We start from the raw sequence: 46,735 nt of genomic DNA, 5'->3' as shown, positions 1-46,735 counted from the left end.
CGCGCTGCCGGGGGAAGATCAGCAGGTTCGATCTGATGTATTAGGAGGATAATGGGTCAGCGGGGTGGGTATACTCGCTAAGATGGCCATACGTCACCAGATCGACTTCTCACGCTTCGCCTGCGTTGTGCGTCGCGCATGTTTTGCTCCATCGCTTCTGGCTGACGGCAAAATTTGCCCGATCTAGTGATATGTGATCACTCAATCCCCTGAATGGGGTCTACTGGAGAAGGATTGACCACATCGTTTTTAATGAGTTGCGTGGAATAGCTCAAACCGTTCCCAATGGCATGGTGCTTGCGTCACCGATCAAGAAGCCAGTGTAACGTATAGCCAGCGTTGCGCTTCAGAGAGAACGACATAAAGCGCATAACCTTCTTCAGGATCGAATCGGCGCAACCTATCGAACTCGTTGGGGGCGTCAACGTCGATATAGTCGAAGGAACGCCAGAAACTCCTGATATGGAGGAACAACTGTCGTGGCCACTGATCAAGCAACTGGAAATATATCTGACGTATCTGACCCTGGGGTCACTTTGAATCAACTTCGCCAAATCGGCCTGTGGCATGATGGTCGACCTCTCCGGTTGCACTTAGGTTGTGGTGAATCTTGTCTGGATGGCTACATCAACATTGACTTTCCGCTTTCCGAACACAACGTAATGCAGGTCAAGGCCGATCTATATACCGATATTCGTCAGTTGCGATTCCCAAGCGGTTGCGTGGACGAAATTCGTCTGCATCATGTGTTTGAACACTTTAATAGGGTTACGGCGCTGGCAATGTTGATCAGATGGCATGATTGGCTCAAGGTCGGCGGTGTCTTGCGGATCGAGACCCCCGACCTGATGGGAAGCGCTAGAACACTTGTTTCAGATGCGGCATGGCATATCAAGATGGCCGCCGTACGTCATCTGGTCGGTGATCAGGCCGCTGCATGGGCCTACCATCTCGATTGCTGGTTTCCGGATCGGTTCGAACGCACGTTGAAGCTTCTCGGATTTGGAGAGATCAAAACCAGCTCATCGGTGTGGGGCCATCAGCCGTATCTGGCAAACGTTGAGGCGGTCGCACTCAAAAGTGAATGCCGCCCGCTTGAAGTTCAGTTGCACATAGCTGAGGAACTGCTCCTAGAGAGTACCGTTTCCTTAGCGGAACGACCTACCTTCGAGGTATGGAAAGCGCAACTGCGAGCGGCGTTATCGGGTACCTTCCCTGCGGTACCATCTATTACTCAAACACCGATCAGCGATCCGCTTACACTCGCCCTTGCCCTCCTCGCTTGCGAAGGCTCATCGCTGCCATTGGATGAGATTCATGATTTCAATCAACGCGCTCGCGACCGTTGGATTGCCGCCAAGGCCCGCGCGGTCCCCGCAGGCGCTCGCGTCCTTGATCTTGGGGCTGGTACGTGCCCGTACCGGCCACTGTTCGCTCACTGCGACTATAAGACCCACGATTTCAAAAAGTACATAGGCGATGAGAAGCTCGGTGGCGCAAAGGACTATGGGCATATTGACTATGTTTCCGACATTACGGCTATCCCCGTACCAGATCAATCGTTTGACGTGATTGTCTGCACCGAGGTGCTGGAGCACGTCTCCAGACCTATAGAGGTAATCCGAGAAATCAGCCGAATCTTACGCCCCCGTGGGAGGGCCTTCATTACTGCTCCACTCGGTTCCGGTTTGCACCAACTGCCGTATCACTTTTATGGCGGCTTCACGCCGGAATGGTACAGACATTTTTGCCCCCAGTGTGGTCTGGAGGTGGGTGAGGTCGTTTCGAATGGCGGCTTCTTTAAGCTGCTGGCGCAAGAATGTGCGCGCGTCGCTGGGACGTGGCCGCAGCATCAACACCTGCATGGTAGCGAAGGTGATGCCCTTCGTCACCTCTTTAGCGAACTCTTGCCACGCTATCTGTTTGCGCTCGACGATAAGTGCTTCATGGATAAGTTTACGGTCGGCTATCATGTGGAGGCGGTGAAGATGGATCAAGATCGTAGCTCAGGGGTAACGCAAACCGCCCTCTCAACGACTGTCCGACCGCAAGCTGACAACGCCAAAACGGTTGGCGTGGCCTTCAGCAAAGATCGTGCCTTCCAGTTGGATGGGACGTTGCGCTCCTTCCTGTTACACTGTCAAGACCGTGATGAGATTACCCTCAAGGTCATTTACAGAGCCTCTGACGAGACACATCAGTTCCAGTATCAGCAGTTGGCCGCCGACTATCCATTTGTCGAATTCTTGCCAGAGCGGACCTTCAAAGCCGATCTCCTTTCCAGCATTTCCGGCGCTCAGTATGTCTTGTTCATGGTGGATGACAACATCTTCGTCAGCGATTTCTGGTTGAATGAGGTGACCGAGCAACTGAAGGCGCATTCGGAGGCGCTTGGGTTCTCACTCCGGCTGGGCAAGAACACTACATACTGTTACCCGTTAAATATGGCACAACGGCTGCCCGAGTTTCAGGTAATCGCTCGGGCCATCCTCATCTATGACTGGACAGTCGCCGACCATGACTTCGGCTATCCCTTGGAGGTGTCGAGCTCGGTCTATCGTACACGGGAGATGCTACCCCTGCTCGAAGCGCTCGATTTCACGAATCCGAATACGCTCGAAGCCCAACTTGCCGCATGTGCTTCCAGTTTCAGAGCCGATCACAGTCGTCTGCTGTGTTATGAACAGTCGATTACGTTCTGTGTCCCGATCAACATAGTGCAGACCGTATGTCGGAACCGGGCTGGCAGCAAGCCTGAGCACTCGCCTGAGCAACTTGCGCGACTCTTTGATGAAGGCTATCGGCTCAAAGTTGATGCCTATTCAGGTTTTACCTCCCATGGGTGCCATCAAGAGATTGAACTGACGGCACAGCAGACTGAAGCGACGTCGCCACTTGTCTCGGTCGTCATTCCCTGTTACAACCAGGCACAATACTTGCCGGAGGCGGTCGAGAGCGTTGTCGCGCAAACGTTTCGTCACTGGGAATGCGTCATCGTCAATGATGGTAGCCCGGATCAGACCAGCCAAATCTCACAAGAGCTGATCGCACGCTATGCCGATAAACGGATCCGCCTGATTGAAAAAGCGAATGGCGGCCTGGCTGATGCTCGCAACGCCGGCATCAACGCCTCGATCGGCACATACATCCTGCCGCTCGACGCGGACGACCGTCTGGCCCCGGTAATGCTGGAAAAGACCGTAGCCCTACTGGAGAATCAACCGCAGGCCGGAGTGGCCTTTACCTACATTCAACACTTCGGCGATCAGACCGATGTCTGGCGCACCGGTCCGTTCACGTTGGAGACGGAACTGCGAGACAACCGCATTCCGTACTGTTCGCTCTACCGCCGTGAACTGTTCGAGGCGGTGGGGGGATATAACACCAATTTGAATGCGTACGAGGACTGGGATTTCTGGCTGGGCGCCTTGGAAAGAGGCTGGACAGGTGCGCTGATTCCCGAGCCGCTGTTCCTGTACCGTAAACGGGCGAATAGTATGTTGGCAGAAGCCAACGCTCGACGTGAGCAGTTGTGTGTCCAGATACGGGCCAACCATCCTCGGCTGTTCAGTAAGAAGCCCGACCACCCCCTTCATATACTCATCGTCTGTACCCACTTTCCACCCTCGGTCGGAGGCCTCGAGACAATTGCGGCGCAGTTGGGCAAGGCACTGATCGCCAAGGGATACGAGGTACATGTTGCGACCGAACGGTCGGACAAAAGGGACTTCACGGACTATTACGGGATGACGATTCACTCGCTGGATCCAGTCCCTGTTACCGGACAACGACTCCCGCACGCCGCACTGCAACTACGCGAGCTGATTCTCTCCGGTCGCTACGACGCCTGTATCCTGCTGGCCGATCCGCGCAACTGGGTCTTCTGGTCCCTGGAAGGACTGGAGATTCCTGAGCATACCCGCATCATTGCGCAGCCGCTGATTAATGCCGATGGATTTGCGCGATGGTGCAACAACCGCGACTTTCGAGCCCGTTTGACGCAGATTCTCAAGCGGGTCCATGCGGTGGTCACCATCTCGACCGGCGGCGCTGTCGTACAGTATCTGACTGAGGAGGGCATCCCATTCGTGTATATCCAGAATGCGGTCGAACGCAACACGGGCAGCGACGGATTTCGGGCACGCTACGGTATTCCGGAATCTACGCCTCTGTTGTTGCACATTGCCAATCTGTGGCCAGTAAAAAACCATCTGGGTCTGATGGATGCGCTGTCAAAAATGGACGGCGACTGGCGGCTTGTGATGATCGGGCATTCGTCCGGCGATATCCAATACGATCGGCAGGTACATGAGGCAGTTCGACGAGATCCCAGATTCATGCTGATTCCCGGTCTGTCTTGCGGCGATATTGCGGCGGCACTCGATGCGGCGGACGTTCTCCTGCTCGCCTCCCGTGGAGAGGTAGCGCCCGTCACGATACTTGAGGCAATGAGCCACGCCAAACCATGGTTAGCAACCCCGGAGTGTGGCGGCGTACACGATAATGCCGGCGGACTCGTGGTGCCACTCGAGGAATTCTCTCACGTCTTACCGCGGCTCCTAAAGAATCCGTACGTTCTCCAGAGGCTCGCGCGATTGGGATACGAACATTGGAGCGAGTGCTTCAGGTGGGATGTCATCATCAGCGCATGGGACAGTCTCATTCAGGCTGGAACATCCTCTACCGAGTTTACGATGCCGCCGCGCATCAGCGAGGAGATGCACTCTATTCGAGCCGATGTTCTGCAAAGCAGCCGTGTAGATATCACGCCGACAACGCCGGTATCGATTTCGCATTCGCCCTTAGTGTCGGTCATTGTTCCCACCTGTAATCGGCCGGAAACATTGAGGACAACACTGGACAGTATTACCGGTCAGACCTACCCGAACATAGAAATCATTATTGTCAACGATGGGGATGCTGATCTCCAGGAAGTGGTGAATACCTATCGCCAACAGCGTCCTGTGACCTACGTGGTCCATGATCGCAATCGCGGCACAGGCGCTGCTCGTAACACCGGGCTAAAGCTGGCCCGCGGCGAATACATCGCCTACCTGGACGACGACGATCGGTATCTGCCTGATCACATCGCGGTGCTTACAACTGCGCTGAACGCGCACCCCGATCATGTAGCCGCGTATGCCCTCGCGACGGAGGTGACCCAGATCGAGCGTAACGGTCAGCGTGAGTCTCTTCGCCGTCAAGTGACCTACAATCGCCCCTTCAACCCTCACCAGATGCTGGTTGCCAATTATATCCCGAACCTTTGCCTCATGCATCGTCGATCCGCGTGTGAAAAGATCGGCGGCCACGATGAAGAGCTCACCATGCTTGAGGATTGGGATTTCCTGATCAAGCTGTCACGGATAAGCGACTTTGTCCATGTCCCACAAGTTACGGCTGAGTATTGTGTTGCTGTAGGTTCCGGCCATCGCAATCGACTGGACGAACATGCCATTACGGCGACCCGCACGATCTATGAGCGCTATGCCGTCCATGCCGCGCCGACTGTTCGTGAGGCCCAGCAGGCATATCTGGATCGGCTTGGTACCGTTATTCGTCACCAGAATCGAGCCGCCCAGCCGTCGGTACCGCCTACGGAGGTGGCAGATCTCACGCGGCAAGCCGAGCAACACATTGCCGAGGGTGATCTGCCCGCTGCGCAGCGATGTCTCAATGAGGCGCTCCAGCTCCTTCCCAACGAACCGCAATTAATAACGGCGCTTGGCAATGTCCTGCTACGCCTCGGTGACATCGAGGCTGCGCGCCGCGAGTTTACAAAGGCGACCGTCCTCCACCCGGAATACGCGCCGGCCCATACCGATCTGGCCGCTGTCTTGTTGTTCCAGGGGCATGCCCGAGAGGCTGAGACGGCTGCGCGCCAGGCGCTCAGACTGCAGCCGACCAATCTCGATGCCCTGAAGGTCCTGGCCCGTCTCTGCCTCGGTACCGAGCGATATGCTGAGGCAGTCCAGGCGTATGCCACGATTCTTCGGGAGAACCCGGAAGATGTGGAGACGCTGTTGCTGGTCGGCAACTGCTACGCAGAAGCCGGCCGTCCAGAAGATGCGGAAGCCTTTTACCGGCGGGTACTCGCGCTTGATCCCGGCAATACCGTCGCCAAGGATAACCTGATGCTTCTGGAGGACAACCAGCCCGTTTTGGATGGGCGCAAACCATATGCCGTGACCTCGGAATTCCCCCTCCCCCCTCCCGCCTCCCGCCTCCCGTCCATCATCATCGTCGCCTACAACTCAGCCCGAACCATCCGCGCCTGCCTGGACAGCGTCTTCGGTTCTACCGATACCCCTATAGAAACGATTGTCGTGGACAACGCTTCGACCGATAAGACCAGATCGATCCTCCGCGAGTACCAAGGTCGGATCACGACCATCCTCAATCAAGCTAACGTTGGTTTTTCAGCGGCCTGCAACCAGGGCATCCGCGCGTCAGCCGGAGAATATATCGTTCTGCTCAATCCCGATACTGTCGTCGCACCGGGATGGTTGAATCGATTGATCGGCCATTCCGGTCCAGGGGTTGGAGCGGTGGGACCGGTGTCGGATTATGCCGCGGAACTGCAGAATATTGATCGACACCTGCCGGATGGCGCGCCGAAGCGTATGGCGTTGAGTGAGGTATCGGACCTGCTTGCCCGGGTCAACGCCGGTAAAGGTATCGAGACGAAGCTCTTGACCGGTTTTTGTCTGATGGTACCGCGTCGGGTGCTGGATGAGATCGGTCTGCTGGATGAGGCGCTGTTTGTGGGTAATGACGACCTGGATCTGTCATGGCGATTGCGTCTGAAGGGTTATAAATTGCTTGTGGCTACCGATACCTTCATTCACCACGAGGGTCAGGTCAGCTTCAAGTCGGAGACGGAGACGAAGACGTCGCAGCTTGTCCAGGAGAGCACCGATCGACTGTACGCCAAGCTCGAAGCCCACTATGGCGTCGGTAGTGTGCCGAGCCCGATGGAGCTGTGGGGGATTACATGGTTTAAGCCGACAAAAGCGCGGGAGGCACCGCTTGCCCCTGACGCCTCACCCCTGACGCCTCACGCCTCACGCCTTACGTCTATTATTATCCTCACGCACAATGGGCTCGAACATACGACGAAATGTCTGGCGAGTATTGAAGCCTGTACACCTGAACCGCACGAGTTGATCATCGTGGATAACGCCTCTACCGATGGGACACTCGACTACCTGCGCGGCTATATGGCCGCCCACGACAATGTGCGTGCGATCGCCAATCGTACGAATCGAGGCTTTGCCGCCGGAAACAACCAAGGGCTTGCGCTGGCCGGAGGCGAGTATGTGCTGCTGCTCAACAACGATACGATCGTCACCGCGGGATGGCTTACGCGGATGCTGCGGATTTTCCGGACACATCCCGACGTTGGCATCGTCGGACCGGTATCCAATTATGTGTCTGGTCCACAACTGGTGCGAGATGCCTCTTACACGAACCCAAAGGAGTTCGACGCATTCGCTGCTCAATGGGCGACAGACCACGCCGGCCAAAGCCGGGAGGCCACACGAGTTGTGGGCTTCTGCCTGCTCATGAGTACAGAGGTCGTGGCGCGCATCGGTGGCCTGGATGAGCGGTTCGGCAGCGGTAACTTTGAAGATGACGACCTCTGTATTCGGGCGTTCCAGGTCGGTTTTCGGGCGCGGATTGCGCTGGACGTCTTCATCCACCATGCCGGCAGCCAGACGTTCAAGGCGGCGAAGATCGACTACCGCCAGAGTCTCATGCGCAATTGGAAGCTGTTCAAACGCAAGTGGGGCATCCCGGCGGATTCCCCGTACGAAAAGGGGTATCGCTTTCCGCCTCCATCGATTTCCGGCGTGCCTCTCTCGGTCCCGCTCCCCGATGTCGGCGTCGACCATCGGTGCGAGGTCGACGGTCGCTGGTGGCAGGAACCGGTCTCTCCGGTCGGCCGGCGACAACACGGTGATCCGGTTGTCCGCCGACCTGGTGCGCGCGTCGGAATGGTTGAAGCGCCTGCAGGCCGGATGTGAAGACCCGAACATCGTTGATGACGATGCGTGAGAAACAGAAAAAGCGGTCGACACTAAGCCTCTGCATGATTGTAAAGAACGAGGAACAGTATCTTTCCGATTGCCTCGCGAGCGCCACACCGTTCGTTGATGAGATCATCGTTATCGATACGGGATCGACGGACCGGACGGTGGACATCGCCAAGGCTGCCGGAGCGCGACTCTTCCACGAGGAGTGGCGCGATGACTTCGCCGCGGCCCGGAACCGTTCTCTTTGTCATGCCACCGGCGATTGGATCCTGGTATTGGACGCCGATGAACGGCTGTCCGGCGACGGCGGGCGTATCATGCGTGACCGTATCGAGGTCCCAGGGGTCGCGGCCTATCTCGTCAGGCTGCAGTGTCCGACCCATGGCGGCAGTGCGCTGGGTACGATGTCGCTTAAGTGGCTGCCGCGGCTGTTCCGAAACGGGGTCGGGGCGCGGTACGAGGGGATCGTACACGAATGCCTGCTACCGTCCCTGAGAGGCAAGGGTAAGATCGTCCATTCGGAGATCACGCTTGAGCACCTCGGTTACCTGCAGTCCGACGAGGTCATGCGAGTCAAGGCAATGCGGAACCTTCATCTGTTGGAAGGCCAGGCCGCGCGTACGCCGGATGACAGCCTGACCTGGATTCAGTTGGCGGAGACCTATCTGACGCTCTCGCGGCATGATCAGGCGATTGCGAGCTATCAGAAGGCGCTTACGCTGTTGACGCACGAGCGCGATCACGGGCAACGAACCATCAGCAATGCCACCGCCGCCGTGGCCTACCAGCAACTCGGCGCGCTCCACCTCTTACGGGGGGGGTGTGATGAGGCTATTGTTGTTCTTCGTCAGGCGATTGATCTGTGGCCCGCGCTCGCATCGGCCTATCTTTACCTGGGCCAGGCCCACGAGAACAAGGGAGAATTGGAGAACGCACGCGAGTCCTACGGTATGGCGATTGAATGGGCGCAGCGTCCCGAGCCGCCTGGACATCCCGTCCGGCTTGTCCCGTGGCTGCCGTGGTTGCTGAAGGGAACGGTCGAGTGTAAGCTCCAGCGATACGATGCGGCTCGGGATGCCCTTGATCAGGCGATTTGTTTGAATCCGGATTTCCCCGGCGCCCATACAATGTTGGGTGTGATCGACCGTGTCTTGGGCCGGCCCCATGCCGCCCTCGAAGCCTTCGAAACCGCACGCCGTCTGGGGGATGCAACCGCCTCACTGCTGATTAATATCGGGACGACGCATCACCACCTCGGCAATTTCGATAAGGCCGTCCAGGCATTTCAGGAAGCCCTGGTCCGAGAGTCCGAGTCGCGGGATGCTCGCCTCGGTCTCTGCCGGGCCTATGTACAACTGGGACAATGGTCGGACGTGGCAGATGAGGGGTATGCGCTTCTGGAGCGAGGGGTCGTCGACCCCGATCTTTACCGCCTCGTCGGTCAGGCGCTGCGAAGTCTGGGGATGTGGACGGCGGCTGTCTCGGTATATGAGGCTCTCTGCGCCATGACCAATCCAATACCGGCCGACTGGAGCGGGCTGGCGATCGTCGCGCTGGGCGCCGGACAGCCGATCAAGGCGCTGCAAGCCGCCGAATATGCGTTGTCTGTGAACCCTCCGGAAGACCTTCGATCGATCCTTCAGGCCGTGACAGAACAGGCCCAAGAAGCGCTCCCCCTCGAATCCGCACTCCTGTAACGCGCCTTTCTTCTCTCGGGACTCCGTGTCGTTCTGAGAGTACCGTCGCAATAGAATCCGCTAAAGAAATCACCCTACCGATACGATAACCTACATGTCGGGCCGTGATCTAGACCAACCGTACCCGGAGCTCCTATCACGCCTGTCGGGAGGCAAACGGCGCCTGAGCGACCGGCACGATGACGTCAGAACGTAGATAGGAATGCATCAATAGGAGAGGAGATGGCTGCATTGAGCACACATGGGACATCGGTGGATACACCGGTACCGGCGCTGGATGAGTTGATCGGAAGCGTCCGAGAAATCTCCACGATTCCACAGATCGCCCTTCGGATCATCGATGTGGTGAATAACCCCCGATCCACCGGTGCCGACCTCGAGATGGTGGTGGGAAGCGATCCGTCGCTCGCCGCCCGCATCCTGCGTACCGCAAACTCAGCCGCCTACGGCCTCCGCCGCCCGGTCAAGACGATTGCATGGGCCATCAATGTTCTGGGCACCAACGAGGTCAGAAACCTGGCCGTCACCGCCCTGATCGCCGAACGCTTTAAGGGCGACGTGGTGGTCGGATCGTATACCCGCAAGGGATTGTGGCGGCATATGGTCTGCGTCGGGTTGGCGGCGCGTCTGGTTGCGTCGCGCGCCGGATTACGGACGTTCAGCGAGGCCTTCCTGGCCGGTCTACTTCACGATGTGGGCATCGCCCTGTTGGATCAGTACCTCCATCGGCCCTTCGCGGAAGTAATCACAACCCTCAAGCCCGGTGTTTCACTGTCCCAGGCTGAGCGGGCGCAGCTTGGGTTCGATCACGCGCAGTTCGGGGCGAGGGTCGCGGAGCAGTGGCGCTTCCCGCCGGTCATCCTGTCGGCGATCCGCTGCCACCACGCGCCGGAGCGTTGCAGCAATGAATCGCAATCCATTGCGCAGGCGGTCGACATTGCCAACTTCATCTGTACCTCAAAGGGGATCCGTTCGATGGGCGCCTCCTCTATCGCCCCTCCGAGCCTCCCGACGATGACCGCGTTATCGATCGATCGTCAGGGCCTGAAGGTCTTGTATGACGATCTGGACGCTGAGTTGGCCAAGGCGCATACCCTGATCAACATCTGAGGCGGGACCGTGAGCATCACCGAGGTACAACTTGACGATATCTTTGGTCGAGAGATGTGTCGGGACCGACCGGCCGACGGCGATCAGGCCGACACCCTGGCGTATCTCGAGACCCGCCTTCAGCAACTGACCCAACAGTACCAGGTCTTCCAGGACGAGCACGAGGAGCTGATGGCGGCAATGCTGGAGGAACGAGACGCGCGCCTGGCGGAACACCGCACCTATCTGGAGCGCCTCGAGCGGGAGGTTCAGGATCGTACCCGAGAGGTACGCGAATATGCCGACACGCTCGAGACCGCTAATAATGCATTGGAACAGGCCAGGGCCCAGGCCGAAATCGCCGCCCGCCTTAAGTCGGAGTTTCTTGCCAACATGTCGCACGAGATCCGGACGCCGATGAACGGGATCATCGGACTGACGGAGCTGGCGCTCGACACGGATCTGACTCGGGAGCAGCGGGAGTACCTCAGTCTGGTGAAGAGTTCGGCCGAATCGCTCCTCGGTCTCCTGAACGACATTCTCGATTGTTCAAAGATCGAGGCGGGTAAGCTCAATCTGGAGGCCATCTCGTTCGACCTCGGCAAGACTCTCCACGCGACGCTCCAGCCGCTTGCGCTGCAGGCCGGCCAGAATGGTCTGACGCTTGCGTGGGATCTTCCGCCCGATATGCCGGCCGTACTTGTCGGCGATCCGGTGCGCCTGCGCCAGATTCTGGTCAATCTGGTCGGCAACGCCATCAAATTCACGGAACGAGGCGGAATCACAATTCGCGCGGAGGCCCTTATTGAAGCTGATCTTGGGCAGTGTTGGTTGCACTGCTCTGTGGCCGACACCGGGATCGGGATCCCCCTCGAAAGGCAGGCGGCGATCTTTGATTCCTTCACCCAGGTAGATGGGTCAACGACACGCCAGTACGGAGGGACCGGCCTGGGTCTGACCATTACGGCCAGACTGGTCACCATGATGGGTGGACAGATATGGGTTGAGAGTGAACCAGGTCTCGGAAGCACCTTCCATTTTACAGCACGATTCGGCGTCCAGGCGACGGTTGGTACCGGGCCGCATACAGGCGAGGTAAAGAGCGAGAGCGGGGATCGGCCGGTCGCGCTCCCGGCCATGTCTCGTCCCCTCCGTATCCTCCTGGCCGAAGACCAGGCCGTAAACAGGCTACTGGCGATCCGTCTGCTGGAGAAGGCGGGACACACGGTCGTTGTCGCCGGTACGGGTCGTGAGGCACTGACCGCCCTCGAGCGGCAGGAGTTCGACCTGGTGCTGATGGATGTGCAGATGCCGGAAATGGACGGTATTTCGGCTACTGCGGCCATTCGCGAGCGCGAGCGGGCCGGCGGCGCCCATCTGCCGATCCTTGCGCTGACCGCTCATGCCATGAGCGGCGATCGGGAGCGTTGCCTGGCGGCAGGAATGGACGACTATCTCTCAAAGCCGATTCAGCCGAAGGCGCTCTATGAGGCCGTCGCTCGTCTGTGCCTACATGTGCCCGGAGCGCAGGCGGATGCTGTTCCGACGGATCGCACGGGGACGGCGACATCGACGGTCACCGCGGGCGAGACTGCCGCACCCGACTCGGATTTCGACCGGGAGTCGGCCCTGGTTCGAGTCGAGGGAGACCGGACACTGCTTTATAAACTGATCGACATATTCCTGGCTGACTGCCCGAAGCGAGTTCAGGAGATTCGCGCTGCTGTCAGCCTCGGCGACAGTGCCACGCTTGAGCGGGCCGCCCACACCCTCAAGGGGGCGGCCGGCCTGTTCGACGCGCGGACTACCGTTCAGGTGCTTGGGCGGTTGGAGATGATGGGTCGCACGGGCGACCTGACCGGCGCCGCACAGGCGCTCGGCGATCTGGAGGACGCGCTTGCGCGGCTGATCCCGGCGCTCACACGATTTGTGAAGGAGGGAGAGGCATGACCACCGGTGCGTGTCCTGTCGCCGTCGTCGTCAATGACGACCTCTCGCAATTACTGCTTATGTCGAAGCTTCTGGAAAAGGAGGAGCTGCGCGTCCGTCCCTGCAGAAGCGCGGAAGAGGCGCTTACGCTAATGGCCGAACAGGGGCCGCCGGATGTGATCGTGACCGACCTGTACATGCCGGGGATCGACGGCTGGCGTTTCTGTCGGTTGCTCCGGTCTCCGGAATATCCGGCCTTTAATCGGATCCCGATTCTTGTCGTCTCCTGGACATTCTCCGGTGCCGATGCCGAGCAGATTACCGCCAACCTCGGCGCGAATGCCTTTCTGGCCGCCCCCTACGAGCCGTCCGAATTGCGGGCCAGCGTACGGGCCCTCCTGGAGGGGCGCAGACCCCGACTGTCGATGCGGGTACTGATCGTCGAGGACAGCCCCATGCAGTCCACAATCCTCAGTCGCGCGTTCGCGGCCCACGGCTATACGGTCATGGCGGCGTCTACCGGCGAGGAAGGCCGATCCCTCTTCCGTGACCATTCGCCCCAGATGGCGATCCTCGACTACCATCTGCCGGATGTGACGTCCGATCAACTGCTCAGCGAATTCAAACAGGCGGCCGTACGGACGGTGGCGATCATGATCACCGCCAATCCGAGTCCGGATCTGGCCCTGCGTTTTATGCGGATCGGGGCGGACGGGCACGTGCGCAAACCGTTCGATCCCGAGTACCTGATCGATCTGTGTGAAAAGGTGTGGCGCGAACGGTCGCTCCTGGCGGTCGAGGATCTGCTGGAGGAGCGGACCCGGCAACTGCGCGAGCGGGAGCGACAGTACGCCCAGTTATGTGAGAACGCCAACGATGTCATCTATACCCACGACCTGAGCGGGCGCTTGACCAGCCTCAATCGGGCGGCCGAACGGATCATCGGCTACACGCGCAGTGAAGCGATGACGATGCCCATCGCTCATATCATCGCCCCGGAATACCTGGGTCTCCATCACGAGATGATGGAGCAGAACGTTCGCGGGGAGACGTCGGGAGAGGCCTACGAACTCGAGGTCGTGACAAGAGCGGGCGGTCGCGTCTCGCTCGAGGTCAGCAGCGGGCCGATCTACCGGGACGGAGAGGTGGTCGGGGTGCAGGGGATTGCCAGGGATGTCAGCGAACGGAAGCGTCTGGAGGCGCAACTCAGTCATGCGCAGAAGATGGAGGCGATCGGAACGCTGGCCGGCGGTGTCGCACACGATTTCAATAACCTGTTGACCCCGATCTTGGGCTATACCAGTCTGCTGAAACTGCGCGGGCGACCCGGCGGCGACGTCTACCAGATCGCCCAGGTGATCGAAGGCGCGGGAGAGCGCTGCGCGCAACTGGCGAATCGGCTGCTGGGATTCGCGCGCGGCGGTAAGCATCTGGACGTTCCTGTCGATACGCACAACGCCGTGCGGGAGGTGGTCGAGCTCTTAAGTCGAACCATTGATAAGCGGATCACCATCACGCAGCGCCTGCTGGCCGAGGAGTCGGTCGTGCTCGGCGATCCCAACCAGATCCAGCAGGTGCTCCTGAATCTGGCCGTAAATGCCCGGGACGCTATGCCGGACGGCGGCAATCTGCATTTCGAATCGGCTGTCGCTGTGCTCGATGAAGACTACTGCCGCACCCACCAGGGTGCGACCCCCGGACGCTATATCATGCTGTCGGTTACGGATACCGGCGTGGGTATCCCTCGAGAGATCCAGCAACGCGTCTTCGAACCGTTCTTTACGACCAAGGAATCGGGTAAAGGATCGGGGATGGGGCTGGCCATGGTGTACGGGATCGTCAAGAACCATGACGGTACGATCCGTATCTACAGCGAGGAGGGGATCGGCACCTCGTTCAAGGTCTATTGGCCGTTGGCGACCGGGGTCTCGCCGGCGCCCTTCCCCATCGAAAAGGCCCAGCCGATACCCGGCCGGGGGCGCATCCTACTTGTGGATGATGAGGAACTTGTCCGCGCCACCTCCGCGGAGTTGCTGCGCCAAATGGGCTACGACGTTGTAACGGTATCCGATGGTCAAGAGGCGGTCGAGTACTATCGGCGGTGTGGTGATCGGATCGATCTCGTCATAATCGACCTGGTCATGCCGCGGCTCGGGGGCGGTGACTGCTTCCGTGCGCTGAAGGCGCTTAATCCGAGTATCAGGGCCGTTCTGAGTACGGGTTACGGCCTGAACGAGGTTGCTCAGCAGTTGCTTGACGAAGGGATGGCGGGTTTTCTCCAAAAACCCTATCAGATCAGCGAGCTGTCCGAGGTGATCGCACAGGCCCTCCAGCATAGGAAATGACCCGGGGCTGTTGTTGTCCGCGCGAAAGCCGTTCGTCTCTCCCACCCCGTTTGCGCTTCCTGTTTTCCTCGAATCACCGCCTCTCCGGTTTCACTAGAAAAGGCTCATGTCGCCCCTGCACGGTGCCGATAGTACTGGTAGTGGTTACACCTTCAATGCGATCGACAGGTGCATGGAGCATTCAATGAAGAGGCGGCGACGCGGAACGCGATCCTATCAGCCAACAAACGTCCGACAGACGCTCGCCCTCTGCATGATCGTCAAGAACGAGGAGACGAACATCGACTGCTGTCTGGAGAGCGTCAAGGGCGTCGCCGACGAGATCGTCGTGGTCGATACCGGCTCAACCGATCGAACAAGCGAGGTCGCGCGGCAGTACGGGGCGAAGATCTTTTCGTATCAATGGGACGACGATTTTTCCGCCGCCCGAAACGTTTCGCTGTCGCATGCCCTCTCCGACTGGATCCTGGTGCTGGATGCGGACGAGGCCCTGGCCGAGGAGGATAAGGGCCGCCTGCGCGCCCTGTTGCGCCCGGATGGTCCGACCGCCTATCTGCTCAATATCGTGAGCCCGGTGGACGATCGGCGCAACAGCCACGCTGTCATCAACGCCTTCCCGCGTCTGTTCAGGAACCGGCCTGAGATTCGGTTTGAGGGACGGGTCCACGAGCAGGTCTCGCCGTCGATTGCACGAATGGGGGGGACCATAAGCCCCTCTGAGATTCGGGTCCATCATCGAGGGTATCACGGCCGCTGGGTCGATCTGCCGGTGAAGCGACAGCGCAACATCCGCCTGTTGAACCAGCAACTTCACGATCATCCGGACGATCCCTCCGCCCATTTCCACCTGGGTGAGGTCTATGCATTAGAAGGAAAGGTTGCCGAGGCGATTGAGTGCTATCGGACCGCCCTGTTGCTTCCCGGTTTGCCGCCCTCCAACCGATCGGTCGCGCGGCGAAGCCTGGCCGCCTGCCTGCTCAACCGACGGCGGTTTGAAGAGGCGTGGCAGGAGTGCGTCGCCGCGCTGGATGAGGACCAGGGCTACGCCATGCCGCATCTGACCGGCGCGATCGCGCTGACGCAACTGGGTCGATATGAGGCCGCCGCACGGCAGATTGACCTCTATCTGGCGAAGGTCAAGCGGCAGGGCCGGAGTATCCATGGCGTTGTGGGCCATGAACCGAATCCGGCCTACGCCTGGTCGTTGAAGGGCAACTGCCTCTTCGCGCTCGGTCAGGTGGAACAGGCGGCCGACTGCTACAGGGCCGCCTTGGCCGTTGACCGGGACTCGCCGGAGGCGCACCTCGGTATGGGAAAGGTCTACAAGTTCAGGGGGCGAGGGGCGGAGGCGGCGACGGCGCTGGAAAAGGCTGCGGTACTGTTCGAACAGATGCCGCAAGGACGTCTCACATTGGCCGAGACGTATGCCGAACTTGGGCGGTGGGCGGAGGCGCTTACGACCTGCGAGGCGTTTCTCGATGTCCGCCCGAACGATGTCGGAGGACTCACACTGCAGGCCCAGGCCCTGCTGAAGGTGGGCCGCCTGACGGAGGCCGAGGCGGCCTACCGTCGCCTTGTAGCCCATACACCGTCCGGTCTGGCCTATTTCGCGCTGGCCTGCCTTGCCGATGCCCGTAGCGACCGTCGAGAGGCGACGGCGTTCTGCCGAAGGGCGTGGGAGCTGGAGCGGAGCGATGCCCGCATCCCGTTTCTGTTGGGTTGCTGCCTGCTCGAGGCGGGTGAGTATCGAGAGGCGCTGGCTGTACTCCTTGAGGCCGAACGCCTGGCGCCGGGTACGCCCGAAATCGTACAGCGGTTGCAACTCCTCGCCCGCCTCGTACAACGGGAGCGGTGCGAGATGCGCCACCCCGCCCTCCCTTTACAAAAGGGGGGCACCGGGGGATTTGTGATGCGCGGTGCGACGTGCATCGCCCCTCACGCCTCACTCCTCACCCCTCACGCCTCGGTACCCCACACCCCACACCCCATACCCTACACCCTCGATCCCGTAGCGGAGGATGGTCGCAGCCCCCCGTGAACCGTGAACTCACCACGTATCACTTAACGCTGAGCACTCTCACTTATGAACTCGATCTCGGGTCGGGCAAGGATGTCCGGTCCACACACCAGGCAACGGATCGTGTCGTTGCCGCTACACGGAGGTAGTCACAATGGCCATCGGTGATCTGACACGCATCAACACCAATATCGCAGCCTTCAACGCATTAAACAGTTTGAGGAGTATCGGCAATCAACTGGGCATCAGTCAGCTTCGGCTCCAGACCGGCAAGCGGATCAACGAGGCGGCCGACGATCCGGCCGGCTATTCGATCGCCAGCAAACTGACCTCACGGGCCAGGGGTCTGGCGACCGCACTCGATTCGGTCGGCACATCGATGAACCTGCTGTCCATCGCGGAGGGCGCGGCGCAGTCGATCCACGACAATCTGTTGAATATTCAGGACCTGATTCGACAGGCGACATCGAGCAACCTCGGGAGCAGCGAGCGCGATGCCATCGAGCAGCAGATCGATGATCTGTCGGCTGAGATTACCCGCCTGCGCGACTCGACGACCTTCAATGGTGTCACACTACTGGACGGCACCTTTACCGGAAAACGAATCCTGACCGGCGCTGAAGCGAGCGATACGATCCTTGCCAGCATCAGTCAGGATTTCTCGTTGACAGACCTGGGTATTACGGATGCCAGTATCGAGGTCGACACGACGACTAACGCCTCGCTCTCGCTGACCTATGTCGACGCGGCGCTGACGTCGGTCCGGCTGGAGATCCAGAACATCGGATCGGTGACCAGCCGATTGCGGAGTATCTCGGACAATCTGTCCGTCGCCGTCACCAACACCCAGGCGGCGAAATCAAGGGTATTGGACGCCGACGTTGCGGCAGAGCAGGTCAACGCCGTACGACTGCAGATCCTGCAGCAGTTGGCGACGGCCCAGCTTGCCCAGGCGAATTCCGGGCCGCAGTCGGTCTTAGCGCTCTTCAGGTAGGGTAGGTAGCTAGCCGTCAGCGTTCGACGGTCGGCCGGCCTCCCCCTCCCCCTTCCTCCTCCCTGAAGGGAGGGGGAGGCCGGCGATTAGCGGACGAACAGCGATTTCAGGAGGAGTGAATGTCATACGTCGGCGCCGTTTCCACAACAGTCGGATCTGATACGCGACCGGCAGTCCCCCTTATTGGGAACCCGATGGCCGCGTATCAGAGCGCCCAGGTGCTGGGGGCCTCCCCGATGCAGCTTATTCTGATCGTATACGATGTGGCGATCGCGGCCTGCGCCCGTCGTGATTCGGTGCGCGCGCGACGCGCCATCACCGAACTGATCGCCTCACTGAACTTTGATTATGAGGAGATCGCGGTGGCACTATTCCGTTTGTATGAATACTGCCTGAACAGGATCAACTCGGGATCGTTTCACGAGGCGGCGAAGATCTTGCGCCAATTGAAGGAGGCATGGGAGACGGCGTTACGCCAGGCTCCCATCAATAGTTCGAGGTGCGACGTCGCGATCTGATGCGGAAGGAAAAGGAGTAGAGCCATGGTAATCACCGAGATTCTGTCGGCCTCGGCCTTTCAACTCAATATCGAAGCGTTGGTCACGAGTGTCATGACCGTTGAGCGGCGACCGCTTACAGGACTGCAGTCCGATCAGATGACGCTCTCCCGCCGATCCGCGACGTTCAGCGACCTGAAGAGCGCGTTGAGCGCATTGCGGTCCAAGGCCCAGGCTCTGGCCCAGGTGGGGACCCTGTCGCCCTTTCAGATCAAGACGGTCGGATCGAGCAATACGACGGTCGCAACGGCGACCGCCTCTCCTGCCGCCGTCGCTGCGGTGCACACCCTCTCTGTCGCGCAACTCGCCAAAGCCGGCACCGTCGTTTCAAAACAGCTTGTCTCCACGGCTACCGATGTCGTGACGGCGGAGGGGGCCGGGACAAAGAGTGTGAAGGTAACCTACGACGGGACCGATCCGGCGACCGGCGGGACGGCCGTCGCAATCAACGTCACGGTCAATGCCGGCGACACGAACAGTACCATCCTGGCCAATCTGGCAACGGCGATCAACAGCGATACGACGCTGGGCGCCAAGGTGAGCGCGTCGGTGGTGAACGACACCTCGACCACGGCCCGCTTGGTCCTGACCAGTAAACAGACCGGTCTGGCCAATAAGGTCCGGGTCGCCGATGCGACCGGCACACTGCTCAACGCGATCCAACTCGACAGCGAGAGTGCTTCCTCAGGGACGGCCGGCGGCTATCTTTTCGCCGATACGGCGCTCGATGCGAAGTTCACGTTGGATGGCCTGAGTATCACGCGGAGCAGCAACAGCGTCAGCGACGCACTGACCGGGGTGACGATCAATCTGCTCGCGCCGTCAGCCTCGGATGTGACCCTCACAGCCGGTCCGGACAATGGTGCGGTAAAGGCGAGCGTTCAGGCATTCCTGGACGCCTATAACAAGGCCTTGACGTTCTTACGGGATCGGATCGCTGTCAAGGCCAGTGCGACGACGTCCGGGACCAACGCCACAGAGGTCACTGCGGTGAGCAGGGGTCCTCTGGCCGGTGAGCCGGCGTATGTGTCCCTGGCATCGAATCTCAGGTCCGAGGTCGGGGGCTCGGTCAGCGGTATACAGACGGGCAACCCGGCCCTCTTGGCCGATGTGGGGATTACGGCGGCCTCGGATGGGACCCTTTCCATTACCGACACCGCCAAGTTTGACGACGCGGTTGCGACCTCGCCCAGCGGGTTGATTGATCTGTTTGCCTCGACCAACGGTGTGTCCGTCAGGCTCATCGCCCGCCTGGACGGGTTCGTCAATGCCGGCGGATTGATTGACGGTAGCCTCTCGACCGCCACGTCAAAGACGAACAACATCAACCAGCAGATCACTGCGCTGCAGAATCGATTGGACAGGCGGGAGGCGGCGCTGCGCAAACAACTGGTGGATCTGCAAAAGGCGCTGGGTGTTCTGAGCGCTCAGCGGTTCATTTTGCAATAGGCAGAAGGAGGCCCCTTGGCAGCAGGGGAAAAGGCCATGGCAGAGACAGACCAAGAGGGCCGCTCGATTAAGCCGGTGACCGGCGTCAGGCCGGCAGCAGGCGAGAGCGGCATATCGACGCCGTTACGAGGCGCCGACAAGCCGGCGGAGGGTGCGGCGCCGTCTGCGCAGCATGCGGTGGAGGTCGCCCGTCCGGATTTGCGGCGTGTATTGGAGGGTCTTACGACCCATCAGAATATCGGGCTTACCTACGTCATCGACCGGGAGACCCACAGCGTCACCATTAAGGTCATCGACCGGGATACGAACCAGGTGGTGAGGGAGATCCCTTCAGAGGAAATGACGAAGCTCCGGGCGGCTATGCGGGATTTGTACGGGTTGTTGCTGAAGACCCAGGCGTAAGCAGTGCGGAGATCATCTGTCGGATCTCCCAGAGGGGACGGCCGTGCGAATCGACCAGGTCCGGATACTCGAGGTCGTAAGGGCGTACGAGAGGAGCCGCACAGGCGGAGACGACGGCGATGAGCGGGACGCCGATGTCTACCCGGCGGTTCGTGACGAGGTGATCATCTCCACTGAGGCGAAGCGGCGGCAGATCCTTGATCGGGTCTCAGGGCAGGTGGTCGAACGGCTGAAGCGCCTACCGCCGTCGGAGACCTATCTGACGGATATTGACGCCATGCTTGAAGAGGCGGCTCAGGATATCGGACGCGCGCCGCTGGACCCGGATGAAAAGGCGCGTCTGCGTGAGACGAGCCTTGCTGATCTTCGCCGGAGGAGGGCCTCGTAGTGATCCCGCGGCTCGTTCAGAGTGTCATCGCAGGAGCAGACGTAGCGGTGGAATCATATACGCTGCTCATCGTCGACGACGACGAGTCGATCCTCTCGCTTTTGCACGATCTTTTGGCATGCGACCGGCGTTATCACATTGCTGCCGCGAACGATCCGCGAGCGGCCTGGAAGCTGTTGCAGGACAAGCCGTTCGATCTGCTCATTACCGATTATCGTATGCCCGACATGACGGGACTTGAGCTGATTCGCGGCGCGAGGCGGATGCATCCCGATCTCATCGGAATCCTGGTGACCGGATTCGGGTGGCCGGACGTGGCGGTTGAGGCGGCGGAGGCCGGCGCCCACGATCTGATCCTGAAGCCGCTGACCGTCGGGGAGGTTCGCGTCAGGGTTCGGAACGCCTGTGAACGCATCAGGCTGATTCGAGAAAACCGCCGCTGTCAGCGAGAGCTGGAGCAGGCGATGCGGGCGGGCGCCCGAGATGCTCAGCAGACGACGGTCTCCGAGGCTATTACTGGGATCGGTCTGTTCCCCTCCAACCCTTCTCCCGTCCTCAAAGGGTCGCGGAGGGAGGAGCAGATCCTGGATCAGTTGGAACGATTGGGAAGGCTTTATCAGACGGGTCTGCTGACAAAGGAGGAGTTCGTGCTGAGCAAAAGCAAGTTGCTCGGCCGGACCTGATGCTCTCTCACGCGAGGTACCGCCATGGCGAGTGAGTTGCGGGTATTGGTCGCCGAGGACAACCCGGATATCTTGACGCTCCTTGGGGACCTTCTGGAGGCGGAGCGATGCCGCGTGACCCTATGCGCTGACGGCGCTTCGGCCATGGCGCAGCTCGATGCAGAGCCGTTTCACCTGATTATCAGCGATATCGCCATGCCTGGCGCCTCCGGCCTTGAGATCCTCGACAGATCGAGCGCGATTGCTGCCGGGGTTCCGGTCGTCTTGATTTCAGGGAACGTCGATGTGGAGAACGCGTTGTTTGCGCTGCGGCGCGGCGCGTTCGACTGCCTGATTAAACCTTTTGATATGGACGATGTCCGGACCCTGATCCGACGCGTTCAGCACCTGCATGGTCTGGCCGGGAACGGGGTTGGGGCGCATGTGCTTCAGTCGTCGACTCAGAACGGTCATCGGCCTCAGGAGATTCTCATCAGGAAAAGTCGCGCGCTCCGGTTGATTGCGAGCTCCGGCAAGGTACTGGGCGAAACCTACGATCTCGGTCGCGTCACCGGTCAGATTGTGGAGCTGGCCATGCGTGCCGTCGGCGCGGAATGCGGGGCGCTCCTGGTCGCATCGGAGACCGTGGGGAGACTGCGCGTCACCGCGTGCAGAGGCTTTGGCGAGATCGTGAAACCGGGCGATGAGGTCGAGAGTGCAGACGATCTCTGGATCGCCGCCGGTCTTCCTGCGGAGCGTGCATCAACCGTGGTTCCGCTGACCGTGAAGGGGCAACAGGTCGGCGGAATGGCCTTGGCCAGTCGACACGATTCCGGTCAATTCTCGGCGGCCGACAGCGAGATGCTGGATATCCTCGCCCAACAGGCGTCCATGGCGCTTGAAAATGTCTCCCTCTACACGGCGGTCGAATCGAGCGTCTTCGACGGGATGCGCGCGCTGGTCGTCACCCTCGAGGCGAAAGATCCGTATACCGAAGGACACTCGTTGCGGCTGGCGAAGGTGGCTGTCGCGATCTGTCGACAGTTGGGACTGGGAAGCCACGTTGAAAACCTGGTCCGATATGCCGGGGCCCTCCACGATATCGGCAAGGTCGGGATTCCCGATGCCATTCTGAGGAAACCGGGGCGGCTGACGCCCGAGGAATATGAGCAGATGAAAGCGCACCCCGTATTGAGCTGGAAGATCCTGCTGCCGTTCAGCTTCCTTCAAGAAGAGGCCGTGATCGTCCGGCATCATCACGAATGGATGAACGGGGGGGGCTATCCCGACGGACTGTCCGGATCGGCGATCCCTCTGGCGTCCAGAATCCTGGCGGTAACCGATGCCTACGATGCCATGACCACCACACGTCCATATCGGGCGCCACGGGCGCATGAGCAGGCGATCGACGAGCTTCGTCGCTGTGCGGGCGTCCAGTTCGACCGCGAGGTCGTTGAAGCGTTGGCCTCGCTCCCTGTCGTCCTCCATCCTGCAGACGTACCAGCGCAAAAGATAGAGTAATTGCCCTCCGCAGACTCTCCTTCGCAATGTCCTCTCGCCGTCGAAGGCGCCAGACGAACATGGCAAATATTGGTTAATTCGATTGGCAAATACTACTTAGTGCTTGACGATCTCGAAAACACGTCATAAGATGCTACGGTTTTCCGTGCGGTGGCGTCGTATTGCATCGATATTCGGATAATCGGCAGAGTCGTGATCGCCTTCCCACGCAGGCGAGGGGAGGCGCGGGGGTGGCGCGTCCCTATGGATCGGGTTGCCGTGTTGGGGGAGCAGCGAGCCACGGTAGACATGGCGGTTGCGGCCTTCGAGTGCCAGGGGGTGGAGGTCGGCAGGATTGTCGCCTTCGCCGACATGACGACAACCCTTCCGGATACGCCCTACCTCCTCGCAGTTCTCTGCTTGACGAAGGCGGAGAGCGCGGAACTCGGTTCGCTCCGCCGCCTGATCACCGACTGTCCGGATATCCCGATTGTGCCGGCCGTCTGCGGACCGAGCCTTGAGACGGCGCTGGCCGCCATCCGTCTCGGCGCGTTTGATCTATTGACCGTTCCCTTTGTCGAGGAGGCGATCGAGACGCTCCTGGGGCGGGCACGCCATCACCGGCTGGAGACGATGCTACGCGGGTTCGAGGTCCTGTTCCAGCACTCAAGCTGGTTCGCCCATGAGGTCAGAAATCCGCTGGCCGGGATCCTGAACAGCGCCCAGTTATTGCGGGAAGAGTCCGCCCGCTCACCCTCCGTCCAGCGTCGTCTACGGGTCATCATCGAAGAGGGGCAGCGTATGGAGCAGTTCCTCAGACGTATGACGGAGCTCGGAACACCTGGACGGGGGATGGTGGCTCCGGCATCTTTGAGCGCCGTTGCGGAGCGGGCGCTTGCCCGCGCCGAGCCGCAGCTACGGCGGCAGGGGATTCGCCTGGAGCGGGAATTTGATCCGGGGGAGCCGGAGACCCGGATCAATGCGCCGCATATGGAGCTGGCGGTCTCTCGCGTGATTGCCAACGCCGCGGCAGCCATGCCGACTGGTGGTGTGATGGCGGTTCGGACTCGCCACCGACCCGACGAGCAGATGGTCGATTTGGAGGTGACCGATACCGATTGTCAGACCGGTCCGGAGCGCGAGCGGCAGCTTGCCGGTCGGTTTGAGTCGTCCCGACTCCGGGAGGCCGGATTGGGGTTGGTTGCGGCGCTTCGGACCTTTGTTGCGCATGGGGGCGATATGTCGTTCCGCATTCGCTCGGGACGGGGGTGCAGCATTATCGTGCGACTCCCCGTCGACGGGCATTCAGGACGAGCCTGATGGCGCTGATACTCGTAGTGGATGATGAGAAGAATCTGAGGCTGACGCTGACCGATGCCCTGCAGCGGGAAGGGCACAGCGTGCTCACGGCGGAGGATGGCGCCGGGACGATCAGCATCTGCCAACGACTCTCTCCGGATCTGATCCTGCTCGACCTCATCCTGCCGGACGTCAACGGCATTCAGCTTTTAAAGCGGATCTGGCGGGCGGGCGGACCACCGATTATTATCATGACCGCCTACGGTGAGGTCAGGAGCGCCGTGGAGGCGATGAAACATCACGCCTACGATTACATCTGTAAACCGTTCGATCTGGACGAACTGAGGTTGATCCTGCGCCGCGTGCTGGAGGAGGTCCGGACCCGCCAGGAGGTGGAGCGTCTGCACGAGATCGATGAAGGGGCCTATCGGGGCGGGGTATTTGTCAGGCAATCCGAGGCGGCGAGATCCCTCTGGCAGGTGGTGAAGCGGGTCGCCGCCAGCGCGACCCGCATCGTCTTGCTCAGCGGCGAGACCGGGACCGGAAAGGAGCTGGTGGCCAAGGCCCTACACTATGAATCGACGCGACGCGAGCATCCCTTTGTCGATGTCAACTGCGCCGCCATTGCAGAAAACCTGTTCGAGAGCGAACTGTTTGGGCACGAGCGGGGCGCCTTTACCGACGCAAAGGGCGCCAAGCGGGGACTGGCGGAGGTCAGCCACCACGGGACCCTCTTCCTGGATGAGATCGGCGAAATGGCGTTGGGGCTGCAGGCGAAGTTCCTGCGCTTTCTCGAGGAGTGGAAATTCCGTCGGGTCGGCGGAGTGCATGATCTGCATGTCGATGTCCGAGTGGTCGCGGCCAGTAATCGAGATCTGAAAGAACTGGTGGCCAAGGGGAGGTTTCGCGAGGATCTCCTCTACCGACTGAACGCCATTCAGATTGCCATTCCTCCTCTGCGCGACCGGCGGGCGGACATCGTGTCATTAGCAACATTTCTCCTCCAATCGAGCAATGCTGCCTTTGGAAAGAAGATCCGCGGATTCACACCGGAGGTCGAAGCGCGCTTCGAGCGGTACGATTGGCCGGGCAATGTCCGACACCTCAGGAATGTGATCGATTACCTGGTGATGATGGAGACGGAGGAGTTGATCCAGCCGACTCATCTGCCGCCGGAGATCGTCGGGGCCGGGGACGGCCGACCGGCGTCGGTTATCGACGCATCCGTGGTATCGCTGCTGCCCGAACCCTGCGACCGCGCTGAAGACCGAGTGGTTGGACACGTCAAGGGGGGCGCGCTGCACAGCCTGGCCGAGGTAGAGCGGGCCTACATCGATCGGATTGTGAGGGAGGTCGGTGGGAATAAGACCGAGGCGGCCAAGGTCCTGGGGATCTCACGGCAGACGCTCAGGGCGAAGCTCGCGCACAATCCTCAACACGGCGCCGACGCTGGCAGGGCCGCCGTGACGCCTGATGCCGACTGAACGCTCAGCCTTCCTACCCCTTTCCTCCGGTCGGTTGTCCGCTGATCGCCGACTGCGTCGAGCCTGTCCTGGGTCCGATTGAGGGGGTCACCGTCTCGGCCGACGCAGCCAGGTAGCGTACCAGAATACTGATCCGGCGATTAGACGTATCGAGCGGGTCCGACGGATTCAACAGGTGTTGGTCCGCATAGCCGATCACCTGGGAGACCTGGTTCCGGTGGAGTCCCGCCTCCTCCATGGCGCGTCTGGCGCTGTTGGCCCGATCGGTCGAGAGCTCCCAGTTCGAGTACTCCCGTCCGGTAGTGCCGCTGTAGGGACGGGCGTCGGTATGCCCCTCGACAATCACCTGGTTGGGCAGCTTAGCGACCTCCTGTGCGATGACGGCGAGCAGTTGACGGGTGACCGGCTTCAGTCTGGATGAGCCGACATCGAAAAAGCTGTCCCGGTTGCCTTCGATCAGTTGAACGCGAAGCCCCTCCCGGGTGATTTCGATCTGAATCTGCTCCTGAAGCGCCTGGAGTGTCGGGATGCGCTGGACGACCTGCCTGAACTGTTCTGCCGCCTCCTCGAGGTGGGTACGATCCTGTTCCTGATCTACGCGCGACTTTTTGGTATGTTCCGACTCCTCATGGGGGGCGGTATCACTCGCCTGCCGAGCGACCACGATCGGGTCGCCTCCTTCAGCAAGGATCCCCATACTCCCCTTGGATTGCAGGCCGCCCGGCGAGCCGCCTTTCTGGAAATTGGATGGGTCCTTGAAGTATCCCGCCACCGCCTCCTTGACCGACTTGCTTTGACCGACAATCCAGAGCACAATAAACAGGGCCATCATGGCAGTGACGAAGTCGGCATAGGCCACCTTCCAGGCCCCACCGTGGTGGCCGCCGTGGCCGCGGCCTTTCTTGATGACCTTGCGGATCTCGCCGCTCTCCTTCTCTTCCGCCTCGCTCATGCTGCCACCTTGAGGGGCGTCCCTTTACAGGCCGACTCCATCTCCTGGTTCGAAGGCCGGTCGTAGCTGAAGATGACGCGGCGTCCGAACTCGACCGCCACGATCGGCGGCGCGCCGCGCGCAAATGCGACCAGACAGGTCTTGATGCAAGCCAGGTACTTGCCCTCGCACTGGGCCTGGTGCTCCAGGTTCTGGGACAACGGCTGAACGACCCCGTACGACAGGAGGATGCCGAGGAACGTTCCGACCAGCGCCACGGCGACCTTATGGCCGATCTCCTCCGGTGGTCCGTCGATCGCCTGCATCGTAATAACGATTCCGAGAACGGCTGCGACAATGCCAAGGCCCGGCAGGCTGTCGCCGACCTTGGCCAGGATCGAGGGGGATTGACCGCCCTCTTCATGATGGGTTTCAAGCTCGGTGTCCATGATGGCCTCCAGTTCGTCGGCATCAACCGCTCCGTCGACGACCAGACGCAGCGAGTCACAGAGAAAGGTCATGGCGTGGCGGTTCTTGACGAATCCTTGATACTTCGAGAAGATCGGGCTCTTCTCGGGATTTGTCAGATCCGAATCGACGGCGGTGAATCCTTCCCGCTTGGCCTTCGTGAAGAGATCGTACAGGACCTGAAGGGCTTCCAGGTACGCCTGTTTATCCAATCCTGATCCGAGCGTCCCCATCACCCGGTTGATCAGGATCTTGAGGACCTTCAGTGGAACAGCGATAAGCAGACCGCCGATCGAGGCGCCGCCGATGATCAATAATTCTACCGGCTGGATCAGCACCGGGATCGGTCCCCCCTCCATCGCAAAACCACCGATGACCGCTCCAAAGACGACGACGACCCCGACAAGTGCTAGCACGCGGCTCCTTTCGAGTATAGTCAGTGTGGAGGCCTGTGTCTCACCCTTTTCAATCATCGGCAGGTCCTCAGCGGAACTTAACCCGGCGGACGGTCGATCTGAAGCGGTAAGCTTCTTTCCACCGAAGTCCAATTTATGTCCAACCAACGCCGCGTCTATCGCGGACTCTAGTTTCGATGAGTTCCCGCCATACGGCATTTTCTGTGGCCAAATCCTGATCGCCGAGCCGCCTCATGCCGTGCGACCCGCCCCTGTCGCGACGCGATAACACCCGCTCTCGAAGGCCGATCAAGGCCCGATCTTAGTGTTTTCGACGATTTTACGTTTGGCATCCGATTTGCTTGACTGTGTGCCGGGTGCCGGAGTGCGATCAGGTTTTTGCCACAGACTGACAGCCGGTTAGTAGGGAGGAAATCAGGCGATGAGAGTATTGATTGTGGACGACTCGGCAACGATGCGACGGATCATCCGGAACAACCTCAAGTTCGCCGGACACGACGACGCGGTCGAGGCTGGAAACGGGGCGGAGGGCCTGGCCTGTCTGGCTGGCGGCTCAGTCGGCCTGATCATCACCGACTGGAACATGCCGGAGATGAACGGCATCGAGTTCGTCAAGGCTGTTCGTTCGAACGATCAGTTCAAATATTTGCCGGTTCTGATGATCACGACCGTGGCGGAGCGAGAAGATATCATGACCGCACTGGCAGCGGGGGTAACCAATTATATCGTCAAACCGTTTGATGCCGAGACGCTTAAGAAGAAGCTTGACGAGATCCTGGCTGCCGCGTGAAGGAGACCCTCATGGTGTCGCCGGTACACAGGATGCATCCGTGACCGACCTTTCCGTCGATTCACACCCCTCCACCGATGCGCTCTCGGCCATGATTCATGGGGCCTTTCAAGGATTTGCCGGGGCGGCCGAGCGGCTGGAGCGCACCTACGCCACGCTTCGGGAACAGGTGGCGACGCTTGACGTTGCACTGCACGATACGAATCTCAAGCTGACCCAAAGCCTGCAGGACAACGCGCGCATTCGTCACTACCTGTCCAACCTCCTCAGGAGTATTGAAAAGGGAATCGTGGTTGTCGATGCCGCCGGACGCATCACGCTCTGGAGCGGTGGGGCGGAGCGACTGACCGGCTTCCTGAGCGCTGAGGTGGTGGGGGTGCAGGTCGATCGCCTGCTGGGTGCGGAGGCGGCGACCCTCCTTCACGGTGTGACCGACGATGGGCGCGAGGAGGCCCGGGAGGGGCGAATCGGCAGGAAAGACGGATATGTCTTGGAGGCTGAAATCGGTGCGTCGCCGATCTACGATGAAGGCGGAAGGGTCCTGGAGATCATTCTGATCTTTGACGATATCTCGCAGCGGAAATGGGTCGAAGAGCGACGACGGCGATCGACCGCGCAGGCGGGACTGGAGCAGATGGCGGTCACCATTGCTCACGGGATCAGGAATCCGCTGACATCGATCGAACTGTTGGCCACACTCCTCGCCGAGGAGGCGGGACCCGACGCGCGCCGCACCCGTCTGGCGCAAGGCATTCAGGCAGGCGTGGCCTCCGTCAATACGATTCTGATCAATCTGCTGGCCTTTACCAGACCGGTCAGGCCCTGCCTGAGATCGCTCGATCTACATCAGGTCATTGAGGAGGCGCTCGGCACCGCGTGGTATGCATTCAAGGGGCAACAGATCGACCTGATCAGACGGTATGATCCCGGGACACTTGAGATTGACGGGGATCGGGAGCTGGTAAAACAGGTGTTTCTCAATCTCATCCTCAACGCCGTACAGGCAATGCCGACGGGGGGGCGGCTGACGATCGGCACCGGCGACGGCGCGAACCGGCTGCGTGCGCCACGGTGGGCCTCAGACGCCGCGGACGGCCGATCGGCGGGGGGGTGTCCGGAGCCGGGCGGTATGAGCGGAGGGGAGTTCGTGCAGGTCCAGGTATCGGATACCGGGTGCGGCATTGCTGAAGCCGATCTCGAAAAGATATTTCTGCCGTTCTTTACGACAAAGCCGAAGGGCGCGGGGCTCGGCCTGGCGATCGTCGAACGGATCCTAGAGCGGCATGGCGCCAGGGTGAGTCTGACAAGTCGGGTCGGTCAGGGGACGACCTTCACGCTCCTGTTCACACGTCGAGGTCGGGACGCGGCGTCTGGTGAAGGAGAAGTCTGATATGAAGCCTCGTGTGCTGGTGGTGGATGATGAGCCGCTGATACGAACGGCCCTGTCGGAGACGATCCGGCGAAAGGGGTGTGAAAGTATTGTGGCCTGCGATGGTGAGGATGGACTGCTCCAGTTCAGGCGATCCCCCGCCTCCCTGGTGTTTGCGGACGTCCGAATGCCCAGGATGGATGGACTTGAATTCCTGAAGCAGATCAGGATGGCAGGGTGTCCGCCGCGTGTGGTCCTGATTACGGCATACGGGTCGGTGGAGACGGCGGTGCAGGCCATGAAGGAGGGAGCCTACGACTTCCTGATGAAGCCGTTTTCGGTGAAGCGGGTCGAAGAGATTCTGGAGCGGGCCCTGACGTCGGAGGAGCCTCATCCGACCGACGAATCAACCTCTGCCATCGTCAGTCGCAACCCTAAGATCCTCAATCTGCTTGGGACCATCAGACGGGTGGCGGACGACGCGGCCTCTATCCTCATTCAGGGCGAGAGCGGGACGGGGAAGGAGCTGTTTGCCCGTCAGGCGCACCTGTGGAGCAAAAGGCGCCAGGGACCCTTCGTGGCGGTCAACTGCGCGGCGATTCCGGAGTCATTACTGGAAAGCGAGCTGTTCGGCTATGAGCGAGGCGCCTTCACGGGGGCCGTCACCCGTCGCGTCGGGAAGTTTGAGGCGGCAGACGGCGGCACCCTGCTGCTGGACGAGATCAGTGAGATGCCGGCGGTGTTGCAAGCCAAGCTGCTACGGGCCCTGCAGGAGCGGACGATCGATCGGGTCGGCGGGTCGCGGCCGGTCGAGATCGACATTCGCGTTGTGGCGACCACGAATCGGGATCTGAAAGAAGAGATCCGTTGTGGACGTTTTCGCCCAGATCTGTACTACCGCCTGGCGGTCGTTCCGATCTTGCTGCCTCCGCTGCGTGAGCGAAAGGGGGACATCTCGCTGCTGGCGCGACATTTCGTCATGCGGTACGCCGGGGGGGCGGGCAGCCCGGTGCAGGAGATCTCGCCGGCGGCCATCAAGCGACTGGAGGAGTGGTCGTGGCCAGGAAACGTCCGGGAGTTGGAGAGTTGTATCCATCGGTCGATCCTGCTGTGCGATTGCGCCCGCCTTGAGCCGTCGGATCTGATTCTGGAAACGCTGATTGAACCGGCAACCAACGATCAGATTCAGGAGGCGACCGGCGGCTCGTTCCGGGCCATGGAAAAGCAACTGATCCTGGACACCCTGGCGAAGGTTGGCGGCAATCGGATGAAGGCGGCGGAGATTCTCGGTGTCAGCGTCCGAACCATTCGAAACAAACTGAGGGACTATCGTGAGGCCGGGAAAATTTTGCCCATGGCGGATCGTGAAGTTGCCGCCTCTTCGGGTCCGGTTCGCGGAACCCGCTGAAAAACCTCGTGTTCAGTGTGGCACATCCTTTGCTGCTACGTGTTCTGCGCCAGTGAGCGGCGATCATAGCCACCGTAGGGGTGCTGCTTGCTGCGCCCCATGCGGGCAGGGCAAGCCCTGCCCCTACGACAACAAACATTCGTTATTTATCACAGGTGCGTGATGCGACTGCTGTTTGACGAGACCTCACATCTGCTCAGCGAGATGATTCGAGCCGCATCGTTGCGGCATCAGGTGCTCGCTCGCAATATCGCGAATATCGATACCCCGGGCTATCGTCCGATGGAGGTCGACTTCAGCGAGGCGCTCAGGCTTGCATCCGAGGCGGGCGAGTCCCCCGCCACGGTCGTCCGGGCCGTTGTGACGACCGACCGATCCGTCGGTGCGGGACGATATGACGGCAACGCGGTGGACCTGGATCGGCAGATGGCGAAGATGGCAGAGAACGCGCTTTGGCATAATGCCATGATTCAGATCCTGAACTCGCGGATGAATCTGCTGCGAACCGCCATTCGGGGCGGATAAGAAGGAGGTGGTATGGGATCGATGTTTGCATCGATAGAGATCAATGCGACCGCACTGGCGGCCCAGCGGATCCGAATGAACCTTATTGCCGAGAACCTCGCCAATACCGAGGTGACGCGTACCCCGGCCGGCGGACCGTACCGCCGTAAGGGGGTCGTCCTCGGGACGCGCGGACCGTCAAGCTTTGAAGGGCTCTTGAACACCGCCGCCGATCCCGGCGGGGTCGAGGTGTTGAGGATCGTTGAGAGCCACGCGCCGCCTAACCTGGTCTACAATCCGTCGCATCCTGATGCCGGCCCTGCCGGGTATGTCGCGATGCCGAATATCAACCCGGTGATGGAGATGGTCGACCTGATGTCGGCCTCCCGCGCCTATGAGGCGAATATCTCGGCGATTCAGATTGCGAAGAGCCTGATGACGAAGACGTTGGAGATCGGGCGTTGACAAAGTGGACGGTCCGAAGACTGAAGACTGTAGTGTGGAAGCTCCATAACACCTTCAGGCTTCAGTCTATACTCCTTCAGACTGTCTCGGAGCTGCATACTGATCGCTAAGGAGTACACGTATGGCGAGTCATCCGATCGTAGCGATAGGGCCGAGTCGCGAGGTCACCGTTTCGCCTGGGAGAAAGGTCGAGGGCGGCGCTGACGGCTCCTTTGCCGGCCTCCTGCAAGAGGCCGTTGCGCAGACCAGTCGGTTGCAGCACGAGGCCGACACCCTCGCCGACCAGGTGGCCAGGGGGCAGTCGGGTGATCTGGCCGCCACCATGATCGCCATCGAAAAGGCTCAGATCTCATTCCAACTCATGCTCCAGGTCCGGAATAAGGTGGTTGAGGCGTACCAGGAGATCATGCGGATGCCGGTGTAAAGCGGAGGCTGGGGAGGCAGACCACCGTATCCCCTGACGACGGATGCCTGATGCCATCACAAAAATTGTTGAGTCGTTCAAGCAGGTATGGGACGGGCTCGGTCTGGCGGGACGAGCCACAATCATCCTGGTAGGCGGCGGGGCGATCGCGGCGCTCCTCTGGATCACCCTCTCGACCCACCGGCCCGACATGACCACCCTCTTTTCACAGTTGAACCCGGCCGATGCCGGCGCCATTGTCGACGAATTGAAAGGCAGTAAGGTGGCCTATCGGGTGGTCGACGGCGGGACCAGGATCCTGGTCCCATCCAACGTCGTCCACGAGACCCGGCTTCATCTGGCGACTCGCGGCCTGCCCCAAGGCGGCGGGGTCGGTTTTGAGATCTTTGACCGCACGACCCTCGGGACGACCGATTTTGTCCAGCGGCTCAATTATCAGCGCGCCCTCCAGGGCGAGCTGGCCAGGACGATCGGGCAACTGAAGGAGGTGACGACGGCTCGGGTGCACCTGGCCCTTCCCCAGCCGTCCGTATTCACCGAACAAGAGAAGCCCGCCACCGCTTCAGTTGTCCTGAACCTCCGTCCCGGCGCTCGTCTGACGCCGGAGCAGGTGCGGGGGATCGTCCACCTGGTTTCCAGTTCGGTCGAGGGACTCAATGCCGATCGCGTGACGGTGATCGATACCTCGGGGAAACTGATCGCGCGGCCGGCTGAGGGCGGGCTCAACTCTGGGAGCACCGGACAGTTTGAGGCGCAGGAGGCCGTCGAGGTCGAGCTTGAGCGTCGTGTCCGCACCATGCTGGAAGAGATCCTCGGCCCGAATAAGGCGACGGTGCGGGTATCCGCTCAGATGGACTTTACCAGTGTCGAGCGGACAGAAGAGCGGTTTGACCCGCGCGGGGTGATCAAAAGCGAACAGCGGACGACCGAGACCCAGCAGAGCTCGACAACGACCCCGACCGCGGCGGCGGGGGTCGCCTCGAATGTGCCCGATCAGGCGGCGCAGTCGCCATCCGGCCAGAGCACCGCGAAATCGACCAAGGAGGCCGAAACGGTTCAATATGATGTGAGCAAGGTCTTCGAGCGGAAGGTCTTTTCGCCCGGGGAGTTGAAACGGGTCTCGGTGGCGGTCATGGTGGATGGGACCTATAAGACGGTTCCTGACGGCAAGGGCGGCGAGCGGAAAGAGTATGTCCCCCGCAAGACTGAGGAACTCGAAAAGATCAAGGTTGCCGTCAAAAATGCCGTCGGTTTCCAATCGGCGCGCGGGGATGAGGTTGAGGTCGTGGAGTTCCCCTTCGATACCTCGGCCATGGAGAAGGAGCGGGTCCTGATGGATGAGGCGGAGCGTAAGGCCTTCTGGGACTCGCTGATCAAGCCGGTTGTGATCGCCGTCGGGGTCCTCCTTGCGCTGATCTTCGGCCTGCGTCCGCTGATTCGTTCCCTGAGGGAGCGCCGGACGCCGGCCTTTGATATTCCGGGACCACTGTCAATGCCGCAGCCCGGTCCAACCTCTATCGATACCGGGCCGGCTCCCGCTCCGGCCCTGGATGTCGCTTCGGACGATCCGCTCCGGGAAGGGCTCATGGAACTGGCCCGTAACAACCCGATCGTGGTGGCCCAGCTCGTCAGGGCCTGGATGGTGAAGAGGCCGTCATGACCTCCCCTGACACGCTGACCGGGCCTCAGAAGGCCGCCGTCCTGCTGCTGACGCTTGGGGTCGAGTCGGCCGCGCAGATCTTCAAACAGCTCGAAGATGACGAGATTGAGGCGATCACCGGCGAGATTACCAGAATGAAGAGTGTCTCGGCGAAGGCGTCGACCGCGGTCATTGAGGAGTTCCAGCAGATGGCCCGCGCGCAGGAGTTCATGTCGACCGGCGGTATCCGTTACGCGCAGGATGTCCTTGAAAAGGCCGTCGGCCGGAACAAGGCGTCGGCGATCATCGAGCGCCTTCAGGGTTTGAAGGGCGCCAGCTTTTTCAACGCTCTCAAGAAGGTGGATCCCCGGTTTCTGCTTGACTCCGTCCGACAGGAGCACCCGCAGACGATTGCGGTCATCCTGTCCCACCTTGATCCGAAGACCTCTGCGAGTGTCCTGGCCGGCCTGCCGACCGCCGTCAGGGCTGATGTCGTCATGCGGATCGCCAACATGGACAAGACGAGCCCGGAGGTGATCGGCGAGATCGAACAGATTCTCGATCACCGTCTCTCGTCCGTCGTCAACCAGGAGGTGTCCATCAGCGGCGGCGTGAAGCAGGTGGCGGAGATCCTGAACTCCATGGATCGAAACAGCGAGCGCGGCGTATTCCAGGCGATCCAGGAGACCGATCCGTCCATGGCCGACGAGATCCGCAAATTGATGTTCACCTTTGACGACGTCGTGCTGGTGGACGATCGCGGCATTCAGCGCGTTCTCAAGGAGGTCGAACAGAAGGAACTCGCCCTGGCGATGAAGGCCGCCGGCCCCGACGTGGCGGAGAAGCTCTTCAAGAACATGTCGGAGCGAGCGGGGGCGCTGCTCAAGGAGGAGATCGAGTATTTGGGGCCGGTCAAGCTCCGGGATGTGGAGGCTGCTCAGCAGAAGATCGTTGCGATCGTACGCCGTCTCGAGGAGGCGGGTGAGATCATTGTGCAGGGGCGTGGCGGCGGCGCGGAGGAGATCATTGTCTAGAATCGTGACGGCCAAGGCCGGCGAATGGGAACGGGTCGCCTTTGAGGAGTTGGCGCATACTTCGCGCCGATCGATCGATGGGGTACGGGCGACGGAACCTGAACCGATCCAGTCGGGGTACGAATCGATCCGGGCGGCCGAACAGGAGGCCGAGACGATCGTACGGTCGGCGCGTGAGGCGGCGCAACAGATCGTACGCGAGGCCGAACGGGAGGGGTATGCCAAGGGTCGACAGGAGGCGATGGAGGAGATGCGGCGTCGCCTCGAACCGTTGGAGTTGGGGCTGCAGGAGGCCTGCCGACAGGTTGCAGCCGCCCGTCACGCCGTCATCGCGAACACAGAGGAAGAGTTGGTCGGTCTTGCCGTCGCGATTGCGGAGCGGGTGCTTCGGTCGGAATTAGGCGCGCGCCGCGATGCGGCCGCACAATTCGTCCGATCGGCCCTGGAGGTCGCCGGAAGCCGAAAGGTGATCACCGTGCGGATCAACCCCGGCGATTACGAGCTGCTGATGGAGCATCGCGCAGAACTGCTCGGTTCGCAGGAGTCGACCCGTCTTATCCCCGATCCTGCGATCGCTTCCTGGGGTTGTGTGGTGGAGGTTGAGACCGGTCTCGTCGACGCGCGCGTGGAGAGTCAGCTTCAGGAAGCGGCCCGTCTGCTCGGAAGGGATGAGATCTGATGAGCGATGCGCGGTTCGATTGGGATCGTGCCCGTGCTCGTATCGCGAAGGCTAACCTCATCCGATCACTCGGCAAGGTTACCAAGGTGGTTGGCCTGGTGGTCGAGGCGGTGGGGCAAGAGGCGTCTATCGGCGAGTTGTGTCGAATCCGTTCGGCGGGACGCCACGACGTGTGGGCGGAGGTGGTGGGATTTCACGGGGAGATCCTGCTTTTGATGCCGCTTGGGGAGATTCACGGCATCCGTCCCGGAAGCGAGGTCATCGCGACCGGTCGGCCGTTTGAGGTTCCGGTGGGCCGATCGATGCTGGGTCGCGTCGTCAACGGCCTCGGCCGGCCGATCGACGGCAAGGCCCCGGTAGAGGGTGAGGCCCGCTGTTCCGTTCATCGCGAACCCCCCTCGCCCATGACGCGCGCGCCGATCATCCAACCGCTTTCGACCGGGATCCGGGTGATCGACGGATTGCTCACCTGCGGTAAAGGACAGCGCGTCGGCATCTTTGCCGGGAGCGGCGTCGGCAAGAGCACGCTGCTCGGCATGATCGCCCGCTACACCGAGGCCGATGTGAATGTCATTGCCCTGGTGGGAGAGCGAGGGCGGGAGGTCCGGGAGTTTATTGCCAACGAGTTGGGCGAAGAGGGATTGAGGCGTTCGGTGGTGGTGGTGGCGACCTCCAATGAGCCGTCGCTGCTGCGGCGACAGGCGGCCTTCGTCGCGACGGCGATCGCCGAATATTTTCGGGATCAGGGGAAGCACGTGGTCCTGATGATGGACAGCCTGACGCGCTTCGCGCTGGCTCAACGAGAAATCGGCCTGTCGGTCGGAGAGCCTCCGACGACGCGAGGCTATCCACCCTCGGCATTTGCCATGCTGCCCGGGCTCTTGGAGCGGGCCGGGACGGCGGATCACGGCGGCAGCATCACGGGACTCTATACGATCCTGGTGGAGGGGGATGATATGAACGAGCCGGTGGCCGATCATGCGCGGGCCATCCTGGACGGTCATATCGTCCTGACCAGGGAGTTGGCCGAGCGGAATCACTATCCGCCGGTCGATTTCCTTGGAAGCGTCAGCCGGTTGATGTCGGTGGTGGCGCCCCCGGAGGTGAAAGGCGCGGCCGCCAAGTGTCGGGAACTGCTGGCGGCTCATCGACAGGCCCAGGACCTGATCAACATCGGGGCGTACGTATCCGGAAGCAATCCCAAGGTGGATGAGGCATTGCGGCACATGACGCGGATCGAGGCGTTTCTGCGGCAGTCGCCGGACGAACGGTCGGACTTTGCCGGGATGATGGAGCGCCTGGTCGGCCTGTTTGCGCCGGAGGTCGGCGCGGAGCCGACACCACGTCGCACACGGCGGGATCCGAGGGCAGAGGCGTCGTATCTGAGCGCCGCCTCAACGGCCCAGGGCGGAATGGCCGCGACTCACGTGGTCGCATAACGGAGGATCAGTACGATGAAGCGCTTTCGGTTTCCCCTTCAATCGGTTCTCGCGATCAGGGAGGCGAAGGTTGACCAGGCCGAGGCGGCATTGGCGGAGCGGCAACGGAGCTGTCGCGCGCTGCGCGAGCGGCTGGCGCGGCTGAAGGATGCCGAAGCGGAGGCGCTGGCGGGGTTGGCGATGGGAGAACGCACCGCTCAGCCCGGTCCATCCCCGCTCCCGATCCGTTCCGCCTACCTGCTGGGGCTCGGGGAGCAGATCGGGACGCTCGAAGCGAAGCTCGCCGCCGAGCAGACGGAGGTGGTCCGACTCCGGCAGGTGCTGCTGGAGCGTTCCAGAGAGGAACAGATTATCGAGCATCTGAGGCGTCGGAAGGTCAAAATGTTTCGGAGTGAGATGGTCCGCGAGCAACAGATTGAGATTGATGAGATAGCGGGCGCGCGCCGCGCCGCGATTCCCCTAGGGAGATCGGTATCGTGAAGGCCAAAATCGCATTGTACGCCGGATACTTTGTGGCAATGCTGCTCCTTGCCGCCTACCTGACCGGTGTCCTCCAGCAGGGTATCCTCCCGCGTCTCGGTCACCAAGCAGCCACCCCTCAACAGGATGAACAGGCGACGACGGACGATCAGCAGGCTGCGACGGAGGAGTCGGACCAGGCTCACGACGCGGGACCCGCGCCCGATCATCAGGCTCCCTCGCAATCGTCTGAGGAGAAACCCGTGGTTCAACCGGTGGCGCATACGGCGAGCGCAGACGCATCACGTCCGTCGCAGCAGACTGCCGGCGCAGCGTCCGCACCGGCGCCGGCCGGTGAAGCGCAATCCGTCAACGACGCGCAAGAGAAGGCGCTTGCGGAGAAACGGGTGGAACTGCTGCGGTTGGAGGAACAGATCCGCAAGCGAAAGGAGGAAAGCCAGATCGAGGAGCGATGGCTCGCAGAGTTACGGGCGTCCGGCGCGAAGCTGACGCAGGAGCGGGATGCCAGGCGCGAGGCGGGCGTGAAGAGACTGGCCAAACTGTATGAGGGGATGGAGCCGGAGGCCGCGGCGTCGATCTTGAGCAAGCTGAAGCGCGAAATGGCGACAGAGGTACTCGCCGCCATGAAGGATCGCCAGGCCTCGAAGGTGCTGGCTGCGATGAATGGACAACGGGCGAAGGAACTGAGCGAACGGCTTGAGGATGTCCGGGTTGACCAGAGCGCCGACCAGGCCAAAAGTACAGGGGCAACGCGATGATCCTGCTCCAGTCTGCCGGCCTGGCCGTATTCGGAACGCCTCACATGGGTCCGGCGCGGACCGATCCATTCCAGGGAACGGCCGATTTTGTGTTGCTCTTTGGACGAGCAATGGGAACGAGCATGACGAGTCCGATGATCGATGCGGCGATTTCGGACAGTCCGGTCGGGACGGTCGTCAACCCGGAAGGCGGGGAGGGTGTCGTCGCGACTCAAACCATTTCAGGGGGACACGATGAGAAGATTCCTGCGACGCCCGTCATCGATCCCGCTGGGGCTCTTCTTGTCGCTATGTTCGGTATCCCGGTGAGCCCGAACGTTCAGGTCCCCGCACCCTTACGCTCACCCGCACTCCAGGACGTGCGTCAAGGGATTGAAGCGCCCGCCGTCACTCCCGAACCCCCGTTGTCCCCGCATCGACCGCCTGTCACATCGCTATCCACCGAGACCGGGATTCCCGCTGTGCGCGCCGATGGCGGATCCGTGGCGACACAAGTAGAAGTCTTGCGCCCTTTTACCTCCATCGTCGCCCTTGATGGGCAAGAGGGATCCTCTTCTGTGCCTCCTCACCTTCTGGTGCCCTCTCAACATGAAGAGGTGCGCGCCTGTGGTTCTCCTTCCTTACTTGAGGGAGAGCAGGCCCGAATGAGAGGGACGAATCTTACGGATGATCCCCGCGTCGCACGACAACCGACGGGACGCATCCGAACCGATCGAGAGATCGTCAAAGACGACCGGGCCGAGGTTCAGGTCGATCCCGGCGCCGTTGCGAACGTCGCACCGCTCGGTTCGGACGCTGCGTCGTGTGATCGGTCCTCTGTCCTGCGGATTGGCTCCACGTTGTTGCCCGCCGCCGACCTCCGAGTTGCGGCGCCCTCGGCGGAGTCGACGGTGACCGTCTCTGTGAAGGCCACGCTGCCGCCGCCGCCCGATGCCACCGACGTCACGACGACCTCTCCCGGCTTTATGGCTGTACAGGCTGACGTTGTGACTCATCCGACAGTGGATAGTTCGCAGGACGGCAGAGGTATGATGGCCGATATCGCGATCATCACCTCCCCGACGGACGACGGGTCCATAAACAGGCAGGTCCGGGGTGACAGTCCCGACGAAGCGCATGTTATGGCGGGCGACCAACTGGGGCGGGACAATCTCAAGAACCTTGGAGACGTAAAGAGCGATGGGATGGCCTCGATCGCTGTCATCCCTCACAATGACGGCAGTCAGGGCGACCTTCAAAGCGATGGATCTCATTCGGTTCGACGTGCGTCCCCTCAGGCCGCCGCAGTACGAGAGGTTCAGGACGGTGTCGGCCGCTCGGTCGTCGATCGGACAACCGATCAGGCTATCGACCCGTTGCGGTCGGCCGCTGTGATGGAAGACCGGGTCGACGGTGAAGGGGCGGTATCCGGGCGGATCCGGGAGCGCCGGTCGCCATGGCAGCGCCCGACGGAAGGAATCGAGACGTTCTCCGATCAGCCGCAGGTGCGCCGGCCGGATCAGCTCGAGGGTGAAGACATTCGCCGATACATACGGGTAGAGTGGGCGGACAGTCATCGAGCCGTCGTACGGCAAGGGACGGCGAGTGTCGGGGACACCCCGGACGGGCGACAGGAGCGGCCGGTCTCCGACGGGACGGACGGATGCCGTCCAGTCGATCGCGGCGCGCCTCCGTTCGACGACGGACGACAGGCACGCGTCGATCTCCCGGGTATCGCCGCTCCGCGGGAGGGACAGGTTCAGTCGGGACCGGCCGCGCCGCCGGTCCGTCCTCGGGCGCTTGTCGATCAGGTCGCCGAGCAGATTGTGACGATGGCCCGCCTAGGTCGGAGGAGCGAGGGCAGCCATGTACAGCTCCGGCTGCACCCACAGACGCTCGGCGAGGTGGTCGTCGAGGTCTCCTGGAAGGATATAGGGATCGTCGCAGCCATCAAGACCGACAACCACGTTGCGGGGGAACTCCTGGCTCATGACCTGGGTCGCCTCAGAAATGCCCTCGGCGAACAGGGGATTCCGGTTGCCGGTCTGGACGTCCAGGTTGGAGTCGATCTTCGTCAGTGGAACCATGCGGGGAACGGTCTTCACGCCGCGCCCGGCCCGGAGCACCCGCCGCCCGCGACGTCCTGGCATGATCCTCGACCGATGCTGTCGGTGATTCCCGCGATGGACCCGGATCGCCTGATCGATGTCAGAGTATAGGAGGTCAGCGGTCGGTGCTGAGCCGATCGCTGTCCTGTGCTCGCTCATAACCTGAGAAGATGGAGGGGACCAAGATGATTCCAATACTTGCCGCTATCGGGGTCGGCGTATTGGGTACGCTGGCAGAAAAGACCGCTGCGGCCCTTCTTAAGCGGGATCTCGGAGGCCGGATGGCCACTGATCCGACCGGGAGACCCTTCGACGCGATTCTGGGGCAGAGCCGGAGCGTGGCATCAACGCAATCGCCGCTTCTCGTCGCAGCCTCTCCAAGGCCGATGGGACCGCGCGTGGCCGGCGATCTGATCGGACGGAAAGTGGTGGCGAACGGATCGGTCGTCGAGCTACGAGGCTCGATCGCGACGGTGCTGCCGTATCGTCTCCCCACGACTGCCGCTGCCGTACAGATCGAGGTGCGGGACCTTCACGGGACGGTGGTCAGGACTGTGTCGCTCGGGCCGCGGCCAGGAGGCCTTCACCAGCTTCTCTTTGATGGGCGAGGGCTGCCATCCGGCCAATACCTGTATCGGGTGATCGCCACGGATGCGGTGGGTCAGCCGATCGCCGGCGCGAACACTGCCTCGGGGCGCGTGATGGGGGTCCGGTTGGAGAACGGCCGGCCGTTTCTCGATGTCGGACGCGCACTGGTACCGCTGTCCGCCGTCTATCACAATCAGTGACGATCAATGGTCAGCGATACAGGGGCGCCGCTTGCTGCGCCCTGTTTCGGGCAGGGTAAGCCCTGCGCTACATAACGGGAGAGATGATCGATGCAGATCACAAGTGAAAGTGCGATCAGTGCACACAGTACGCAGGGCGTAGGTGCCCCATCAAGCTCCATGCTCGACAGAGGGCTTGGAAAGGATGCCTTCCTGAAGCTGTTGGTGGCGCAGTTAAAGAACCAGAATCCGTTGAACCCGCTGCAGGGTACCGACTTCATTGCCCAGACCGCGCAGTTTACGTCGCTGGAGCAGTTGCAGCAGATCAATGCATCGCTTGCACAGCTCACCGCCGCCTCCGCCGGGACAGATCGTACGTCGCTGGACGCTGTCCTGGCCTCCGCCTACATCGGAAAGGTCGTGACGGCGAATGGGACCATCATCGAGCTTGGGGGTGGGGATCCGGGCACGTTGCGCTACGACCTGCCCAGTGCAGCGACGGTGACTATTCAGGTCAGCGACCTGCAAGGTAACTCGGTACGGACACTTCACCTTGGATCGCAACCGGCGGGCCAGGGGGCGGTGGCGTTCGACGGCCTCGGAGATGATGGGCGCCTGTTGCCGTCCGGGCGTTACCTGTACAAGGTCACGGCTGTTGATTCCTTCGGAGAAAGCGTGGCCGGCGCCGATACCGCCTCCGGCGTCGTGACAGGCATCACCTTCGAGGGGACTCAACCTTTTCTTCTTATAAACGGAAGCCTGGTTCCCTTGAACGCCGTCGCTCAGGTATCACTCCCATCACAGGGATGATAACTGAGATGTAGGGGCGCCGCTTGCGGCGCCCTATTCGGGCAGGGCAAGCCCTGTCCCTGCATAATAGGAGGGGTCATCGATGAGTACATTCAGCACCGCCATCACCGGGCTCAAGGCCTATCAGACCGACCTGGGCGTCATCGGCAACAACATCGCGAACACCAATACCGTAGGTTATAAGGCAAGCCGGGCGCAGTTTTCCGAGCTATTGGTCCAGACGCTTGAGGGGGCTACCCCGCCGACGGATACGAGCGGCGGCGTCGATCCGATGCAGATCGGCGCGGGCGTCATTGTGGGCGGCATCCTGAACATTCAGACGCAGGGGGCGATTGAACCGACCGGGCGGTCATCCGATCTGGCCGTGCAGGGTGAGGGGTTCTTCGTGCTGAGTAACGGCGAGAATCAGGTCTATACGCGGGTCGGCACCTTCGAACTGGATGCCAACGGCAACCTGGTCGATGCCGGGACCGGCCTGAAGGTCCAGGGAATCGATGGCGACATCTCTATCCCCCTGGGGAGTAACGCTGCCAAGGGGACCGAAGCGGTCGAGCTGGCCGGCAACCTCAACGCAAACGATGCGGCCGGTGAGACCGTTGACACGAGCTTCTTCATCATCGATTCCCTGGGCGGCAAGCATCAGGTGAATATTGCCTTTACAAGGGAGACACCGGCCAGTGCCGGCACATGGGATTATGAGGTGTCCGGGACCAATGGCGCCAGCTTTACCGGTGCCGCTTCAGGGGCTATCACCTTTGCGAGCGGCGGAGATATCGGCACCATGACAGGGCCGGGGTCGGCGGGAGGTCTTTTTACCTTCAACCCCGGGACCGCGGCGGCCTCCGGTCAGGAGTTGTCTATCGACTTCAGTGCGCTGACCGGATTTGCCTCCCTCTCGAACGTCTCCATGAAGCAGCAGGACGGACTGCCGCCGGGCAGCCTCAGCTCCTTCAATGTCGCCAGCGACGGGACGGTCAACGGGATTTATAGCAACGGACTGGTCACGGTCATCGACACACTGAAGCTGGCCAGCTTTTCAAATCCGGCCGGTCTGCTGCGACTGGCCAACGGCCAGTTCGGAGAGACCCCCAACTCAGGCGTAGCCCAATTCGGTGCTGCCGGAACCGGCGGGAGAGGAACGATCGTTGCAGGGGCGTTGGAACAGTCGAATGTCGACCTGGGGACGGAACTGGTCAACCTCATCATTGCCCAGCGGGGGTACGAAGCCAATGCCCAGGTGATCTCAGTAGCCAATCAGATCCAACAGACAACCCTCAACCTGTTGCGGTAGCAGGAGCAAAGCGCAGGGTGGAGGGTGTAGGGTGTGGGTATGGCGTTGATTACGGTCACAAGAGAGGTTGCGCCGGGGAGCCTCAGGGTACTCTACCTGCTGGCCGATCAGACGGGGTGCGGATGGTACCGGTGCCTGCTGCCGGGGATCTATCTGCGTAATCTCTACGGACTCGATACACGGGCCGCCGTGTCCTTAAGCGACGAGGTGAGGGCCTTTGCGCGGGATGCCGACATCATCGTCTGTCAGCGACAGCTCTCCGACGGGGTGTTGAAGTTTGTCCACGAGCAGAAGGCGCTGGGAAAGACGATCATCTATGAGTTGGACGACGACTTTTGGCACCTACCGGTGAAAAACCCGGTCTACCGATATTATCAAGCGGAAGGACTCGCAAGGCTTATGCGGTTCATTCGCGCGGCCGACGTCGTCACCGTATCGACCGAGCCGCTCAAACGAGTGGTCGACACCATGCACGATCAGGTGGTCGTGCTGCCTAATGCCGTCGATCCCGATCTGGCCGATGCGATCGTCGAATCATCCATGAAGCGGCACAGCTTCCGAGACGCGCGGGTCAGGATCGGCTGGTCGGGATCAAATTTTCACGAGGGCGATCTTGACGGCGCCATCGACGCCCTCATTCTGCTGGCGCAGCGTTCCGACGTCGTGTTGGTCTTTTTTGGCTGGGTGCCGACGCGGATACGGCGAGAGGTTGCCGCAAACAGCCTCGAGATCCACCCGTTCGTGCCCACCAACAGCTACTATCAGACGATGGCGGCCCTCCGCCTGGACATCGGCGTGGCGCCGCTGTGCGACAACCGCTTCAACGAGGCCAAGAGCAATCTGAAATATCTCGAATACAGCATATTCAAGGTGCCGACCGTGGCCTCCCCCGTCTATCCGTATACCCATACTATTACCGATGGAGAGGACGGTATTCTGGTGAAAAAGAATCGGCATCAGGAGTGGCTGAGACAGTTGACCAGACTGGTTGAGGACAGAGCGGAGCGAGATCGACTGGCCCACCACGCCTATGCCATGGTGAGAGACAGGTTTCATCTCAAGACAAATGTCAGGCGATGGTTGGATGTGTACGGGGGGCTCTGCCGTCGGTCCGGCGGAACGGCGATCCCGGCGTCGTGTGCGCTGCCGTCGATGGATCACCTACGTAAGGGCGCCGAGACGGTGGCGCTCTGTTGAGATCGATATGGATGGATTGACCTGACAATGGTTAAACTGAGCAGGATCAATGGCGTCGAGGTGACGGTGAATGCGGAACTGATCGAGACGGTCGAGGCGACCCCCGATACGATCGTCTCGCTGACGACGGGGAAGAGGTTGATCGTTGTGGAGAGCGTCGATCAGGTAGTCGAGAAGGTGATCGCCTATCGACGCGCGCTCGCAACACCCCTTTGTTCATGAGGGGAGTGCAGGAGGTGATGACAGGTGGCCGACGACGCAAAAGCTGGAAACCATGAGGCGGGTGGAACGGAGTCGTCCGGCGGAGAGGATAAGAAGACCTCGGCCGCAGGCGGTGGGAAGCTCATGGTCATTGCCATGCAGGCTGGGATTTTCATTGCATTGGCCGGTGTCGCCTTTGCGCTCAACATCTACCTCCTGAAGCCGATGCTGGTGGCTGACGGAAAGGAGCAGGTCGAGGCCGTCGAGGTCAAGCCGAAGGAGGAGCGCCATGCCGGAAAGATTCTTCCGCTTGATCCGGCCATTGTCAATATTGCCGGGACGAACGGACGTCGCTATCTGAAGGTCACCGTCCAGATCGAAATTCCGGCAGAAGAGGAGCTGGTGAAGGAGGTCGAGGCGCGCAAGCCCCTCTTAAGCGATCGGCTGATCGAGATCCTGACCGGGAAGCCGCTGGAAGAGGTAACGAGCGCCGGGAGCCTACAGGCCCTGAAGCAGCAGATCGCACAGCAGTTCAGCAAGGAGTTGGGGGCCGATCGGCTGCAGAATGTCTATCTTACCGAGTTCGTGATCCAGTAGAGGCGTCGTTCGTTTCTGCGCCTGCCGTCCAATATTTCATATCGTCCATCCCATTTCCCCTGTCCCGTGCCTCGTCCCCGCCGCAGCGATACGGCCAATTCTTTTCCATGTGATCAGATTTCATCGCCCTCGCTATCTCCCTGTCATTGTGCACTTTCAGAGGCTGTTGCCGCTGAGGCGGTGAACTATTGATCGCGCCGATCGACGGGGGGTCCGTCAAAGCCTCTGATCCGCTCGAAAATCACACCTTCCACCGCCAGTTTGTCCAGCTTCTGCTGGCACTGCACTTGCTATACATCCCCGTAGAGCAATCACTGGATGCCGGTCACTAACCACGGAGCACTGCTGGTCCGATGAGTGAGATCCTGACACAGGAAGAGATCGATTCGCTGTTGTCGGCGGCCGCCAAGGGGACCGTCCCGACCGTCGCCGCCGCCACCCAGGTCAAGCGACCATTTATCCGGTACGACTTCCGCCGGCCCAACCGGATTTCGAAAGAGCAGCTTCAGGCCCTTCAGATGCTTCACGGCCGCTTCGCCAAACAGATGGGGGGGTCGCTCTCGCCGCTGCTGAGGACCTTCGTCGAGATTCGGCCGACCCTGGTCGAACAGATCGCGTATGCCGAATACATCGCATCGGTCAGCTATCCCGCCTGTCTGGGGATCTTCGGAATGAGACCGCTTAAGGGCGGCGCCATTGCCGAACTCCCGCCGCGGTTGATCTTCTACATCATCGATCGGATCCTCGGGGGGGCCGGACGTATCCCCGATGTCGCGCGAGAACTCACCGAGATCGAACGCGCGCTGGTATCTAAGCTGTTCCGGCATACGCTGGAGGACCTGCGGAGCGCCTGGAGCCGCGTCGACCTCTTTCAGTTTGAGCTGTTGAATCTGGAGGTCAATCCCGGCTTCCTCCAACTCGCCGCGCCGACCGACATGGTCATCCTGATCGGTTTCGACGTAAGGATCGGCGAGGTCGAGGGGGTGATGAACCTGTGCTTCCCCTTGTCCATGCTGGAGCCGGTGCTTCCGAGTCTTTCGTTGCGACGATGGATCGCGGGTCACAGGGAGGAGATGGATGAGGGGGCCTCGGGCGAGATCGCCCGGGCCATGCCGGTCGTCGGGCTCAGCGTC

General features: G+C 61.0%; 38 protein-coding genes (1 of these 38 only partly in view). 36 read left to right on the top strand and 2 right to left on the bottom strand.

Annotation, left to right across the window (positions count from 1 at the left end):
* The first annotated feature begins 339 nt into the window (after window positions 1-339).
* The 16 genes from C3F12_12305 (at window position 340) to C3F12_12230 (ending at window position 25,848) form a co-directional block, all read left to right on the top strand.
* On the top strand, window positions 340-540 hold the full coding sequence (locus tag C3F12_12305; protein ID PWB44013.1) for a hypothetical protein: 201 nt from the start codon (window positions 340-342) through the stop codon (window positions 538-540).
* A 122-nt stretch (window positions 541-662) separates the two neighbouring features.
* A complete protein-coding gene (locus C3F12_12300; GenBank protein ID PWB44012.1) occupies window positions 663-8,027 on the top strand; it encodes a hypothetical protein in 7,365 nt (2,454 codons plus the stop codon).
* Window positions 8,024-9,733 carry a hypothetical protein gene (locus C3F12_12295; GenBank protein ID PWB44011.1) on the top strand — a complete coding sequence of 570 codons (1,710 nt, stop codon included), beginning with the start codon at window positions 8,024-8,026 and terminating at the stop codon, window positions 9,731-9,733. The genes C3F12_12300 and C3F12_12295 overlap by 4 nt, the downstream gene beginning before the upstream one ends.
* Window positions 9,734-9,955: 222 nt before the next feature.
* Window positions 9,956-10,843, top strand: coding sequence for a hypothetical protein (locus C3F12_12290; GenBank protein ID PWB44010.1), 888 nt, complete (start codon window positions 9,956-9,958; stop codon window positions 10,841-10,843).
* Between the two features lie 9 nt (window positions 10,844-10,852).
* Complete coding sequence (locus C3F12_12285; GenBank protein PWB44009.1) at window positions 10,853-12,772, top strand: hypothetical protein; 1,920 nt, start codon at window positions 10,853-10,855, stop codon at window positions 12,770-12,772.
* Complete coding sequence (locus tag C3F12_12280) at window positions 12,769-15,096, top strand: hypothetical protein (GenBank protein ID PWB44008.1); 2,328 nt, start codon at window positions 12,769-12,771, stop codon at window positions 15,094-15,096. The genes C3F12_12285 and C3F12_12280 overlap by 4 nt, the downstream gene beginning before the upstream one ends.
* Before the next feature lie 106 nt (window positions 15,097-15,202).
* A complete protein-coding gene (locus C3F12_12275) occupies window positions 15,203-17,134 on the top strand; it encodes a hypothetical protein (protein ID PWB44007.1) in 1,932 nt (643 codons plus the stop codon).
* A 133-nt stretch (window positions 17,135-17,267) separates the two neighbouring features.
* Complete coding sequence (locus C3F12_12270; GenBank protein PWB44006.1) at window positions 17,268-18,107, top strand: flagellin; 840 nt, start codon at window positions 17,268-17,270, stop codon at window positions 18,105-18,107.
* Window positions 18,108-18,226: 119 nt separating this feature from the next.
* Complete coding sequence (locus tag C3F12_12265) at window positions 18,227-18,625, top strand: flagellar protein FliS (protein ID PWB44005.1); 399 nt, start codon at window positions 18,227-18,229, stop codon at window positions 18,623-18,625.
* 24 nt (window positions 18,626-18,649) lie between these two features.
* The gene (locus tag C3F12_12260) at window positions 18,650-20,113 is read left to right on the top strand and encodes a hypothetical protein (protein ID PWB44004.1); all 1,464 of its coding nucleotides are present in this window, start codon (window positions 18,650-18,652) and stop codon (window positions 20,111-20,113) included.
* A gap of 36 nt (window positions 20,114-20,149) precedes the next feature.
* A complete protein-coding gene (locus C3F12_12255) occupies window positions 20,150-20,515 on the top strand; it encodes a hypothetical protein (GenBank protein ID PWB44003.1) in 366 nt (121 codons plus the stop codon).
* 43 nt (window positions 20,516-20,558) lie between these two features.
* On the top strand, window positions 20,559-20,903 hold the full coding sequence (locus tag C3F12_12250; protein ID PWB44002.1) for a hypothetical protein: 345 nt from the start codon (window positions 20,559-20,561) through the stop codon (window positions 20,901-20,903).
* Window positions 20,903-21,586 (top strand): hypothetical protein, encoded by a 684-nt coding sequence (locus tag C3F12_12245; protein PWB44001.1) that lies wholly within the window; start codon window positions 20,903-20,905, stop codon window positions 21,584-21,586. The genes C3F12_12250 and C3F12_12245 overlap by 1 nt, the downstream gene beginning before the upstream one ends.
* A gap of 24 nt (window positions 21,587-21,610) precedes the next feature.
* Window positions 21,611-23,086: a hypothetical protein gene (locus tag C3F12_12240; protein PWB44000.1), complete on the top strand. Its 1,476-nt coding sequence runs from the start codon at window positions 21,611-21,613 to the stop codon at window positions 23,084-23,086.
* Between the two features lie 243 nt (window positions 23,087-23,329).
* Window positions 23,330-24,385, top strand: a complete 1,056-nt coding sequence (locus tag C3F12_12235; GenBank protein PWB43999.1) for a hypothetical protein — start codon at window positions 23,330-23,332, stop codon at window positions 24,383-24,385.
* Window positions 24,385-25,848, top strand: coding sequence for a DNA-binding response regulator (locus C3F12_12230; protein PWB43998.1), 1,464 nt, complete (start codon window positions 24,385-24,387; stop codon window positions 25,846-25,848). Before C3F12_12235 ends, C3F12_12230 begins: the two co-directional genes overlap by 1 nt.
* Before the next feature lie 13 nt (window positions 25,849-25,861).
* On the opposite strand, the gene C3F12_12225 is transcribed toward C3F12_12230, so the two are convergent.
* Window positions 25,862-26,800 carry a flagellar motor protein MotB gene (locus tag C3F12_12225; protein ID PWB43997.1) on the bottom strand — a complete coding sequence of 313 codons (939 nt, stop codon included), beginning with the start codon at window positions 26,798-26,800 and terminating at the stop codon, window positions 25,862-25,864.
* Window positions 26,797-27,663 carry a flagellar motor stator protein MotA gene (gene motA, locus C3F12_12220; protein PWB43996.1) on the bottom strand — a complete coding sequence of 289 codons (867 nt, stop codon included), beginning with the start codon at window positions 27,661-27,663 and terminating at the stop codon, window positions 26,797-26,799. Before motA ends, C3F12_12225 begins: the two co-directional genes overlap by 4 nt.
* A 421-nt stretch (window positions 27,664-28,084) precedes the next feature.
* Here motA and C3F12_12215 point away from each other — a divergent pair, with 421 nt between their 5' ends.
* The 20 genes from C3F12_12215 to fliM all read left to right on the top strand — a co-directional run.
* Entirely contained in the window at window positions 28,085-28,453 is a 369-nt protein-coding gene (locus tag C3F12_12215) for a two-component system response regulator (protein ID PWB43995.1), read from the top strand.
* The gene (locus tag C3F12_12210; protein PWB43994.1) at window positions 28,404-29,843 is read left to right on the top strand and encodes a hypothetical protein; all 1,440 of its coding nucleotides are present in this window, start codon (window positions 28,404-28,406) and stop codon (window positions 29,841-29,843) included. Before C3F12_12215 ends, C3F12_12210 begins: the two co-directional genes overlap by 50 nt.
* Before the next feature lies 1 nt (window position 29,844).
* The gene (locus C3F12_12205; GenBank protein PWB43993.1) at window positions 29,845-31,230 is read left to right on the top strand and encodes a sigma-54-dependent Fis family transcriptional regulator; all 1,386 of its coding nucleotides are present in this window, start codon (window positions 29,845-29,847) and stop codon (window positions 31,228-31,230) included.
* Between the two features lie 162 nt (window positions 31,231-31,392).
* Window positions 31,393-31,755 (top strand): flagellar basal body rod protein FlgB, encoded by a 363-nt coding sequence (flgB, locus tag C3F12_12200; protein PWB43992.1) that lies wholly within the window; start codon window positions 31,393-31,395, stop codon window positions 31,753-31,755.
* A 21-nt stretch (window positions 31,756-31,776) separates the two neighbouring features.
* Entirely contained in the window at window positions 31,777-32,199 is a 423-nt protein-coding gene (flgC, locus tag C3F12_12195) for a flagellar basal body rod protein FlgC (GenBank protein ID PWB44022.1), read from the top strand.
* A 121-nt stretch (window positions 32,200-32,320) separates the two neighbouring features.
* A complete protein-coding gene (fliE, locus tag C3F12_12190) occupies window positions 32,321-32,623 on the top strand; it encodes a flagellar hook-basal body complex protein FliE (protein ID PWB43991.1) in 303 nt (100 codons plus the stop codon).
* A gap of 43 nt (window positions 32,624-32,666) precedes the next feature.
* On the top strand, window positions 32,667-34,283 hold the full coding sequence (gene fliF, locus C3F12_12185; GenBank protein ID PWB43990.1) for a flagellar M-ring protein FliF: 1,617 nt from the start codon (window positions 32,667-32,669) through the stop codon (window positions 34,281-34,283).
* On the top strand, window positions 34,280-35,296 hold the full coding sequence (locus tag C3F12_12180; protein PWB43989.1) for a flagellar motor switch protein FliG: 1,017 nt from the start codon (window positions 34,280-34,282) through the stop codon (window positions 35,294-35,296). The genes fliF and C3F12_12180 overlap by 4 nt, the downstream gene beginning before the upstream one ends.
* Before the next feature lie 4 nt (window positions 35,297-35,300).
* Entirely contained in the window at window positions 35,301-35,975 is a 675-nt protein-coding gene (locus C3F12_12175; GenBank protein ID PWB43988.1) for a flagellar assembly protein FliH, read from the top strand.
* Window positions 35,975-37,414: an EscN/YscN/HrcN family type III secretion system ATPase gene (locus C3F12_12170; GenBank protein ID PWB43987.1), complete on the top strand. Its 1,440-nt coding sequence runs from the start codon at window positions 35,975-35,977 to the stop codon at window positions 37,412-37,414. Before C3F12_12175 ends, C3F12_12170 begins: the two co-directional genes overlap by 1 nt.
* Before the next feature lie 15 nt (window positions 37,415-37,429).
* The gene (gene fliJ, locus C3F12_12165) at window positions 37,430-37,894 is read left to right on the top strand and encodes a flagellar export protein FliJ (GenBank protein PWB43986.1); all 465 of its coding nucleotides are present in this window, start codon (window positions 37,430-37,432) and stop codon (window positions 37,892-37,894) included.
* Entirely contained in the window at window positions 37,891-38,652 is a 762-nt protein-coding gene (locus tag C3F12_12160; GenBank protein PWB43985.1) for a hypothetical protein, read from the top strand. Before fliJ ends, C3F12_12160 begins: the two co-directional genes overlap by 4 nt.
* Window positions 38,649-40,850, top strand: coding sequence for a hypothetical protein (locus tag C3F12_12155; protein PWB43984.1), 2,202 nt, complete (start codon window positions 38,649-38,651; stop codon window positions 40,848-40,850). The genes C3F12_12160 and C3F12_12155 overlap by 4 nt, the downstream gene beginning before the upstream one ends.
* 59 nt (window positions 40,851-40,909) lie before the next feature.
* The gene (locus C3F12_12150; protein PWB43983.1) at window positions 40,910-41,527 is read left to right on the top strand and encodes a hypothetical protein; all 618 of its coding nucleotides are present in this window, start codon (window positions 40,910-40,912) and stop codon (window positions 41,525-41,527) included.
* A gap of 90 nt (window positions 41,528-41,617) precedes the next feature.
* Complete coding sequence (locus C3F12_12145) at window positions 41,618-42,316, top strand: flagellar biosynthesis protein FlgD (GenBank protein PWB43982.1); 699 nt, start codon at window positions 41,618-41,620, stop codon at window positions 42,314-42,316.
* An 82-nt stretch (window positions 42,317-42,398) separates the two neighbouring features.
* The gene (locus C3F12_12140; GenBank protein ID PWB43981.1) at window positions 42,399-43,607 is read left to right on the top strand and encodes a flagellar biosynthesis protein FlgE; all 1,209 of its coding nucleotides are present in this window, start codon (window positions 42,399-42,401) and stop codon (window positions 43,605-43,607) included.
* A 39-nt stretch (window positions 43,608-43,646) separates the two neighbouring features.
* Window positions 43,647-44,804, top strand: a complete 1,158-nt coding sequence (locus C3F12_12135) for a hypothetical protein (GenBank protein ID PWB43980.1) — start codon at window positions 43,647-43,649, stop codon at window positions 44,802-44,804.
* A gap of 27 nt (window positions 44,805-44,831) precedes the next feature.
* Window positions 44,832-45,026 (top strand): flagellar protein FlbD, encoded by a 195-nt coding sequence (locus C3F12_12130; protein ID PWB43979.1) that lies wholly within the window; start codon window positions 44,832-44,834, stop codon window positions 45,024-45,026.
* Between the two features lie 24 nt (window positions 45,027-45,050).
* Window positions 45,051-45,602, top strand: a complete 552-nt coding sequence (locus C3F12_12125) for a flagellar basal body-associated protein FliL (GenBank protein ID PWB43978.1) — start codon at window positions 45,051-45,053, stop codon at window positions 45,600-45,602.
* Between the two features lie 353 nt (window positions 45,603-45,955).
* On the top strand, window positions 45,956-46,735 hold the 5' portion of the coding sequence (gene fliM, locus C3F12_12120) for a flagellar motor switch protein FliM (GenBank protein ID PWB43977.1). Its footprint extends 222 nt past the window's final position; only the first 780 of its 1,002 coding nucleotides appear in the window; it begins with the start codon at window positions 45,956-45,958; its stop codon lies beyond the right edge, outside the window.

The sequence above is a fragment of the Candidatus Methylomirabilota bacterium genome (assembly GCA_003104975.1).
Lineage (GTDB): Bacteria > Methylomirabilota > Methylomirabilia > Methylomirabilales > Methylomirabilaceae > Methylomirabilis.
The sequence above is the reverse complement of the archived record's forward strand: the minus strand, read 5'-3'. Positions and strand labels throughout refer to the sequence as shown.

Bases quoted from the DNA above. Each gene is read 5' to 3' on its own strand.
- C3F12_12300 (PWB44012.1), top strand. From the start codon at position 663: ATGCAGGTCAAGGCCGATCTATATACCGATATTCGTCAGTTGCGATTC.
- C3F12_12290 (PWB44010.1), top strand. From the start codon at position 9,956: ATGGCTGCATTGAGCACACATGGGACATCGGTGGATACACCGGTACCG.
- C3F12_12280 (PWB44008.1), top strand. From the start codon at position 12,769: ATGACCACCGGTGCGTGTCCTGTCGCCGTCGTCGTCAATGACGACCTC.
- C3F12_12275 (PWB44007.1), top strand. From the start codon at position 15,203: ATGTCGCCCCTGCACGGTGCCGATAGTACTGGTAGTGGTTACACCTTC.
- C3F12_12270 (PWB44006.1), top strand. From the start codon at position 17,268: ATGGCCATCGGTGATCTGACACGCATCAACACCAATATCGCAGCCTTC.
- C3F12_12265 (PWB44005.1), top strand. From the start codon at position 18,227: ATGTCATACGTCGGCGCCGTTTCCACAACAGTCGGATCTGATACGCGA.
- C3F12_12260 (PWB44004.1), top strand. From the start codon at position 18,650: ATGGTAATCACCGAGATTCTGTCGGCCTCGGCCTTTCAACTCAATATC.
- C3F12_12255 (PWB44003.1), top strand. From the start codon at position 20,150: ATGGCAGAGACAGACCAAGAGGGCCGCTCGATTAAGCCGGTGACCGGC.
- C3F12_12240 (PWB44000.1), top strand. From the start codon at position 21,611: ATGGCGAGTGAGTTGCGGGTATTGGTCGCCGAGGACAACCCGGATATC.
- C3F12_12235 (PWB43999.1), top strand. From the start codon at position 23,330: ATGGATCGGGTTGCCGTGTTGGGGGAGCAGCGAGCCACGGTAGACATG.
- C3F12_12230 (PWB43998.1), top strand. From the start codon at position 24,385: ATGGCGCTGATACTCGTAGTGGATGATGAGAAGAATCTGAGGCTGACG.
- C3F12_12225 (PWB43997.1), bottom strand. From the start codon at position 26,800: ATGAGCGAGGCGGAAGAGAAGGAGAGCGGCGAGATCCGCAAGGTCATC.
- C3F12_12215 (PWB43995.1), top strand. From the start codon at position 28,085: ATGAGAGTATTGATTGTGGACGACTCGGCAACGATGCGACGGATCATC.
- C3F12_12210 (PWB43994.1), top strand. From the start codon at position 28,404: ATGCCGAGACGCTTAAGAAGAAGCTTGACGAGATCCTGGCTGCCGCGT.
- C3F12_12205 (PWB43993.1), top strand. From the start codon at position 29,845: ATGAAGCCTCGTGTGCTGGTGGTGGATGATGAGCCGCTGATACGAACG.
- flgB (PWB43992.1), top strand. From the start codon at position 31,393: ATGCGACTGCTGTTTGACGAGACCTCACATCTGCTCAGCGAGATGATT.
- flgC (PWB44022.1), top strand. From the start codon at position 31,777: ATGTTTGCATCGATAGAGATCAATGCGACCGCACTGGCGGCCCAGCGG.
- fliE (PWB43991.1), top strand. From the start codon at position 32,321: ATGGCGAGTCATCCGATCGTAGCGATAGGGCCGAGTCGCGAGGTCACC.
- fliF (PWB43990.1), top strand. From the start codon at position 32,667: ATGCCTGATGCCATCACAAAAATTGTTGAGTCGTTCAAGCAGGTATGG.
- C3F12_12180 (PWB43989.1), top strand. From the start codon at position 34,280: ATGACCTCCCCTGACACGCTGACCGGGCCTCAGAAGGCCGCCGTCCTG.
- C3F12_12170 (PWB43987.1), top strand. From the start codon at position 35,975: ATGAGCGATGCGCGGTTCGATTGGGATCGTGCCCGTGCTCGTATCGCG.
- fliJ (PWB43986.1), top strand. From the start codon at position 37,430: ATGAAGCGCTTTCGGTTTCCCCTTCAATCGGTTCTCGCGATCAGGGAG.
- C3F12_12155 (PWB43984.1), top strand. From the start codon at position 38,649: ATGATCCTGCTCCAGTCTGCCGGCCTGGCCGTATTCGGAACGCCTCAC.
- C3F12_12150 (PWB43983.1), top strand. From the start codon at position 40,910: ATGGAGGGGACCAAGATGATTCCAATACTTGCCGCTATCGGGGTCGGC.
- C3F12_12145 (PWB43982.1), top strand. From the start codon at position 41,618: ATGCAGATCACAAGTGAAAGTGCGATCAGTGCACACAGTACGCAGGGC.
- C3F12_12140 (PWB43981.1), top strand. From the start codon at position 42,399: ATGAGTACATTCAGCACCGCCATCACCGGGCTCAAGGCCTATCAGACC.
- C3F12_12135 (PWB43980.1), top strand. From the start codon at position 43,647: ATGGCGTTGATTACGGTCACAAGAGAGGTTGCGCCGGGGAGCCTCAGG.
- C3F12_12130 (PWB43979.1), top strand. From the start codon at position 44,832: ATGGTTAAACTGAGCAGGATCAATGGCGTCGAGGTGACGGTGAATGCG.